The 56,152-nt window shown below is 62.4% G+C and carries 53 protein-coding genes and 1 tRNA gene (1 of these 54 cut by a window edge); 31 read left to right on the top strand and 23 right to left on the bottom strand.

The features are described from left to right. Together QN397_RS12900 and QN397_RS12895 are read right to left on the bottom strand one after the other, a co-directional pair. Nucleotides 1–540, bottom strand: the 5' portion of a protein-coding gene (locus QN397_RS12900) for an NUDIX hydrolase (protein WP_323496385.1). The gene continues 12 nt to the left of window position 1, outside the view; only the first 540 of its 552 coding nucleotides appear in the window; the start codon lies at nt 538–540; the stop codon falls past the left edge of the window. 23 nt (nt 541–563) lie between these two features. Beyond that, nucleotides 564–1,265: a fumarylacetoacetate hydrolase family protein gene (locus tag QN397_RS12895; RefSeq protein ID WP_323496386.1), complete on the bottom strand. Its 702-nt coding sequence runs from the start codon at nt 1,263–1,265 to the stop codon at nt 564–566. Between the two features lie 115 nt (nt 1,266–1,380). Between QN397_RS12895 and maiA the strand changes: the two genes are divergently transcribed. Then, complete coding sequence (maiA, locus tag QN397_RS12890; RefSeq protein ID WP_323496505.1) at nt 1,381–2,040, top strand: maleylacetoacetate isomerase; 660 nt, start codon at nt 1,381–1,383, stop codon at nt 2,038–2,040. Next, nucleotides 2,040–2,879, top strand: coding sequence for a peptidoglycan editing factor PgeF (gene pgeF, locus QN397_RS12885; RefSeq protein WP_323501030.1), 840 nt, complete (start codon nt 2,040–2,042; stop codon nt 2,877–2,879). The genes maiA and pgeF overlap by 1 nt, the downstream gene beginning before the upstream one ends. Here the strand turns inward: pgeF and QN397_RS12880 are convergent. Next, complete coding sequence (locus QN397_RS12880; RefSeq protein WP_323496387.1) at nt 2,811–3,164, bottom strand: hypothetical protein; 354 nt, start codon at nt 3,162–3,164, stop codon at nt 2,811–2,813. The genes pgeF and QN397_RS12880 overlap by 69 nt on opposite strands. Before the next feature lie 125 nt (nt 3,165–3,289). On the opposite strand from QN397_RS12880, the gene phaC reads away from it, so the two are divergent. The 3 genes from phaC to QN397_RS12865 all read left to right on the top strand — a co-directional run bounded on the left by phaC (nt 3,290) and on the right by QN397_RS12865 (nt 6,710). Next, nucleotides 3,290–5,014 (top strand): class I poly(R)-hydroxyalkanoic acid synthase, encoded by a 1,725-nt coding sequence (phaC, locus tag QN397_RS12875; RefSeq protein ID WP_323496388.1) that lies wholly within the window; start codon nt 3,290–3,292, stop codon nt 5,012–5,014. 48 nt (nt 5,015–5,062) lie between these two features. Further along, nucleotides 5,063–6,241, top strand: coding sequence for an acetyl-CoA C-acetyltransferase (locus tag QN397_RS12870; RefSeq protein WP_323496389.1), 1,179 nt, complete (start codon nt 5,063–5,065; stop codon nt 6,239–6,241). A 100-nt stretch (nt 6,242–6,341) separates the two neighbouring features. Then, on the top strand, nt 6,342–6,710 hold the full coding sequence (locus QN397_RS12865; protein ID WP_323496390.1) for a hypothetical protein: 369 nt from the start codon (nt 6,342–6,344) through the stop codon (nt 6,708–6,710). Nucleotides 6,711–6,767: 57 nt separating this feature from the next. Here QN397_RS12865 and QN397_RS12860 read toward each other — a convergent pair whose 3' ends face one another. The 5 genes from QN397_RS12860 to QN397_RS12840 form a co-directional block, all read right to left on the bottom strand. Beyond that, nucleotides 6,768–7,628, bottom strand: coding sequence for an endonuclease/exonuclease/phosphatase family protein (locus QN397_RS12860; protein WP_323501029.1), 861 nt, complete (start codon nt 7,626–7,628; stop codon nt 6,768–6,770). Then, a complete protein-coding gene (locus QN397_RS12855) occupies nt 7,625–8,464 on the bottom strand; it encodes a carbohydrate ABC transporter permease (protein ID WP_323496392.1) in 840 nt (279 codons plus the stop codon). The genes QN397_RS12860 and QN397_RS12855 overlap by 4 nt, the downstream gene beginning before the upstream one ends. Beyond that, complete coding sequence (locus tag QN397_RS12850; RefSeq protein ID WP_323496507.1) at nt 8,461–9,300, bottom strand: sugar ABC transporter permease; 840 nt, start codon at nt 9,298–9,300, stop codon at nt 8,461–8,463. Before QN397_RS12850 ends, QN397_RS12855 begins: the two co-directional genes overlap by 4 nt. A gap of 26 nt (nt 9,301–9,326) precedes the next feature. After that, nucleotides 9,327–10,631: an ABC transporter substrate-binding protein gene (locus tag QN397_RS12845; RefSeq protein ID WP_323501028.1), complete on the bottom strand. Its 1,305-nt coding sequence runs from the start codon at nt 10,629–10,631 to the stop codon at nt 9,327–9,329. Nucleotides 10,632–10,692: 61 nt separating this feature from the next. Beyond that, complete coding sequence (locus QN397_RS12840) at nt 10,693–11,730, bottom strand: ABC transporter ATP-binding protein (RefSeq protein ID WP_323501027.1); 1,038 nt, start codon at nt 11,728–11,730, stop codon at nt 10,693–10,695. Nucleotides 11,731–11,861: 131 nt separating this feature from the next. Between QN397_RS12840 and phbB the strand changes: the two genes are divergently transcribed. Next, nucleotides 11,862–12,599 carry an acetoacetyl-CoA reductase gene (phbB, locus tag QN397_RS12835; protein WP_323496395.1) on the top strand — a complete coding sequence of 246 codons (738 nt, stop codon included), beginning with the start codon at nt 11,862–11,864 and terminating at the stop codon, nt 12,597–12,599. 194 nt (nt 12,600–12,793) lie between these two features. After that, a complete protein-coding gene (locus QN397_RS12830) occupies nt 12,794–14,143 on the top strand; it encodes a dicarboxylate/amino acid:cation symporter (RefSeq protein WP_323496396.1) in 1,350 nt (449 codons plus the stop codon). 42 nt (nt 14,144–14,185) lie between these two features. Here QN397_RS12830 and QN397_RS12825 read toward each other — a convergent pair whose 3' ends face one another. Continuing rightward, nucleotides 14,186–14,590: a hypothetical protein gene (locus QN397_RS12825; protein WP_323496397.1), complete on the bottom strand. Its 405-nt coding sequence runs from the start codon at nt 14,588–14,590 to the stop codon at nt 14,186–14,188. A gap of 266 nt (nt 14,591–14,856) precedes the next feature. Here QN397_RS12825 and QN397_RS12820 point away from each other — a divergent pair, with 266 nt between their 5' ends. Continuing rightward, nucleotides 14,857–15,075 (top strand): hypothetical protein, encoded by a 219-nt coding sequence (locus tag QN397_RS12820; RefSeq protein WP_187052506.1) that lies wholly within the window; start codon nt 14,857–14,859, stop codon nt 15,073–15,075. 172 nt (nt 15,076–15,247) lie between these two features. Next, nucleotides 15,248–16,357, top strand: a complete 1,110-nt coding sequence (gene dusA / locus QN397_RS12815; RefSeq protein WP_323496399.1) for a tRNA dihydrouridine(20/20a) synthase DusA — start codon at nt 15,248–15,250, stop codon at nt 16,355–16,357. Here dusA and QN397_RS12810 read toward each other — a convergent pair. From QN397_RS12810 to QN397_RS12790, 5 genes are all read right to left on the bottom strand, one after another. Further along, nucleotides 16,354–17,121, bottom strand: coding sequence for an amino acid ABC transporter ATP-binding protein (locus QN397_RS12810; RefSeq protein ID WP_323496400.1), 768 nt, complete (start codon nt 17,119–17,121; stop codon nt 16,354–16,356). The two genes, dusA and QN397_RS12810, sit on opposite strands and share 4 nt — an antisense overlap. Before the next feature lie 23 nt (nt 17,122–17,144). Next, the gene (locus tag QN397_RS12805) at nt 17,145–17,813 is read right to left on the bottom strand and encodes an amino acid ABC transporter permease (RefSeq protein ID WP_323496401.1); all 669 of its coding nucleotides are present in this window, start codon (nt 17,811–17,813) and stop codon (nt 17,145–17,147) included. Between the two features lie 42 nt (nt 17,814–17,855). Next, nucleotides 17,856–18,698: a transporter substrate-binding domain-containing protein gene (locus tag QN397_RS12800; RefSeq protein WP_323496402.1), complete on the bottom strand. Its 843-nt coding sequence runs from the start codon at nt 18,696–18,698 to the stop codon at nt 17,856–17,858. Between the two features lie 73 nt (nt 18,699–18,771). After that, nucleotides 18,772–19,530 carry an SDR family NAD(P)-dependent oxidoreductase gene (locus QN397_RS12795; protein WP_323501026.1) on the bottom strand — a complete coding sequence of 253 codons (759 nt, stop codon included), beginning with the start codon at nt 19,528–19,530 and terminating at the stop codon, nt 18,772–18,774. Between the two features lie 136 nt (nt 19,531–19,666). Continuing rightward, nucleotides 19,667–20,329 carry a GntR family transcriptional regulator gene (locus QN397_RS12790; protein WP_323496404.1) on the bottom strand — a complete coding sequence of 221 codons (663 nt, stop codon included), beginning with the start codon at nt 20,327–20,329 and terminating at the stop codon, nt 19,667–19,669. A 117-nt stretch (nt 20,330–20,446) separates the two neighbouring features. Here QN397_RS12790 and scpA point away from each other — a divergent pair, with 117 nt between their 5' ends. From scpA to QN397_RS12765, 5 genes are read left to right on the top strand one after another with little or no spacing between them, the layout of a single operon-like run. Next, nucleotides 20,447–22,606 carry a methylmalonyl-CoA mutase gene (scpA, locus tag QN397_RS12785; RefSeq protein ID WP_323496405.1) on the top strand — a complete coding sequence of 720 codons (2,160 nt, stop codon included), beginning with the start codon at nt 20,447–20,449 and terminating at the stop codon, nt 22,604–22,606. A gap of 2 nt (nt 22,607–22,608) precedes the next feature. After that, nucleotides 22,609–23,655, top strand: a complete 1,047-nt coding sequence (meaB, locus tag QN397_RS12780; RefSeq protein WP_323496406.1) for a methylmalonyl Co-A mutase-associated GTPase MeaB — start codon at nt 22,609–22,611, stop codon at nt 23,653–23,655. 46 nt (nt 23,656–23,701) lie between these two features. After that, entirely contained in the window at nt 23,702–25,246 is a 1,545-nt protein-coding gene (locus QN397_RS12775; RefSeq protein ID WP_187052497.1) for an acyl-CoA carboxylase subunit beta, read from the top strand. Between the two features lie 17 nt (nt 25,247–25,263). Beyond that, nucleotides 25,264–27,312: an acetyl/propionyl/methylcrotonyl-CoA carboxylase subunit alpha gene (locus QN397_RS12770; protein WP_323496407.1), complete on the top strand. Its 2,049-nt coding sequence runs from the start codon at nt 25,264–25,266 to the stop codon at nt 27,310–27,312. After that, entirely contained in the window at nt 27,312–27,833 is a 522-nt protein-coding gene (locus tag QN397_RS12765; protein ID WP_323496408.1) for a VOC family protein, read from the top strand. Before QN397_RS12770 ends, QN397_RS12765 begins: the two co-directional genes overlap by 1 nt. Nucleotides 27,834–27,837: 4 nt before the next feature. On the opposite strand, the gene QN397_RS12760 is transcribed toward QN397_RS12765, so the two are convergent. The 3 genes from QN397_RS12760 to QN397_RS12750 form a co-directional block, all read right to left on the bottom strand. Beyond that, nucleotides 27,838–28,491, bottom strand: a complete 654-nt coding sequence (locus QN397_RS12760) for an RnfABCDGE type electron transport complex subunit B (RefSeq protein WP_323496409.1) — start codon at nt 28,489–28,491, stop codon at nt 27,838–27,840. A 17-nt stretch (nt 28,492–28,508) separates the two neighbouring features. Next, nucleotides 28,509–29,987 carry a polyhydroxyalkanoate depolymerase gene (locus QN397_RS12755; protein WP_323496410.1) on the bottom strand — a complete coding sequence of 493 codons (1,479 nt, stop codon included), beginning with the start codon at nt 29,985–29,987 and terminating at the stop codon, nt 28,509–28,511. 122 nt (nt 29,988–30,109) lie between these two features. Further along, nucleotides 30,110–31,306, bottom strand: coding sequence for an amino acid aminotransferase (locus QN397_RS12750; RefSeq protein ID WP_323496411.1), 1,197 nt, complete (start codon nt 31,304–31,306; stop codon nt 30,110–30,112). A 106-nt stretch (nt 31,307–31,412) separates the two neighbouring features. Here QN397_RS12750 and uvrB point away from each other — a divergent pair, with 106 nt between their 5' ends. The 12 genes from uvrB (at nt 31,413) to QN397_RS12690 (ending at nt 41,686) form a co-directional block, all read left to right on the top strand. Then, nucleotides 31,413–33,548: an excinuclease ABC subunit UvrB gene (gene uvrB / locus QN397_RS12745; protein ID WP_323496412.1), complete on the top strand. Its 2,136-nt coding sequence runs from the start codon at nt 31,413–31,415 to the stop codon at nt 33,546–33,548. Between the two features lie 230 nt (nt 33,549–33,778). Next, on the top strand, nt 33,779–34,315 hold the full coding sequence (gene iscR, locus QN397_RS12740) for a Fe-S cluster assembly transcriptional regulator IscR (RefSeq protein ID WP_187052491.1): 537 nt from the start codon (nt 33,779–33,781) through the stop codon (nt 34,313–34,315). A gap of 77 nt (nt 34,316–34,392) precedes the next feature. Then, nucleotides 34,393–35,613: an IscS subfamily cysteine desulfurase gene (locus tag QN397_RS12735; protein WP_187052490.1), complete on the top strand. Its 1,221-nt coding sequence runs from the start codon at nt 34,393–34,395 to the stop codon at nt 35,611–35,613. A 27-nt stretch (nt 35,614–35,640) separates the two neighbouring features. After that, entirely contained in the window at nt 35,641–36,063 is a 423-nt protein-coding gene (iscU, locus tag QN397_RS12730; RefSeq protein ID WP_187052489.1) for a Fe-S cluster assembly scaffold IscU, read from the top strand. Between the two features lie 2 nt (nt 36,064–36,065). Continuing rightward, nucleotides 36,066–36,389, top strand: coding sequence for an iron-sulfur cluster assembly protein IscA (gene iscA / locus QN397_RS12725; RefSeq protein ID WP_187052488.1), 324 nt, complete (start codon nt 36,066–36,068; stop codon nt 36,387–36,389). 62 nt (nt 36,390–36,451) lie between these two features. Continuing rightward, on the top strand, nt 36,452–36,970 hold the full coding sequence (gene hscB, locus QN397_RS12720; protein ID WP_323501051.1) for a Fe-S protein assembly co-chaperone HscB: 519 nt from the start codon (nt 36,452–36,454) through the stop codon (nt 36,968–36,970). 4 nt (nt 36,971–36,974) lie between these two features. Then, entirely contained in the window at nt 36,975–38,831 is a 1,857-nt protein-coding gene (hscA, locus tag QN397_RS12715) for a Fe-S protein assembly chaperone HscA (RefSeq protein WP_323501025.1), read from the top strand. 7 nt (nt 38,832–38,838) lie between these two features. Further along, the gene (gene fdx / locus QN397_RS12710; protein WP_187052485.1) at nt 38,839–39,177 is read left to right on the top strand and encodes an ISC system 2Fe-2S type ferredoxin; all 339 of its coding nucleotides are present in this window, start codon (nt 38,839–38,841) and stop codon (nt 39,175–39,177) included. After that, entirely contained in the window at nt 39,177–39,881 is a 705-nt protein-coding gene (gene dnaQ, locus QN397_RS12705; RefSeq protein ID WP_323496414.1) for a DNA polymerase III subunit epsilon, read from the top strand. Before fdx ends, dnaQ begins: the two co-directional genes overlap by 1 nt. A gap of 69 nt (nt 39,882–39,950) precedes the next feature. Continuing rightward, nucleotides 39,951–40,025: transfer RNA gene (locus QN397_RS12700), tRNA-Val, on the top strand. Between the two features lie 172 nt (nt 40,026–40,197). Then, a complete protein-coding gene (locus QN397_RS12695) occupies nt 40,198–41,316 on the top strand; it encodes an NAD(P)/FAD-dependent oxidoreductase (protein WP_323496415.1) in 1,119 nt (372 codons plus the stop codon). Nucleotides 41,317–41,389: 73 nt separating this feature from the next. Further along, the gene (locus tag QN397_RS12690) at nt 41,390–41,686 is read left to right on the top strand and encodes a glycine zipper domain-containing protein (RefSeq protein ID WP_187052482.1); all 297 of its coding nucleotides are present in this window, start codon (nt 41,390–41,392) and stop codon (nt 41,684–41,686) included. Between the two features lie 30 nt (nt 41,687–41,716). Here QN397_RS12690 and QN397_RS12685 read toward each other — a convergent pair whose 3' ends face one another. After that, on the bottom strand, nt 41,717–42,775 hold the full coding sequence (locus QN397_RS12685; RefSeq protein ID WP_323496509.1) for a quinone-dependent dihydroorotate dehydrogenase: 1,059 nt from the start codon (nt 42,773–42,775) through the stop codon (nt 41,717–41,719). A 102-nt stretch (nt 42,776–42,877) separates the two neighbouring features. Between QN397_RS12685 and rpiA the strand changes: the two genes are divergently transcribed. Continuing rightward, nucleotides 42,878–43,573 (top strand): ribose-5-phosphate isomerase RpiA, encoded by a 696-nt coding sequence (rpiA, locus tag QN397_RS12680; protein ID WP_323496417.1) that lies wholly within the window; start codon nt 42,878–42,880, stop codon nt 43,571–43,573. A gap of 42 nt (nt 43,574–43,615) precedes the next feature. Here rpiA and QN397_RS12675 read toward each other — a convergent pair whose 3' ends face one another. The 5 genes from QN397_RS12675 to QN397_RS12655 form a co-directional block, all read right to left on the bottom strand. Beyond that, nucleotides 43,616–44,272 (bottom strand): glutaredoxin family protein, encoded by a 657-nt coding sequence (locus QN397_RS12675; RefSeq protein WP_323496418.1) that lies wholly within the window; start codon nt 44,270–44,272, stop codon nt 43,616–43,618. A 67-nt stretch (nt 44,273–44,339) separates the two neighbouring features. Continuing rightward, nucleotides 44,340–46,421: a M3 family metallopeptidase gene (locus tag QN397_RS12670; RefSeq protein ID WP_323496419.1), complete on the bottom strand. Its 2,082-nt coding sequence runs from the start codon at nt 46,419–46,421 to the stop codon at nt 44,340–44,342. Between the two features lie 77 nt (nt 46,422–46,498). After that, nucleotides 46,499–47,368, bottom strand: a complete 870-nt coding sequence (gene folD / locus QN397_RS12665) for a bifunctional methylenetetrahydrofolate dehydrogenase/methenyltetrahydrofolate cyclohydrolase FolD (RefSeq protein WP_323496420.1) — start codon at nt 47,366–47,368, stop codon at nt 46,499–46,501. A gap of 102 nt (nt 47,369–47,470) precedes the next feature. Beyond that, nucleotides 47,471–48,100 carry a response regulator transcription factor gene (locus QN397_RS12660; RefSeq protein ID WP_187052477.1) on the bottom strand — a complete coding sequence of 210 codons (630 nt, stop codon included), beginning with the start codon at nt 48,098–48,100 and terminating at the stop codon, nt 47,471–47,473. Next, on the bottom strand, nt 48,097–50,637 hold the full coding sequence (locus tag QN397_RS12655) for a PAS domain S-box protein (RefSeq protein ID WP_323496421.1): 2,541 nt from the start codon (nt 50,635–50,637) through the stop codon (nt 48,097–48,099). The genes QN397_RS12660 and QN397_RS12655 overlap by 4 nt, the downstream gene beginning before the upstream one ends. Before the next feature lie 168 nt (nt 50,638–50,805). Here QN397_RS12655 and aceE point away from each other — a divergent pair, with 168 nt between their 5' ends. The 4 genes from aceE to QN397_RS12635 form a co-directional block, all read left to right on the top strand. Beyond that, nucleotides 50,806–53,544 (top strand): pyruvate dehydrogenase (acetyl-transferring), homodimeric type, encoded by a 2,739-nt coding sequence (aceE, locus tag QN397_RS12650; RefSeq protein ID WP_323501024.1) that lies wholly within the window; start codon nt 50,806–50,808, stop codon nt 53,542–53,544. A gap of 65 nt (nt 53,545–53,609) precedes the next feature. Continuing rightward, nucleotides 53,610–55,301 carry a dihydrolipoyllysine-residue acetyltransferase gene (gene aceF / locus QN397_RS12645; protein ID WP_323501023.1) on the top strand — a complete coding sequence of 564 codons (1,692 nt, stop codon included), beginning with the start codon at nt 53,610–53,612 and terminating at the stop codon, nt 55,299–55,301. Continuing rightward, nucleotides 55,298–55,888 carry an MFS transporter gene (locus tag QN397_RS12640; RefSeq protein WP_323501022.1) on the top strand — a complete coding sequence of 197 codons (591 nt, stop codon included), beginning with the start codon at nt 55,298–55,300 and terminating at the stop codon, nt 55,886–55,888. The genes aceF and QN397_RS12640 overlap by 4 nt, the downstream gene beginning before the upstream one ends. Then, nucleotides 55,885–56,152: biotin/lipoyl-containing protein (locus QN397_RS12635; protein ID WP_323501021.1), on the top strand; the 268-nt coding region annotated here is incomplete at its 3' end. The genes QN397_RS12640 and QN397_RS12635, both read left to right, overlap by 4 nt.

The raw sequence follows: 56,152 nt of genomic DNA, 5'->3' as shown, positions 1-56,152 counted from the left end.
GATCGTATGCACCCGGTCGAAGCTGCCGCGCTTGCGATCGGCAAAGAAGCATTCGAGTGCTTCGCGCACGGTACGAAAAGCGATCTCGTCCCAGGGGATTTCTTCTTCGGTGAAGAGCTTGGCCTCGATCGTTTCGTGGCCGGGAGCAAACACGTCGTCGAGCAGCTTGGCGCGATAGAACAGGTGCACTTGACCGACCCGTATCACGCTCATCACCGCGAACAGACCCTGCATTTCGAAATGCGCGCCAGCCTCTTCATCGGTCTCGCGCGCAGCGCCTTGCGATGCGCTTTCGTTCAGCTCCATGAAGCCGGCCGGCAGCGTCCACTTGCCCCAGCGCGGCTCGATGTTTCGCTTGCACAGCAGCACGCGATCACCCAACACGGGAATGGTGCCGACCACGTTGAGCGGGTTCTCGTAATGAACGGTGTGGCAGGCGGGGCAAACCGCGCGTTCCTTGGTGTCGCCATCGTCCGGAAGACGGTAGACCACCGCGGAGCCGCAATTCTTGCAGTGCTTGATGGGAACGCGAAAGGTCATCGGCCGGCAGCTTTAAAGAGGGTTCAAACGATCTTGACGGTCAGCGATGGCAGACCGGCGACTTCACCGACCAGCGTGTCGCCAGCGACCACGGCTGCGACGCCCTCGGGCGTGCCGGTAAAGATCAAGTCACCCGGTTGCAACTCCCACGCCGCCGACAGATGCTCGATGGTTTCGCCCAGGTTCCAGATCAGCTTGCTCACGTTGCTGCGCTGGCGGTCGGTGCCGTTCACCTGCAGCGAGATCTCGGCCTTTTCGACGTCGCCGGCCGCGGCCGCAGGAACGATCGGTCCGATCGGTGCGCTCTGCTCGAAAGCCTTGCCGATCTCCCAGGGGCGGCCCTGCTTTTTCATCTCGCCCTGCAGGTCGCGACGCGTCATGTCGAGGCCGACCGCATAGCCGTAGATGTGCTTGTGCGCATCGACCGCCTTGATGTTCTTGCCGCCGGTGCCGATGCAGGCGACCAACTCGATCTCGTGATGCAGGTTCTTGCTCAGCGTCGGGTATGCCATGGTGCCGGTCTGGCCGGCGTCGACCACCACCACCGCATCGGCCGGTTTCATGAAGAAGAACGGCGGCTCGCGGCCAGTGAAGCCCATTTCCTTGGCGTGATCCTCGTAGTTTCGGCCGACGCAATAGATGCGGTGCACCGCGAAGCGGGCGGTCTGGCCCACCACGGGAACCGAGACGGTCGCGGGAGGTGGAAAAACGAATTCTGATGCCATGGCGTTGTGTCCTTTGTCTGCCGGCTGCGCGCCGAACCGGCAGTGTGCCAGAGGGTACCGCCCCTGCGCATTACCCCTGCGCGCGCCGGCGTTGCGAAGCTATGCTCGGCGCATGATGAAGCTGTACAACTACTTCCGCTCGTCCGCCTCTTACCGGGTGCGCATCGCGCTCAACCTGAAGGGGCTCGACTACGAGTACCTCCCCGTGCACATCGCCAGGGGTGAGCATCTGGCAGGTGCTTATCCGCAGATTTCGGCCGACATGCTGGTGCCTCTTTTCGAGGACGAACCTGCCGCGGGCGAAGAACAAGGCGAGCGCTTTTCGCAATCGATGGCCATCATCGAGTACCTCGACGAGGTGCATCCAGAACCGCCGCTGATGCCGCGCGACCCCGCCGGCCGGGCGCATGTGCGGGCACTGGCGGAAACCATCGCCTGCGAGATCCACCCGATCAACAACCTGAGGGTGCTGAAGTACCTGGTGCGCGACCTCAAGCTGGACGACGCGGCCAAGAACGCGTGGTACCGGCACTGGACCCGGCTCGGCCTGGAGGCTTTCGAGCGCCAGCTGGCGCAGCGGCCGGCCGCCCTGTATTGCTGGGGCCACACGCCGACGTTGGCCGACTGTTGCCTGGTGCCGCAGATCTTCAACGCGCAGCGTTTCGATTGCGATCTGAGCGGCCTGCCGCGCACCACGGCGGCTTACGAGGCCTGCATGCAGCTCGACGCCTTCCAGCGCGCGCATCCGTCACGGTGTCCGGACGCGGAGAATTGATGGCGGTGCAGTCGTCAAAGTCGTTGGTGCCGCTCATGCCGCTGGTGCCGCTGGTGCCCGACTGGCCGGCGCCGGCCAACGTCCGGGCGCTTTGCACCACGCGCGCCGGTGGCGTCTCGACCGGCCCTTGCGCCAGCCTGAACCTGGGCGAGCACGTCGGCGATGCGCCGGAGGCTGTTATCGAGAACCGGTCGCGGCTGCGGTCGGTCATCGGTGTTCGTCCCGTGTTCCTGCGGCAAGTGCACGGCACCGATGTCGCTGCGCTCGACGCAGACACATCCGATGGGTCAGGTGCCATCGCAGCGGACGCTTGCACTACCACCGGGACGGGTATCGCCTGCACCATCATGGTCGCCGACTGCATGCCGGTGCTGTTCACCGACGAAGCCGGGGAGCGCGTGGCAGCGGCGCATGCCGGATGGCGCGGACTGGCTGCGGGCGTGCTGGAACGCACCCTCGGCACGTTCACGAAGGACGTGAGGCCAACGGGCGCTGGGACGCAAGGCGATGCGCACGAGCGCGGCGCTTCAAAAATAATCGCCTGGCTCGGCCCCTGCATCGGCCCCAAGGTCTTCGAAGTCGGCTCGGAGGTCAAGGCCGCATTCGAAGCGCATTCCGCCGGAGCCGCGTCGTGCTTCGAGCCTGGCGCGGTGCCCGGCAAGTGGCTCGCCGATTTGCCGGCGCTGGCCCGGCAGCGGCTGCGGGCGATGGGCGTGGAAGCCGTCTACGGCAACGACGGCAGCGATGCCTGGTGCACCGTTAGCAACTCGTCACAGTTTTTCTCGTACCGGCGGGAGGCTGGCAGCGGCCGCTTCGCCGCGCTGATCTGGAAGGTCTGACGGAAGGTTGTCATCTGCCGGAGCGCTGGTCGGATGACCATCGGGGCCAGTCGGATTGCTCGACTGGTGCGCCTCGCGAGCCTTTTCCTGCGCTGCGATTTCTCGTTCTCGGGCGCGCCGCCGCCTTGCGGGCGTCAGCATGAAATACATGATGAGTCCAACCGGAAGTAGCCCGTACAGCACGAACGTCACGCTGGCACCCAGCACGGTGCCGGTGGTGTTGGTGGCCTCCGCCACGGCCATCATCATCGTGACGTAGAGCCAGGCAATTACAACCAGGTGCATGAGTGGGCGTTGTCGTTGTCGGAGTAGAAAACAAGGGCTAGGCGAAAACACGGCGTTGTGAGCGCTGGTCGAATGCAGCATACTCAAAAGCCACCCGATTCAGGCGAGGCAGCAGGAGACACCACATGAAAAAACAAGCCAACGGGGTCGATGCTTTCGCACCCTTTCACCAGGCGCTGACGCAGGGCTGGGACAAGGCACTGACGTCTCTGCAGTCGATCGGTGCCAACGGTGCCACGCCATCTTTCGATCTCCCCAAGCTTTCGTTCGCCCCCGACAAGCTGCAAAGCTTGCAAGAACAGTATCTGGCGGAGGCCGGTGAACTGTGGAAGGCCGGCATGACATCCACCACGGCCAGCAGCGATCGTCGCTTTGCCGGCGAGGCCTGGGGCAGCAACCCGGTCTCGTCTTTCACGGCTGCGGTCTACCTGCTCAACGGCCGCACCTTGCTCAACATGGTCGAAGCGGTCGAAGCCGACGCCAAGACCAAGTCGCGCCTTCGCTTTGCGGTCGAGCAATGGATGGCGGCGTCGTCGCCCAGCAACTCACTCGCCTTCAATGCCGAGGCGCAAAAGCGTGCGATCGACACGCAGGGCGAGAGCATCGCCAAGGGCCTCAAGAACCTGCTGGACGATGTGAAGCGGGGTCATCTGAGCATGACCGACGAGACGGCCTTCGAAGTGGGTCGCAACGTGGCGACGACCGAGGGTGCGGTGGTGTTCGAGAACGAACTCTTTCAGTTGCTCGAATACAAGCCGTTGACAGCCAAGGTCTACGAGCGTCCCTTCCTGCTGGTGCCGCCTTGCATCAACAAGTTCTACATCCTCGACCTGCAACCCGAGAACTCGCTCATCCGGTATGCGGTGGAGCAGGGCCATCGCGTGTTCGTCATCAGCTGGCGCAATCCGGACGAATCGCTGCGAGACACCACGTGGGACCAGTACATCGAAGACGCTGCCATCAACGCGATCCATCTGGTGCAGGAGATCGGGGGCAGCAAGCAAATCAACACGCTCGGCTTCTGCGTCGGCGGCACCATCCTCAGCACGGCGCTGGCGGTGCTGGCGGCACGCGGTGAAAAGCCGGCCGCTTCCGTCACGCTATTGACCACGCTGCTCGACTTCACCGACACCGGCATCCTCGACATCTTCATCGACGAGGCGATGGTCAAGTTTCGCGAAATGCAGATGGGCTCCGGCGGCTTGCTGGACGGCGGCGAACTGGCATCGACCTTCAGCTTCTTGCGGCCGAACGACCTGGTCTGGAACTACGTCGTCGGCAACTACCTGAAGGGTGAAACGCCGCCGCCGTTCGACCTTTTGTACTGGAATTGCGATGCGACCAATTTGCCTGGGCCGTTCTATGTCTGGTATCTGCGCAACACGTACCACGAGAACAAGCTCAAGGTGCCGGGCGCGCTGACGGTGTGCGGCGAGAAGATCGACCTCGGCGCCATCGATGCGCCGGTGTACATCTACGGCTCGCGTGAAGACCACATCGTGCCGATCGGCGGTGCCTATGCATCGACCCAATTGCTGAAGGGCAAGAAGCGCTTCGTTATGGGCGCGTCGGGCCACATTGCCGGCGTGATCAATCCGCCGGCCAAGAAAAAGCGCAGCCACTGGATTCGCGAAGACGGCAAGCTGCCAGCGTCGCAGGCCGATTGGCTGACCGGCGCGCAGGAGCATCCCGGCAGCTGGTGGACCGACTGGGCCCAATGGCTCAAGGGACACGCGGGCAAGCAGATCGCGGCGCCCAAGGCGTACGGCAAGGGCAGCGCCTACAAGGCGAGCGAGCCGGCACCAGGGCGCTACGTCAAGGCCAAAGCCACGACGCCGGTCGCCGCCTGAAGCTTGTTTGCAATACAGTCATTTCAACTACACCATCGGAGAGAAAGCATGGAAGACATCGTCATCGTTTCGGCCTCACGCACAGCCGTCGGCAAGTTCGGCGGCTCGCTCGCCGGCATCGCAGCCACCGAGCTCGGCTCGATCGTCATCCGAGAAGTTCTGGCACGTGCCAAGCTCACACCCGACCAGATCGGTGAAGTCATCATGGGCCAGGTTCTGGCAGCAGGCGCCGGCCAGAACCCGGCGCGTCAGGCGCTGCTGAAGAGCGGCATCGACAAGTCGGTCCCGGCGCTCACCATCAACGCCGTGTGCGGCTCCGGCCTGAAGGCCGTGATGCTGGCGGCACAAGCGGTGGCAACGGGCGACAGCGAGATCGTCATCGCCGGGGGTCAAGAGAACATGAGCATGGCGCCGCACGTGCTGCCCAACTCGCGCAATGGCCAGCGCATGGGCGACTGGAAGCTGGTCGACACCATGATCGTCGACGGCCTCTGGGATGTGTACAACCAGTACCACATGGGCATCACGGCCGAGAACGTGGCCAAGAAGTTCGATATCAGCCGTGCGTCGCAAGACGAGCTGGCGCTGGGCAGCCAGACCAAGGCTGCGGCCGCGCAGGACGCCGGCAAGTTCAAGGACGAAATCGTCGCCGTCAACATTCCGCAGAAGAAGGGCGACCCGCTCGTCTTCGACAAGGACGAATTCATCAACCGCAAGAGCAGCGCCGAAGGTCTGGCCGCTTTGCGCCCCGCCTTCGATAAGGCGGGGGGTGTGACGGCGGGCAATGCGTCGGGCCTGAACGACGGCGCCGCCGCCGTGATGGTCATGACCGCCAAGAAGGCGGCACAACTCGGCCTGAAGCCGTTGGGCCGCATCGCCAGCTTCGCGACCGTGGGTCTCGACCCGGCGATCATGGGCATGGGACCGGTGGCCGCGTCGACCAAGGCGCTGCAACGCGCCGGATGGAAGCCGCAAGACCTCGACGTGCTCGAAATCAACGAAGCCTTCGCTGCACAAGCCTGCGCCGTGAATCGCGAGATGGGCTGGGACGTCAACAAGGTCAACGTGAACGGCGGCGCGATTGCCATCGGCCATCCGATCGGCGCTTCGGGCTGCCGCATCCTCGTCACGTTGCTGCACGAGATGCAGCGCCAGAACGCGAAGAAGGGCATTGCTTCGCTGTGCATCGGCGGCGGCATGGGCGTGGCGTTGACCATCGAGCGCTGAACGCATTCGAAGAAAACGTCTCCGCCATCAAGTTGTACGAGACGCCGGGCTTCGAAGTGCGGACCCGGTTGCGGCTCACCTCGATGCGCAAAGCTTCAGCATGATCGACTCTGTCTTCGCGGAGTTGAGCTTCTGGGCAATGGTCGCCGTGTCGGTGATCCTGCCGGTGACGATCTACGCCGTGCTCTTCGCGAAGCCGAGCGTCTCGCGCTACACGGTGCTGGCGCTGGGCCTCGCGCTGGTCGCGATCGCCGGGTTCGATGTCTACTTTTTGCAGCACATGCAAACGGCGGTTCGCGGCACGCCATCGCTGGTCGACGACGCTGTCTTCGACTCCGAAGTGTCGTTCGCGCTCTATCTTTTTCCGTTGATGTTCGGCGGCATCGGCGTCAACCTGATCTCGCACCTCTTGATCAGTCATCTGGTCGGCGCAGAGCGGCGCTTCAAGAAGAAACATCCCGACCGCTGATACAGGCGACAGAGCGAAGCGCAAACGAACCGGCGCGTCGAAACTGCGCGCAGACTCTCAATCCAGTTCGAAGACGACCGGCTGGTGGTCCGACGCGCGCGTGACGGAATCGACTTCGATGCGGCGCACACGCGACGCCAAGCCTTCGCTGACGAAGACGAAGTCGCAGGCAACCGGTTCGGGGCCATAGGTCCGGTCGAACAGCCGGAAGGTCGGCGCGTGCAACGCCGCGCCATGCACCAGCGGCCACGCATCGTGCAACGCATGCGCCGCGGCATCGCCGTCGACCTGAAACGGCGCCTGCATCACCGGGTACTCCGGCTCACTTGCCGCCAGATTGAAATCACCGCAGAGGATCGCGTGCGGCGTGTGCGTCTTGGTTTGAAACGGCGAGCCACTGTCATCTTTCAGCGGCGGCGCTGCGGCTTGCGCGCAGCCATCGATGTGCAATTGCCGCAGCGCACGCGCCTGCGCCATGCGCTGCACCTTGGAGTAGTACTCGAGGTGCGTCGTCATCACGCGCACCGGCCCGAGCGCGGCGTCACGCACGGTCATCACGCTGCACATGCGCGGCATGCTGCGCACATCGGCATCGGCGGGCCAGGGCAGCGCGTGGTGCTGCACCTGTGCGACCGGCAATCGCGTGGCGATCAGGTTGCCGAAGCGCTGGCGTTTGCCATCGGCAGTGAACTCGTCGACCGCAGCGCAGAAGAAGATTCGAAAACCTGGTAACAGCGCCTGCAGTTGTGCCGGCTGGTCGCCTGGCTGGCCCGGCAGGGTGTCGAAGCCCTGCGCGATTTCCTGTAGGCACAGCACGTCGAAGTCGGCCATGGCGCGCGCGCCGTCGACGATGCGCGCAACGTCGACCACATCGTCGAGACCGCGGCACCATTGCGTGTTCCACGTCACCAGTTTCATTTGATCCCCGCCCGCATGAAGCTCTGCACGAATTGCCGCTGGAACAACAGGAACGCCACCAGAAGCGGCGCCGACGTCATCAGCGTGGCGGCCGTGATGATCGACCAGTCGACCCCCTGGTCCACCGAAGAAAAAACCTGCAGCCCGACGGTGAGCGGCCGTGCGTTGACGCTGTTGGTAACGATCAGCGGCCAGAGAAAATTGTTCCAGTGGAAGCTGACGGAGACCAGCGCGAAGGCGGTATACACCGGCTTGGCGAGCGGCACATAGACGCGCCACAACATCTGCATGGCACTGGCTCCTTCGACGCGCGCTGCATCGTCTAGCTCCTTCGGAATGCCCATGAAGGTCTGGCGCAGCAGGAAGATCGCGAAGGCCGATGCGAAGTAGGGCAGGCCGATCGCGAGCAGCGTGTCGACCAGGCCGAGCCGCGCCATCGTCTTGTAGTTTTCGACCACCAGGATGTCGGGCATCACCATCAGTTGCACGAGCACCAGTGCGAAGGCGATGTTGCGGCCCTTGAACTCATAGCGCGCGAACGAGTAGGCGGCGAGCGTGCCGAGTACCAGCTGCGCGACCAGGATCATCGCGACCAGCAGCGTGGTGTTGAGGAAGTAGCGCGCGAACGGCGCGGCCGCCCAGGCGCGGCGAAAGTTATCGAGCGTGAGCGGCGCAGTGAGGCTGAAGCGCGTTGAAAACTCGGGCGCGTGAAAGGCGGTCCACACCGCGTAGACCAGCGGCAAGATCCATAACAGAGCCAGCAGCCACGCAGCGATGGTGTCGAGCCAGCCGGGGGCGTTGTAGGCCAGTTGTTGGGAGGGCGCACGCGCGGTCATTTGTAGTGCACCCGCTTGTCGAGCACGAAGAACTGGAACAGCGCAATGCTCACCAGCACGACCACCAGCACCACGGTGATCGCCGATGCATATGCCGTGTCCCAGTAGCTGAAGCCCACCTCGTACAGGTAATAGAGCAACAGCGTCGACGCGTTGTCGGGCCCGCCACGCGTCAGCACGAAAAGATGGTCGACCATGCGAAAGGCGTTGATGAAAGCGTTGACCAGCACGAACAGCGTGGTCGGCATCAGCAGCGGCCACTGCACCCGCCTGAAGAAGTACCAGCGCGATGTGCCTTCGATAGCCGCAGCCTCGCGCAGGCTGGGGTTGAGCGTCTGCAACGCGGCCAAATAGAAGATCATGAAGAAGCCGGACTCCTTCCAGATCGCGACCACCGTTACCGCCCCGAGAGCCGTGCTCGGACTGCCGAGCCAGTTTTGCGAAGGCAGGCCGAGCGCACCGGTGATCTGCTCTAACAAGCCGTATTGCGGCGTGTAGAAGAAGAGCCAGATGTTGGCGACCGCGATCATCGGCAGCACGGTCGGCGTGAAGTACGCCATGCGCAGGAATGCGCGGCCGCGAATGCGCTCGTTGACCCATAACGCCATCAGCAACGCGAGGCCGATCGAGCACGGAATCGTCGCGCCGGCAAACCAAAGGTTGTTGCGCACCGCCTTCCAGAACACCGGATCGGCTGCCATCGCCTGGTAGTTTTCAGGGCCGACCCACACGGCCGCGCGGCTGCCTTTCGGCGTCGAGAAAAAGCTGTCGACGAGTGTCGATACCGCCGGCCAATGCGTGAAGGCCACCAGCAGCACGAGTGCCGGCAGCAGCATCAACCACGCATCGACCGATCGTCGGTTCACTTGTAGGCGCGCAGGATGCGATCGGCTTCTGTCTGCGCGTCCTTCATGGCTTGCGCCGGCGTCTTGGTGCCGGTGAGCGCGGACTGCAGGCCGTCGTTCAGCGCTTTGGTCACGCGCTGGTTGTCGTGCGTCGAAAACTCGGCCACCGACACCGGCAACTGGTCGCGCGCCACGAGCGCAACCGGGAAATCGGTGCCGTACTTCTTCAGTGCGGGCGTGTCGTAGGCCGCTTGAGAGGTGCCGGCGTAACCGGTCTCGATGCTCCATTGCGCGGCACGCTCCGGCTGCGTCACCCACTGAACGAACTTGAACGCAGCCTCTTGCTGCGCCGGGGTCGACTTCTTGAAGATGTAGAAGTTGCCGCCGCCGGTGGGCGAGCCCTTGCGCTTGTTGCCGGGGATCATGCCGACGCCGAAATCGAACTTGGCGTTGGCCTTGATATTGGTCAGGTTGCCGGTGGTCGTGTAAATGATCGCGGCCTTCTTCTCGAAGAAGTCCTTGGGCGTGGTGCCCCACTCGACCACGCCAGGCGGATGGATGCCGGCCTTGCCCAGGTCGACCCAGTACTGCAGCGCCTCGACGATCTTCGGATCGTCGAACTTGACCTGCGTGCCGGCCTCGTTCGCCAGGATCGCGTCGTTGGGTGTCGTCAGCGTCTGGAACAGCCAATAGGGAAACCCGCTCGACGGAATCTGGACGCCGTACTGCGTGGTCTTGCCGCTGGCGTCTTTCTTCGTGAGCTTGGTGGCGGCTTCTTTCAGCTCGGCCCAATTGGTCGGGCCTTTTTCCGGGTCAAGGCCTGCCTCTTTGAAGAGTTCCTTGTTCCAGTACATGACGACGGTCGAGCGCTGGAACGGAATGCCCCAGGTCTTGCCGCCGCTCTGGCTGTTGAGCATGAAGGCCTTGTAGAAACTGCCCATCCACGCCTTGTCATCAGCCGTCTTGGCGAAAGTATCGAACGGCACGATGGCGTCTTCGTCGATCAGGGTGAACATGTCGGTCGACAGCAGCACCGACGTCACCGGCGGCGTGCCCGACTTGTGCGCTGTGAGCGCTTTCACGATGGTCTCCTGGTAGGTGCCGGCGTAGATCGGCGTCACCTTGATGCCGGGGTTGTCTTTCATGAAGCCCGCGGCAAAGCCGTCGATGGTCTTGGCGATCGGGCCGCCGACGGCGACCGGGTAATAGAACTGAACTTCGACCGGTGCTTGCGCGTGCAGCGGCGTCGTCGCACCTGCCAGCACGGCGATGGCCGCAGCGAGCTGGAGGGTGGTGGCGCGCAGAAAGGTATCTCGTCTCATGGGAGTGGTCCTCGAAAAAACTACGGAAGAAAGCAGGTCAGTAAGCGGGTCAGTAAGCAGGTCAGTGAATTCGTTGACCGGCGACGTCGAAGCCGTGGCTGTCGCGCGGCGACCAGTGCAGCCGCACGGTGTCTCCGGGCTGCGCCCGGAGGCGGCCGTCGGCGCGCACCAGCAGCGTTTGAGTGCCGACCGTGCAGCGCAAGACCAGATCGGCACCCAGGTACTCGACGCTGGCGACGCGCGCCGGCACGCCAAGGCTCTCGGGGTTGTCGATGTGCGGCGCCAGCGAGATCGACTCTGGGCGCACGCCGAGCGTTGTTGCGGTCAGTCCGATGGCGACGTCGCTTCCCGCGATGCGGCCGGCCTCGATGGCCACGAGATTCATCGGCGGCGTGCCGATAAACCGGGCCGCAAAGGTCGTGGCGGGTTGTGCGTAAAGCTCGCGCGGTGCGCCGGCCTGCTCGACGCGGCCCAGGTTCAGCAGCACCACTTGGTCGGCCATGCTCATCGCCTCGGTCTGGTCGTGCGTGACGTAGACGACGGTGAGTCCGAGCTTTTGCTGCAGGTCGCGCAGTTCGAGCCGCATTTCCTGCCGCAGCTGTGCATCGAGGTTGGAGAGAGGTTCGTCCATCAGGCAGACGCTCGCCTGCGCGACGAGCGCACGGCCGAGTGCGACGCGTTGTTGCTGACCGCCCGACAGTTGGCCGGGGCGGCGATCGAGCAAAGCCGTCAGGCCGAGCAGCGTCGCCGTTTCTTTCAGCCGCGTTGCCATTTCTGCAACAGGCGTCTTGCGAACCGAGAGCCCGAAGGTGATGTTGTCGGCGACAGTCAGGTGTGGAAAGAGCGCGTAGTTTTGAAACACCATCGCGACGCCGCGCTGCGCCGGCGGCGCGTCGGTCACGTCGCGACCGTCGATGCGCACCTGGCCGGCAGTTGCCACTTCGAGCCCGGCGATGATGCGCAATGTCGTCGACTTGCCGCAGCCCGAGGGGCCGAGCAAGACGCAGAAGGTGCCTTTTTCGATCTGGAGGTTGATGGCGTGGAGGGCGGTGGTCTGGCCCCAGGATTTGGCAACGCCGGCAAGCTCAATCGATGACATCGAACGAGTATAGATACGGCTTGTGACAGCTGGTTGCACGCGCATGTCAGTGTTTTCCTCAGAAGACGCAAGGGCAAATTTCGCTAAAGTCACCTTGCCAGTTCCGGCTGTACCGAATTCCAGGAAATAACATGAGCAAAAAAGTCGCATACGTCACCGGAGGCATGGGTGGCATCGGAACCGCCATCTGCCAGCGTCTTCACAAGGACGGCTTTACCGTCATCGCCGGCTGCGGCCCGACGCGCGACCACGCAAAGTGGCTGACCGAACAAAAGGCCGAAGGCTATGAATTCTTCGCGTCAGTCGGCAACGTCGGCGACTGGGCTTCCACCGTCGACGCCTTTGCCAAGGCCAAGGCCGACCATGGCGCCATCGACGTGCTGGTGAACAACGCCGGCATCACGCGCGACCGGATGTTCATCAAGATGACGCCGGAAGACTGGAGCGCGGTGATCGAGACCAACCTCAACAGCATGTTCAACGTGACCAAGCAGGTGGTCGGCGACATGGTCGAGAAGGGCTGGGGCCGCATCGTCAACATCAGCTCGGTCAACGGCGCCAAGGGCCAGGCTGGTCAGACCAACTACTCGGCAGCCAAGGCCGGCATGCACGGCTTCACGATGGCGCTGGCGCAAGAAATGGCCAACAAGGGCGTGACGGTCAACACCGTGAGCCCGGGTTACATCGGCACCGACATGGTCAACGCCATTCGCCAGGAAGTGCTCGACAAGATCATTGCCACCATCCCGGTCAAGCGCCTGGGAAAACCGAGCGAAATTGCCTCGATCATTTCATGGCTGGCCACGGACGAAGGCGGCTATTCGACCGGCGCCGACTTCTCGGTGAACGGCGGACTTCACATGCATTGAAGCTTTGCTCGCAACGCGCCTCGACGAAAACCCGCTCTGGCGGGTTTTTTCATGGCTCGCCGCACGGCGGACCGAAGCGGACGCCGTCGAGTGATCGCGCTAAAGTCGCCACCGGCGCAAAAGCTGCGAAAGCCGCACCGGCAGCCAAGTTCTGAATTCATAAGTCCAACAGCAAGAAATACGAAGGAGACGCCATGTCTACCGCACCATCCACCGCCGCGCCCGCGGTGAAGCCGCCGTTCTACAGGTCGCTCTACTTTCAGGTCATCACCGCCATCGTCATCGGCGTGATCCTCGGGCACTTCTACCCGCAGACCGGCGAGGCCATGAAACCGCTGGGCGACGGCTTCATCAAGCTGATCAAGATGATCATCGCGCCGATCATCTTCTGCACCGTGGTGGTCGGCATCGCCGGCATGGAAGACATGAAGAAGGTCGGTAAAACCGGTGGCCTGGCGCTGCTGTACTTCGAAGTGGTCAGCACCATCGCGCTGATCGTCGGATTGGTCATCATCAATCTGGTGCATCCGGGCACGGGGATGAACATCGACGTTGCAGCGCTCGATACCAAGGGCATCGCGGCCTTCACCGGGCCGGGCAAGATGACTTCGACCACCGACTTTTTGCTCAACGTGATCCCGACTCAGTTCGTCGATGCCTTTGCCAAGGGAGAAATCCTGCAGGTGTTGCTGATCGCAGTTTTGTTCGGCTTCGCACTGCACAAGTTCGGTGGCCGGGGCACCCTGGTGTTCGACCTGATCGAGAAGTTCTCGCATGTGCTGTTCGTCATCGTGGGCTACATCATGAAGGTCGCACCCATTGGCGCTTTTGGCGCAATGGCGTTCACCATCGGCAAGTACGGTGTCGGCTCGTTGGTGCAGTTGGGGCAGCTCATGGCAACCTTCTATTTGACCTGTCTGATCTTCGTCTTCGTGGTGCTGGGCAGCATTGCGAAATACCACGGCTTTTCGATCTGGAAGTTCGTCAAGTACATCCGTGAAGAACTGCTGATCGTGCTCGGCACCTCATCGAGCGAAGCGGCATTGCCACGCATGATGGAGAAGATGGAAAACCTCGGTGCCAAGAAGTCGGTGGTCGGGCTGGTGATTCCCACCGGTTATTCGTTCAACCTCGATGGCACCTCGATCTACCTGACGATGGCGGCGGTGTTTTTGGCGCAAGCCACCAACACGCCGATGACGATCATGCAGCAGATCACGTTGTTGCTGGTGCTGCTGCTGACCTCCAAGGGCGCGGCTGGCGTGACTGGCAGCGGCTTCATCGTGCTGGCTGCCACACTGTCGGCCGTGGGTCATGTGCCGGTTGGTGCACTGGCATTGATCCTCGGCATCGACCGCTTCATGTCCGAAGCCCGAGCGCTGACCAATCTGGTGGGCAATGGCGTGGCGACGATCGTGGTGGCCAAGTGGACCAACGAACTCGACATGGATCGGCTGCAGGCCGGGCTCAATGGCGAGACCTGGGTCGAGGCGAACGAGCCTGAAGAGATCGTCAACGCCAAGACCAGTCACATGGCGAGTTGAGCGCCTTGCGAGGCTCAGCTCAGTTGGCTCGGAGAGCGTCGCTCAAAGGTCTTCAATGACCAGCGCGCGATAGCGCTGGGCCATCGAATACGGCACTTCGCGCACCGCTTTCATCATTCGATCGGCGGTGTCTTCATCGTGGGTCTTGACCAACAGACCTGCGTGCCCCTTTTGAGCCAGCTCGGTCAGGGCGCGCACGGTTGCGCCCTCTGTGCCAGCTGACGGCAAGGGGTCGTCGGCGCCGCTCACGGTCGGTGTGATCTGCGACAAGACGATGGCGGGTGGCACCAGCATCACGTCTTGTGCGTCGAAGCCAGCGTCGATCAGTTGCTGCCCGACGCGGGCCGCATCTTTTGCATCCGGAAACATCACCATCGAATAACCGGTCGGATAAAACGCGCCGCCGAATGTGGCCAGCATGGTCGGCTCGATATGAAATTGGTTCATCGTTGTCTCCGGATTTGTAGGCCCTGGAAGGGCGATGCAACAGCTTAGAAGGCGGCTAGGACGTCAGCTGTAGGGAAAAAACCGGAAGCTGACGCAATGCGGCGATTTCAGCCAGTTCGCATACAAATACTTGGCAAATTCACGCCAAAAATCTTACGATTTGTCACATTCATATAGAACCGTGAAATTGTGCTTAGGCGCTGTCGGGGCCGTTGAATAGGATCAATCGGTCCCATTCGTAACATTTACCGGCCCCGCCTAAACCCATGTCAACACTGCGAAATATCGCACTGACCGTTCACGAACTCGAAGAAGGCGAGTTCTATTGGGTATTGATGGAAGGCACGGATTACGCGATGGAAGACGCGTTGCCCTACCTTCCGCTTGAATCTGCGACCGATCCCCAATCTACCTATGCCAACGCTTTGGTCGCGGGCGTCGCTGCAATTCGAAGAATGTTCGGCAAGGAAGGTCCGCGTGCCTGATATTGCGCGGCATCCGGGAAATACGAGCATGCGGAAGTTTCAAGCGGCCCTCGTCCAGGGCCGCTAAGTAACGTTGCAATTGCCGGGTCTTACGGGCAGCTTGGCAACCCCTGAGAGACAATCCGAGGCTTTGCCGGCGCTGCCGGCGCTGCCGGCGCAACGTCCAAGTCCCATGTCCGCTTCTTCCTTCGATCCGAGTCTTCGCCCTGCGCCGGACCGCGTCAGCGTTGCGCCCATGATGGATTGGTCAGACACGCATTGCCGCTACTTTCATCGGCTGCTCACCCGCCAGGCGCTCCTTTACACCGAGATGGTCACGACCGGCGCGCTGGTGCACGGCGACGTTCCGCGACACTTGCGCTTCAATGCAGAAGAACATCCGCTTGCGCTGCAATTGGGCGGCAGCGAGCCGGCTGACTTGGCCCACTGCGCGCAACTGGGAGAAGAGTGGGGCTACGACGAAATCAACCTGAACTGCGGTTGCCCGAGCGAGCGCGTGCAGCGCGGGGCGTTCGGTGCCTGTCTCATGGCCGAGCCGCAACTGGTGGCCGATTGCGTGAAGGCGATGGTCAACGTGGTCGATGTGCCGATCACGGTCAAGCACCGCATCGGCATCGACAAGTCGGAGAGCTACGAGTTCGTGCGTGACTTCGTCGGCACGGTGAGCGAAGCAGGCTGCGAGACCTTCATCGTGCATGCGCGCAACGCGTGGCTCAAGGGCCTGAGCCCGAAGCAAAACCGTGAAGTGCCGCCGCTGCGCTACGCGCTGGTTCATCGGCTGAAGCACGATTTTCCGGCGCTTCGTTTTTCGATCAATGGCGGCATCCACGACAACGCCGAAGTGCACACGCAGTTGCGCCTGCTCGACGGCGTGATGATCGGCCGCGAGGCGTATCACAACCCCTGGTGGCTGGCTGGATGGGACGCGGAGTTCTTCGGGGACACGTCGCGAAATGGCGGTGTCGAACTCACTCGCGAAGATGTGGAGCGGCAGATGTGCGACTACATGGTTCGCGAAGCGGCCGCGCACGGCACGCCTTGGTCGAACATCGCGCGACACATGCTCGGCTTGCGCAACGGGTTGCCCGGTGCGCGACATTGGCGCCAGGTGTGGAGTGACCACAAGCTGAAGGGCACGACGCCGCACGAGGTCATGGCGCTGGCGCATTCGCAGGCTGATGCGGACGCGCGCAGTGCAGCCGCTGTATCGATTGCCAAGCCTGCGTCCGGACCCGGGCTCGACGCGTCTGCGGGCAAGCCGGCCGCCGCGCTTTCGGCCTAGGCGCTGGCCGGCCTGCCTTCGTGAAAGCGTGCCAGGAAGGCGCGCGTAGCGACTTCCGTCGGCGCATCGATGACCTGCCGCGCCGGTCCGCATTCCACGATGACGCCGTCGCGCATGAACGCCACCTGGTTAGCCACTTCGCGCGCGAACGACATCTCATGTGTGACCAGCAACATCGTCATGCCTTCTTCGGCCAGCGCCTGAATCACGCGCAACACCTCGCCGACCAGCTCCGGGTCCAGGGCCGAAGTAACCTCGTCGAACAGCATTACCTGCGGCTCCATCGCCAGTGCACGTGCAATCGCGACGCGCTGCTTCTGGCCGCCTGAGAGTTGATCGGGCCAGGCGTCGGCCTTGTCCAGCAACCCCACCTTGGCGAGCAGCGCACGTGCCTTCTCGGCGGCTTGCGCCTTCGGCTGCTTCATGACGGTGAGCGGCCCCTCCATGACGTTGCCAAGCACCGTCATGTGAGGGAAGAGGTTGAAGTGCTGGAACACCATTCCGGTTCGTGCGCGGAAGCCGGAGAGCACCGCGTCTTTCGGCAGCCGGGTCGCGGCGCCGGTGAAGGTCAGCGATTGCTCGCCCACTCGAACGGTGCCTTGGTCGGGCACCGTCAGCAGGTTGAGGCAGCGCAGCAAGGTCGACTTGCCCGAGCCCGAAGGTCCGATCAGTGCAATGACTTCACCCTTTGCGACCGAGAGCGACACGTCGCGCAACACGCGGTTGTCGCCGAAGCGTTTGCCCAGGCGCGTGACCTCGATCATGGGCGCAGATGTTGGCAACGTTGTCATGCGTGCGCCGGACCGGAGAGGCGGGTTTCAGCACGCTTGACCAGAATCGTGGCCGGCAGCAGCACGAGGAAGTAGGCGAGTGCGACCACGGTGTAGGTCTCCAGCGGCCGATAGGTTTCGTGAGCGATGCTTTGGCCCTGATAGAGCAGGTCCGGCAATGCCAGCACCGACAGCAGGGACGTGTTCTTGAGTTGCAGGATCGACTGATTCAACAGTGGCGGCACCATGCGCCTGAACGCTTGCGGCAGGACCACCCGGCGCATCATCTGAAAGCGCCGCATGCCCAGCGCACGTGCTGCTTCTGTTTGCCCCGGATCAATAGAGATGATGCCGCCGCGGATGATCTCGGAGTAGAACGAGCTGCCGTACAAAGAGAGCGCCAATATGGCCGCCAGCGCCGCCGAGATCTGGATGCCTGTGAGCACCGGCAGCGCGTAATAGAACCACACCAGTTGCACCAGCACCGGTGTGCAGCGGAATACTTCGACATAAGCCCGCAGCGGCGCGCGCAGCCAAACGGGTTGCGACAACCGACCCATCGCGACCGCCAGCCCGATCGCCAGCCCGATCACAGTGCAGATGACCGTGTAGGCGACGGTGTAGCCGAGACCCATGAGAAGGAGCTTGCGAAAGCCCCACAGAAATTCGAAGTCCCAGTGATACACGGCGGCTCTCGTTCGCTCTTCTTGTCGGGTGCTGAATTCGGATCAGAAGCTGATCGTCGATGGAACCTGGTCCGGCTTCACGCCTGACAGGGTCTGCATGTTGGTCAGCACCACTTCCTTCACCTTGCCGCTGGAACGCGTCTGCGCGATCCACTTGTTGACGTACTCGACCCACTGACGGTCGCTTTCCTTGCGGAAGCCCAGGTTGGTTGTCGTGGCCTGCGTCGGCGTCGGCAGCACGATGTGCCCGACGGTCGGGTTCTTGCTGACCACGGTGAGTGCCAGCACCACGGCGAGGACCTGGCAATCGGCGCGGCCGGTCTGCAGCGCGAGCGTGGCATCGGCGGCTTTTTCGAGGCGGATGATCTGCGCGTTGGGGCAGGTCTTGGTGACGACCTGGTCGTGCGACGAGCCGATATCGACGGCGATCTTGACGTCGGGCTTGTTGAGCTCCTCCCACGTCTTCGGGTCGAACCCCTTGCGTGCCACGAGGACAAAAGCGTTGTTGAACAACGGGTCGGAAAAGTCGACGACCAACGCGCGCGCCGGCGTCGGGTTCAGGCCGAAGAACACGTCGATCTTGTTCGACTGGAGATCGAGCACCGAGTTGCCCCAGCTGGTTTCGTTGATGTCGAGTTTGGCGTTGAGGCTCCCGGCGAGGCTCTTGCCGAAGTCGATCATGAAGCCTTGCCACTCGCCCGATGCCAGGTCCTTGTGATAGTAGGGCGCCGCGCCGGCCACTGCGCCCATGCGCAGTACCTTGGTGCGGTTGATGCGGGCCCATGCGCTTTCGGTCGCATCGGTCTGGGCGAAGGCGGCGTGCGGGAGGGCGGTCGCGGCGCTGGCTGCGGCGACGCTGGTGATGAACTGACGACGGTTTGTCATGGTTTTTTTCCGTAGATGAGGAGAGAAGACAGGAAGGAAGAGAAGCGTTGAAATGGAACGACGGTGCGGCCAGTCACAGGGTCATGCCGCCATCGACGTGAAGGATCTGGCCGGTGATAAAGGCCGCCTCACGGCTCAGCAAAAAGGCGATGGGTGCTGCGATGTCATCGGGCGTGGCGAGCCGGCCGGCGGGCACGCGCAACAGCGCTTGCTTCCATTGCTCGTCGGTCAGCGCACCGGCGTTGGCGCGGTCTTTGCGGACGTAGCCTGGCGCTACCGCGTTGACCGTGACACCGCGTGCAGCGTTCTCGGCCGCCGCTGCTTTGACCAGTGCCTCGACGCCGGCCTTGGCTGCGGCGGTGGCTGGAAACGTCGATGCGCCCAGCGTGAAGCGGTGCGCCACGAAGGAGCTGACGGCCACGAAGCGGCCTTGCCCAGAAAGTGCGAGCAGCGGCAGGCTTTTGCGCAGAAGGTGCGCGACGGAAACGACCATGGTCCGAAGCGATCGTTCGAGGATGTCGTCGTCGAGTTCGGCGAGGCTGGTCTTGTCGGCGAAGCCGGCATTGGCGACCACGCCGCGCAGTCCGCCAGCATCGCCAGGCGCCCCACCAAGCGCCATCGCAGCATCGAGAAGCGCATCGACGGTCGATGGCAGCGCCATGTCGCCGACCACCACCGTGGTGCGCACCGCACTGCATTCCGCTGCCACGGCGTCAGCCGCTGCACGCCGGCTGCCGGTATGGATCACGAGGTCGATGCCCTGTGCCGCCAGGCGTCGACACGTCGCTGCTCCGATGCCCGAGCCCGCGCCGGTCACGACCACACTGCTCATTCGAACTGCCTTGTTTTCGGTCACCGAATGGCGCCGCTGCTTTATGGATGCAAGTATTGTGCAAGCAAAAGTAGGGTGTCACCGCCTCGTACATGAGGCCGACCACGAGCTGCGGGTAGGGCGAAGCTTCGGGGCCTCAGGGAACGTGGGCACCCGTTGCAGCCTTCAATCCACTCTCAAAATGCTCCTGCATTCGCTGCATGGCGGCCGGCCCGTCGCGCGCCGTGATCGCCTTCATCAGCGCGTCGTGCTCCCTGAGCGATTCGCGCGCGCGCGGCTCTTTGAAAAGCGAGCTGTGGCCTTTGAGCTTCATGATCTTGCGCAGGTCGGCCACCATCTGCACCCGCCAGCGGTTGTTGGCAATTTCCAGCAGGCGCGTATGAAAGGCGATGTTCAGCGCCAGAAAGGCCGCGTAGTTGGGGCGCGGCATGCTCAGCGCTGCCTGAAGCTGCGCGTGCAGTGCTTCGAGTTCGTCCCGCTGTGACTTTGTGGCAGTGACCGCGACGGTCGCTGCGGCGTCGCTTTCCAGCAGCGAGAGCAGGTGATAAACGTCGACCAGATCGCGCTCGGACACCTCGGTCACGTAGGCGCCGCGTCGCACCTTCATCGTGATCAGGCCCTCGGCGGCCAGCACCTTCAACGCTTCGCGCAGTGGCGTGCGGCTGATGCCGTACTCCTCCGCCAGCTTCAGTTCGTCGATCCATGCGCCCGGTTCCAGCTCCTGATTGAAGATGCGTTGGCGCAGCAGCTCGGCCACCTCTTCGTAGAGGGCTCGCGGAGTAAGCGTGACAGCGGACATGCGCGAACTGTACTGCAATGACGCCATCTGAATTAATAATTATGGATCGGGTAGACTCGTCTTGAACTGCCCGGACTCAGCGGAGACACTGGGAACAACTTTGCAAAAGCGGCGCCCATGAGCACACCCGAACCGACCTTCCCACCCGTCAGCCTCGAGGCATGGACCAAAGCGGCTGCAAAGTCGGCGCCGGGTGGCGACGTCAATGCGCTGAACTGGCTGACACCGGACGGCATCAGCGTCAAGCCGCTCTACACTGCCGCCGACCTCAAGGGCTTGAAGTACACCGACACGATGCCGGGGTTCGAGCCCTACCTGCGCGGGCCGCAAGCCACGATGTACGCAGTGCGGCCCTGGACCATCCGGCAGTACGCCGGCTTCTCGACTGCAGAAGAGTCCAACGCCTTCTATCGCAAGGCGCTGGCTGCCGGCGGCCAGGGCGTGAGCGTCGCGTTCGATCTGCCGACACACCGCGGCTACGACAGCGACCACCCGCGGGTGACGGGCGATGTCGGCAAGGCGGGCGTAGCAATCGACTCGGTCGAAGACATGAAGATCCTGTTCGACCAGATTCCGCTCGACAAGGTGTCGGTATCTATGACGATGAACGGCGCCGTGTTGCCGGTGCTGGCCGGCTACATCGTGGCCGGCGAAGAGCAGGGCGTGCCGCAAGACCAGTTGAGCGGGACTATTCAGAACGATATTCTGAAAGAGTTCATGGTGCGCAACACCTACATCTTTCCGCCGGCGCCGAGCATGCGGATCATCGGCGACATCATCGAGTACACGGCGCACAAGATGCCGAAGTTCAACTCGATCAGCATCAGCGGTTATCACATGCAGGAGGCCGGTGCCAACCAGGCGTTGGAACTGGCCTTCACGCTGGCTGATGGCAAGGAGTACGTCAAGACGGCCTTGGCCAAGGGGCTCGACGTCGACGTGTTCGCGGGGCGCCTGAGTTTCTTCTGGGCCATCGGAATGAACTTCTATCTGGAAGTCGCCAAGATGCGCGCCGCGCGCTTGCTGTGGTGCCGCATCATGAAAGACTTCGAGCCCAAGAACGCCAAGAGCCTGATGCTGCGCACGCACTGCCAGACCAGCGGCTGGTCGCTCACCGAACAAGACCCGTACAACAACGTCGTGCGCACCACCATCGAGGCAATGGCCGCGGTGTTCGGCGGCACGCAAAGCCTGCACACCAATGCGCTCGATGAAGCGATTGCACTGCCGACCGAGTTCAGCTCGCGCATCGCACGCAACACGCAACTCATCATTCAGGAAGAGACCCACATCACCAGCGTGGTCGACCCATGGGCCGGCAGCTACATGATGGAAAAGCTGACCCAGGACATGGCCGACAAGGCCTGGGAAATCATCGAAGAAGTCGAAGCCATGGGCGGCATGATCAAGGCCGTCGACAGCGGCTGGGCCAAGCTCAAGATCGAAGCCGCCGCCGCCGACAAGCAGGCGCGCATCGATTCCGGCCGTGACGTGATCGTCGGCGTCAACAAGTACAAGCTAAAGACTGAAGACGCGATCGACAGTTTGTCGATCGACAACGTGAAAGTGCGCGACGGCCAGATCGCCAAGCTGAAGGCGATTCGCGCTTCGCGTGACTCGGCCGCCGTGCAGGTGGCACTCGATGCACTGACAGCCGCCGCCGAGAGCGGCGAGGGCAACATGCTGGCGCTGAGCATCGATGCGGTGCGCCTGCGCGCCACGGTCGGCGAGATCAGCGACGCGCTGGAAAAAGTCTATGGCCGGCATCGCGCCGACACGCAGAAGGTCACCGGCGTTTATGCCGCAGCCTATGACTCGGCCGAGGGCTGGGAAGCGCTCCAAAACGAGATCGCCTTGTTTGCTGAAGAGCAGGGCCGCCGTCCACGCGTGATGATTTCCAAGCTCGGGCAAGACGGCCACGACCGCGGCGCCAAGGTTGTCGCCACGGCCTTCGCTGACCTTGGTTTCGACGTCGATATGGGTCCGTTGTTCCAGACGCCTGAGGAGTGCGCGCGCCAGGCCATCGAGAACGACGTGCATGCAGTCGGCGTCTCGACCCTTGCCGCTGGCCACAAGACGCTGGTGCCGGCGATCATCGCCGAGCTGAAGAAGCAGGGCGCCGACGACATCATCGTGTTCGTCGGCGGCGTGATTCCGCGCGGCGATTACGAGATGCTTTACGAGGCCGGCGTGAAAGGCATCTACGGCCCGGGGACGCCGATCCCGGCGAGTGCCAAGGATGTGCTGGAGCAGATTCGCGCTTCGATTGCGGCCTGAACATGCCGGGGGAGCGCACCACGGTCACGTCCGATTCCTTGTTGAGTGCCGAAGGCCCCGCGCAGCGGCGCGCCATTGCCAAGGCGATCACGCTGCTGGAATCGACCCGAGCCGACCATCGAGCGCAAGCGGACGAGTTGCTCACCGCTTTGCTGCCACACACGGGCCAGTCGTTTCGGCTGGGCATCTCGGGCGTTCCGGGTGTCGGCAAGTCGACCTTCATTGAAACGCTCGGCCTCTTGTTGATCGACAAGGGGCATCGGGTCGCAGTGCTCACCATCGACCCATCGTCTTCCGTGTCGGGCGGCTCGATCCTCGGCGACAAGACACGCATGGAACGACTCTCGGTGCATGAGCGCGCCTACATTCGGCCGAGCCCGTCGTCGGGCACGCTGGGTGGCGTGGCAGAGAAGACGCGCGAAGCGATGCTGGTGTGCGAGGCTGCGGGGTATGACATCGTCATTGTCGAAACCGTCGGCGTCGGCCAGAGCGAAACTGCGGTGGCGGGCATGACCGACATGTTCGTGCTGATGCAACTGCCGAACGCCGGTGACGATCTGCAGGCGATCAAGAAGGGTGTGATGGAACTGGCCGACCTGGTCGTGATCAACAAGGCCGATCTCGACAAGGATGCCGCCACGCGCGCGCAGGCGCAGATAACTTCTGCGCTGCGCCTGTTCGGCCATCAGGGCAATCCTGATCATGTGCATGCGATGCACGATGCGTACAACGGCGCCGACGTACGCTTCTGGTTGCCGCGCGTGATGCAGTTGAGTGCGCTCGCCGGTACCGGCGTCGACGCGTTCTGGGACTCGGTCACACAGTTCAAGGCACTGCAGGCTGGCAATGGCAAGCTGGTGAAGCGGCGTGAAAAGCAGTCGCTGTCCTGGATGTGGGAGCGCATCGACGCTGGTCTGAAGCACGCTTTTCGACATCATCCGCAGGTGCGCGAAATGTTGCCGCAACTGACGCGGCAAGTGGTCGAAGGCACGCTGCCGGCGTCGACCGCAGCGCGCACTTTGCTCGCCATAGCGGCTGGCCAGATGTAGCCCGGAATACAAGAATCAATCGAACTTCAGCTTTGGAGAAACAACCATGCAAGAACTGATCGACCAACTCGAAGAGCGCCGCGCCAAGGCCCGGCTCGGCGGTGGACAAAAGCGCATCGATGCACAGCACAAGAAGGGCAAGCTCACCGCGCGCGAGCGCATCGAACTGCTGCTCGACGACAACACCTTCGAAGAGTGGGACATGTTCGTCGAGCATCGGTCGGTCGACTTCGGCATGGCGGAGCAGAAGATTCCAGGTGACGGTGTGGTCACTGGTTACGGAATGATCAACGGCCGGCTGGTCTTCGTCTTCAGCCAGGACTTCACCGTTTTCGGCGGTGCGTTGAGTGAAGCGCATGCCGAGAAAATCTGCAAGGTAATGGACCAGGCGATGAAGGTTGGCGCACCGGTTATCGGCCTCAACGATTCCGGCGGCGCGCGCATCCAGGAAGGCGTGGCCTCGCTCGGCGGTTATGCCGACGTGTTCCAGCGCAACGTGATGGCGTCGGGCGTGGTGCCGCAGATCAGCATGATCATGGGCCCGTGCGCCGGCGGCGCTGTGTACTCGCCCGCCATGACCGATTTCATCTTCATGGTGAAGGACTCGAGCTACATGTTCGTCACTGGCCCCGAGGTCGTGAAGACGGTGACACACGAGAACGTGACGGCCGAAGAACTCGGTGGCGCCATCACGCACACCACGCGCAGTGGCGTGGCCGACAGGGCATTCGAAAACGACGTCGAAGCGCTGATGATGCTGCGCCGGCTCTACAACTACCTGCCGCTCAATAACCGCGAGAAATCGCCGGTGCGCCTTGGCAACAACGGCAAGGGCGATCCGGCCGACCGACCCGATTTTTCGCTCGATACGCTGGTGCCCGACAACGCCAACAAGCCGTACGACATGAAGGAGTTGATCCTCAAGGTGGTCGACGACGGCGACTTCTTCGAGTTGCAGCCCGAGTACGCGAAAAACATCGTTATCGGCTTCGCCCGCATGGAGGGGCAGACCGTCGGCATCGTGGCCAACCAGCCCCTGGTGCTGGCTGGTTGTCTCGACATCAAAAGCAGCATCAAGGCGGCGCGCTTCGTGCGCTTTTGCGATTGCTTCAACATTCCGGTCGTCACCTTTGTCGACGTACCCGGCTTCATGCCCGGCACGGGGCAGGAGTACGGCGGGATCATCAAGCACGGCGCGAAGCTGCTCTATGCGTACGCTGAGTGCACAGTGCCGAAGATCACGGTGATCACGCGCAAAGCCTACGGCGGCGCTTACGACGTGATGGCGTCGAAGCATCTGCGCGGCGACGTCAATCTCGCATGGCCGCGCGCCGAGATCGCGGTGATGGGCGCCAAGGGTGCGGTCGAAATCATCTTTCGCGAAGACAAGAACGACCCGGAGAAGCTGGCTGCGCGCGAGGCCGAATACAAAGCGCGTTTTGCCAACCCGTATGTGGCGAGCGCACGTGGTTACATCGACGACGTGATCCTGCCTCACGAGACGCGCAAGCGCATCTGCCGCTCGCTCGTGATGCTTCGGGCCAAGAAGCTCGAGAACCCGTGGCGCAAGCACGGGAACATTCCGCTCTGAGCTCCTAGAAGAAGAACATGTTTAAAAAAATCCTGATCGCCAACCGCGGCGAAATCGCCTGTCGCGTCATCAAGACCGCGAAGAAGATGGGCATCCTGACCGTCGCGGTTTATTCCGATGCCGATAAGGAAGCGCGCCATGTCGAACTGGCCGACGAGGCGGTGCACATCGGTGGCGCAGCCAGCCGCGACAGTTATCTGCAGGTCGACCGCATCATCGCGGCGTGCAAGCAGACTGGTGCCGAAGCGGTGCATCCGGGCTACGGCTTCCTGTCGGAGAACGAAGCCTTCGCGCGCAAGGTCGAAGAAGAGGGCATCGTCTTCATCGGCCCCAAGCACTATTCGATCGCGGCGATGGGCGACAAGATCGCCTCCAAGAAGTTGGCGAACGAGGCCAAGGTCAACACCATTCCGGGCTGGAACGAAGCCATCGAAACCGCCGAACGCGCAGTCGAGATCGCCAGGGAAATCGGCTATCCGGTGATGATCAAGGCGTCGGCCGGCGGCGGGGGCAAAGGCTTGCGTGTTGCGAACGACGACAAGGAAGCGTTCGAAGGCTTTTCCGCTTGCCGCAACGAGGCGCGCAACAGCTTCGGCGATGACCGGGTCTTTATCGAGAAGTTCGTGGTCGAACCGCGCCACATCGAAATCCAGGTGCTGGGCGATTCGCAGGGCAACGTGATCTACCTGAACGAGCGTGAATGCTCGATCCAGCGGCGCCACCAGAAAGTGATCGAAGAGGCGCCGTCACCTTTCATCACGGACGCCACGCGCAAGGCGATGGGAGAGCAGGCGGTGTTGCTGGCCAAGGCCGTTAAGTACCAGAGTGCCGGCACAGTCGAGTTCGTGGTCGGCAAGGACCAGAGCTTTTACTTTCTGGAGATGAACACGCGGCTGCAGGTGGAACATCCGGTGACGGAGTGCATCACCGGGCTCGACCTGGTCGAACTCATGATTCGCGTCGCGGCGGGTGAGCCGCTGCCGCTGAAGCAGGCCGACGTGAAGCGTGAGGGCTGGGCCATCGAATGCCGCATCAATGCCGAAGATCCGTTTCGCAGCTTCCTGCCGTCGACCGGCCGGTTGGTGAAGTTCCAGCCGCCGGAAGAGACGATGTTCTCTGCCGATACCGCGCATCTCTACGGCGTGCGCGTCGATACGGGCGTGTACGACGGCGGCGAGATCCCGATGTTCTACGACTCGATGATCGCCAAGCTCATCGTGCACGGCAAGGATCGCCAGCATGCAATTGCGAAGATGCGCGAGGCACTCAATGGCTTCGTGATCCGCGGCATCAGCAGCAACATCCCGTTCCAGGCGGCGCTGTTGGCGCATCCACAGTTCGTCGCGGGTGACTTCAACACCGGCTTTATCGCCGAGCATTACGCGCATGGCTTTCATGCGGAGGACGTGCCTCACAGCGATCCGGCTTTCTTGATCGCGCTGGCCGCCTATGTGCATCGGCGCTATCGTGCGCGGGCCTCGGGCATCAGCGGCCAACTCGAAGGCCACAGCGTGAAGGTCGGCGAGCAGTTCGTGGTGGTCGAGCTTGGGCCGGAAGGAAAGCACATTCATCACCCCGTGTCCGTCACCGACTTTCAGGGCAAGAACGGTGCGAGCGCCGTGGCTGTCGGCGACAGCAATTTCAAGATCGATAGCAATGGCGCGCTCGGCAGTATTCGCGTCGAAGGTACGGTCAACGACAAGCCTTTCGTCGCGCAGGTCGAGCGCGGCGCGGGCAAGAATCCGCTGGCGTTGCGCGTGTTGCACGACGGCACGCAGATCGAAGCGATGGTCCTGTCGCCGCTCGGTGCGCGCCTGCTCGAACTGATGCCGTACAAGGCACCGCCCGACCTAAGCAAGTTCCTGATGTCCCCGATGCCGGGTCTGCTCGTCGAGGTGTCGGTGCAGCCCGGCCAGCAGGTGCAGGCGGGCGAGAAGTTGGCTGTGATCGAGGCGATGAAGATGGAGAACGTGCTCTTCGCATCGCAAGATGGCGTCGTGGGCAAAGTCTCTGCGGCCAAGGGCGAGTCGCTGGCTGTCGATCAGATCATTCTGGAGTTCGTGTGATGCCGACCGACGCAACCAATGATTCAAAGACGCGTCCTTTCAAAGTGCTTGGCATCCAGCAGATCGCTATCGGCGCGGTCGATAAGACGCGGCTGCAAAAGCTCTGGGTCGACATGCTGGGCCTGGAAGTGACGGGCACCTTTCGCAGCGAGCGCGAGAACGTGGACGAAGACATCTGCGCGATCGGCAGCGGGCCGTTCAAGGTCGAGGTCGACTTGATGCAGCCGCTGGACATCGACAAGAAGCCGGCGGTGCACACCACGCCGCTGAATCACATCGGCTTGTGGATCGATGACCTGCCGGTCGCGGTCGAGTGGCTGACCGCACAGGGCGTGCGCTTTGCGCCCGGCGGTATTCGCAAGGGCGCCGCGGGCTTCGACATCTGCTTCATGCATCCGAGGGCCAACGACGAGTTTCCCATCGCGGGCGAGGGCGTGCTGATCGAGATGGTGCAGGCCCCGCCGGGCGTGGTGAAAGCCTTTGAGGCGCTGGCTGCGGGCACGCCGCAAATCACCGCTTGAAAGATCAAGGTTTGCGCGCAGCTGCCGCAGCCCGCGCGCGTGCCATAGCGGCCTCCACCACCGAGCGTTTGCGAGCATCGGCATCGACATCGGCGTTAGGTGCATCTGCCGAGGCGTCCTGAGCCAGTTTCGCTGCGGCTTCTTCTCGCGCCGGGCGGCGTACCTTGTGGGATTCGTAGCGTTGCCGTGAATGGTCTGCCTGTGTCGACGACCATGCATCCCATCCGCTCAAGCCCGGCGTTTCTACTTCGAGCGAGATGCAGTCGACCGGACATACCGGAATGCAGAGTTCGCAGCCCGTACAGTGCGCTTCGATCACCGTGTGCATCCGCTTGTGGATGCCCAGGATGGCGTCGGTTGGGCACGCATCGAGGCAGAGCGTGCAGCCGATGCACCAGGCTTCGTCAATGACCGCCATCAGGCGCGGTGCCTCGATTCCGAAGTGAGGGTCGAGCGCGATTGCCGGTCGGCCTGTAAGCGAGGAAAGGCGGCCTATGCCCTCCGCACCGCCGGGTGGACATTGGTTGATGGCCGCGTCGCCTGCAGCGATGGCCTCGGCATAGCCATTGCAGTCCGGATAGCCGCAACGCGTGCACTGCGTTTGCGGAAGGGCGTCGTTGATGCGCGCGGCCAGTGACCCGGACGGCGCTTCGGTCATGACTTGTGCGCGGTCGCTCAGCGCGCGCGCGTGCCGGCGCGCACTTTGCTTTTCAACGTGCCTGCTGCCATTGCCTTGGGTTGCCGAACAGTCGCGGCCGGCTTGCCCGTTGGCTTGACCGCTGGCTTTGCGATCGCTTTGGTCACAGGCTTCACCGAAGGCTTCGCGCCAGTCTGAACCGGCTTTACCGTGTCTTCTGCATCTACTGAAGGCTTGGCGAGTGCGCGGTGCTGTGCCTCGTCATGCGCCGCGATGAACTTCTGCACCTTCGGGTAGACCAAGTCGCGCCAACGGCGGCCGCTGAAGATGCCGTAATGGCCTGCGCCCTTGGCCTCGTAGTGCTCCCGCTGATTCGCAGCAATACCGGTGCAAAGGTCGTGCGCAGCCTGCGTCTGACCCGAGCCGGAGATGTCGTCCAACTCACCCTCGACGGTCAGCAAGGCGGTCGTGCGAATGTCTTGCGGACGCACACGTTCAAGCTCGCCATCAGCGTTCTTCACGTCCCAGTTGCCGTTCACCAGGCTGAAGTCCTGGAAGACGGTCTTGATGGTGTCGAGGTAGTAGTCCGCATCCATGTCGAGCACGGCGTTGTACTCGTCGTAGAACTTGCGATGCGCTTCGGCGCTGGCGTCGTCGCCCTTCATCAAGTCCTTGAAGTAATCGTAGTGGCTGGTCGCGTGACGGTCAGGATTCATTGCGACGAATCCGGTGTGCTGCAGGAAGCCCGGGTACACGCGCCGGCCCTCGCCCGGGAATCCCTGCGGGACCGGATAGATGACGTTGTTCTCGAACCAGTCGAAGCCTTTGGTCGTAGCGAGGTTGTTTACGGCGGTCGGCGATTTGCGCGCATCTATCGGGCCACCCATCATGGTCATCGTGAGCGGCAGCGTCTCGCCCTTGCTCGCCATAAGCGCCACAGCGGCCAACACCGGCACCGTCGGCTGGCAAACGCTCATTACGTGGCAGTTGCCGTATTCGGCTTGCAGCAGCCGGATGAAGTCCTGCACGTAGTGGATGTAATCATCGAGATGGAATTCGCCTTCGGACAGCGGCACGAGGCGGGCGTTTTTCCAGTCGGTAATGTAGACCTTGTGGCCTTGCAGCATGGTGCGAACAGTGTCCCGCAGCAGCGTGGCGTAGTGACCCGACAGCGGCGCAACGATGAGCACGACGGGCTGGCTTTTCAAAATCTTTAACGTGTCCGGGTCATCGGTGAACCGCTTGAAGCGACGCAGCTCGCAAAACGGCTTGTCTAGCGCAATCGCTTCGTGGATGACGACGTCGTCTCCATTCACCTTGACGCTTTCGATGCTGAACTTCGGCTTTTCGTAGTCCTTGCCGAGGCGATACATCAGCTCGTAGCCAGCGGCCATGCGCTGCGCCATGGGCATGTTGCCCCACACTGCCCCGTGGCCATAGAGTTTGGAGGCAGCTTGAGCGAAGTCCGAAAACGGCTCCATCAAGGAGCGTTGGGCTTCGTAGAGTTGGTAGAGCATTGCGTGGTTGTACTAGGATGTTGCAGTGCAATATATCAGCGGGGTCCCCGTGTTTGTAGGGGCGTAACCCCTACAAACACCACCGCAATCGTGTCAACCAAACGTTTCGATGTCCGTGCAGGTCAGATGACCTTGGCGATCGAAGCGCAGACGTAGTCGATGTTCTTGCTGTTCAGTGCCGCAACGCACATGCGGCCGGTGTCGGTGCCGTAGATGCCGAACTCTGAGCGCAACCTCACCATCTGGTCTTTGTTGAGGCCGGAGTAGCTGAACATGCCGATCTGCTTGGTGATGAAGCTCATGTCTTCCTTCACGCCAGCTGCCTTCAGTCCGTCAACCAGCTTCTGCCGCATCGCCTTGATGCGAACGCGCATTTCCGCCAGTTCGCCTTCCCACATCGCACGCAGTGCGGGGTCGCCGAGCACCGCTGCCACCACCGCGCCACCGTGAATCGGCGGATTGCTGTAGTTGGTACGGACCATGACCTTCAGTTGCGACAGCACGCGCGAGGTTTCTTCCTTGTCCTTGCACAGCACCGACAGCGCACCGACACGCTCGCCGTAAAGGCTGAAGCTCTTCGAAAACGAAGTCGACACGAAGAAGGTCAAGCCGGCTTCGACGAACTTGCCGATGGCCGCGCCATCTTCTTGGATGCCATGGGCAAAGCCCTGGTAGGCCATGTCGAGGAACGCGGTCAGGTTCTTAGCCTTGACCACGTCGACCACCTGATCCCACTGGGCGGCGGTGATGTCGTAGCCGGTCGGGTTGTGGCAGCAGGCATGCAGCACGACGATGGTGCCGGCAGGTGACGCATCGAGCGCTGCCAGCATGGCTTCGAAATTGACGCCGCGCGTAGCGGCGTCGTAGTACGGGTAGCTTTCGACCACGAAGCCGGCCTGCGTGAACAGGGCGCGATGGTTTTCCCAGCTCGGGTCGCTGATCAGCACCTTGGCATTCGGGCTCAGCTTCTTAAGGAAGTCGGCACCGACCTTCAGGCCTCCAGTGCCGCCCAGGCCTTGCACGGTCGCGACGCGGCCCGACTTCAGCGGCTCGCTGTCGGCCCCGAAGACCAGGCTCTTCACCGCGTTGTCGTACGCGACGATGCCGTCGATCGGCAAGTAGCCGCGTGCAGTCGGCGACTTCATCATGTTTTGTTCGGCGGTCTGGACGCATTTCAGTAGCGGGAGCTTGCCGTTGTCGTCGTAATAAACGCCCACACCCAGATTCACCTTGGCGGGATTGGTGTCGGCGGCGTATTGCTCGTTAAGGCCGAGGATCGGGTCGCGCGGCGCCATTTCGACCGCGGTAAACATAGACATGGAGAAAGTCCTTTGATTGAAAGCTTCGCGTGCAACCGGGCAAGCGCTTAAGCTTTCCGGTTGCATTGAATTTTACCGGCGCCACCGCCAATTGACGGGTACAGCCATGCCAGAGACCACCGAAGCCATCACCGATACAGTGACCGACGCACACAAGCTTGCAGCGATCGGGCCCGCAAAGTCGGGAACGTTCGTCACTTTTCCCGGCTCGCCCTTCGAGCTTTACCAGCCCTATCCTCCTGCGGGCGATCAGCCGAAAGCGATTGATGGCTTGGTCGAAGGCGTGAACGATGGCGAGGTGTTCCAGACCCTGCTGGGCGTGACTGGTTCCGGCAAAACCTTCACCATGGCCAACGTGATCGCCCGGCTCGGCAGGCCGGCCATCGTCTTCGCACCGAACAAGACGCTGGCGGCGCAGCTTTACAGCGAGTTCCGCGAATTTTTTCCGCATAACGCCGTCGAGTACTTCGTCAGCTACTACGACTATTACCAGCCCGAGGCCTACGTGCCTCAGCGCGACCTGTTCATCGAAAAAGACAGCTCCATCAACGAGCACATCGAGCAGATGCGGCTGTCGGCGACCAAGAGCGTGCTGGAGCGACGCGACACGGTCATCGTGGCGACGGTGAGCGCCATCTACGGCATCGGCACGCCCGAGGACTACACGCAGATGCGCTTCATCATGCGCATCGGCGACAAAATCGGCCAGCGCGATGTGATCGGGCGGCTGATCCGCATGCAGTACACGCGCAACGAACAGGATTTTTCGCGTGGGTCGTTCCGGGTGCGTGGCGACACCATCGATATTTTTCCGGCGGAGCACAGCGAGCTGGCCATCCGCATCGAGCTCTTCGACGACGAGATCGAAACACTGCAACTGTTCGATCCGCTCACCGGCCGAATCCGACAGAAAATCCCACGCTTCACGGTGTACCCATCGAGCCACTACGTGACGCCACGCGACAAGGTGATGTCTGCGGTCGAGGGCATCAAGCACGAGTTGGTCGGCCGGGTGAAGGAGTTTGTGAGCCAGGGCAAGCTGGTCGAAGCCCAACGCATAGAGCAGCGCACTCGCTTCGACCTGGAAATGCTCGCCGAGATCGGCCATTGCAAAGGCATCGAGAACTATTCGCGGCATCTTTCGGGGGCTGCGCCGGGGCAACCGCCCTCGACGTTGACCGACTACCTGCCCAAAGACGCGTTGATGTTCCTCGACGAGAGTCATCAGATGATCGGCCAGCTCAACGGCATGTATGCGGGCGACCGTGCGCGCAAGACGACGCTGGTCGAGTACGGTTTTCGCCTGCCTTCCGCGATGGACAACCGACCTCTCAAGTTCGAGGAGTTCGAGGCGCGCATGCGGCAGGCGATCTTCGTGTCTGCCACGCCGGCGCAGTACGAGAAGGACCATTCAGGCAACACGGTCGAGCAGCTGGTGCGGCCGACCGGACTGATCGATCCCGAGGTCGAGGTGCGGCCGGCCACGCATCAGGTCGACGATGTGCTGGGCGAGATTCGTCTGCGCGTCGACAAGAACGAACGGGTGCTGATCACGACGCTGACCAAGCGCATGGCCGAGCAGCTCACCGACTACCTGAGCGACAACGGCGTGAAGGTGCGTTATTTGCACAGCGATATCGACACTGTCGAACGCGTCGAAATCCTGCGCGACCTGCGTTTGGGCAGCTTCGACGTGCTGGTCGGAATCAACCTCTTGCGCGAGGGGCTGGACATTCCGGAGGTATCGCTGGTTGCCATCCTGGATGCTGACAAGGAGGGCTTCCTGCGTGCGGAGCGCTCGCTGATTCAGACGATCGGGCGTGCCGCGCGCAATGTGAATGGCAAAGCCATCCTGTATGCCGACCGGATGACCGATTCGATGAAAAAGGCGATCGACGAAACCGATCGACGTCGTACCAAGCAGATCGCCCACAACCTGGCCGAAGGCATCACGCCGCGCAGCATCGTGAAGGAAGTGCGCGACTTGATCGATGGCGTCTACAGCGAGAAAACCGGCAAGGAAATGGCCAAGCTCGACCTGGAGCGCGCCAAGGTCGAGGACATGAGCGAGAAAGATGTTGCTCGCGAGATCAAGCGCCTCGAAAAGCTGATGCTTGAGCACGCGCGCAATCTGGAGTTCGAAAAAGCGGCACGGGTCCGGGATCAGTTGGCTCAGTTGCGTGAACAGGCTTTCGGCGGCGGACGCACCGACAACATTGCCGAGGCAGTGCCCCGTAAATGAGTGATTGGCCTACAGCCCCCGAGGGGGTCGGCGGGAGTTACCCGAGCAAAACTGAAGGCTTATCGCTATACTTGACCGAATTAGTCAACAACACCAGAACTTCGCGATGAGGGACCGACTCATACCGGCTGGTGCACCAGCTAAAGAGGTCGGTCAGGGCGGAGACGAAGCTACCCGAAGCCCTCTGGCAGCGGTGTCATTTCAACGGTAAGCACTTGAAGGAGCTTGCGATGCGTCTCACTACAAAAGGCCGTTTTGCGGTCACCGCGATGATCGATCTGGCATTGCGCCAGAACACCGGTCCGGTCACGCTGGCGGCCATCAGCCAGCGGCAGCAGATTTCGCTGTCCTACCTTGAACAGCTCTTCGGCAAGCTGCGCCGCCACGAACTGGTCGAATCGACCCGCGGCCCCGGCGGCGGATACAGCCTCGGTCGTAAAGCGGCCGAGATCACTGTCGCCGACATCATCGTTTCGGTGGATGAACCCATCGACGCGACTCATTGCGGTGGCAAAGAGAATTGTCTGGGCGAGGCCGGTCGCTGCATGACGCACGAACTTTGGGCATCGCTGAATCAGCGCATGGTCGAGTTCCTCGATTCGGTCACCTTGCAAAAATTGGTCGATGACCAACTCGCCAAGGGTGTTCAGATCGAGAACAAGCCGGTGATCAAGCGCGCGATTTCGGCGCAACCGGTGGCGAAGCCTATCCGCATCAACGCGCCGAATTCGGTGTTTGCCCTCGGGAATGTCTTTGCGAAGTCGTAAAGGCCATGAACTAAGGCGCCCTCGGGTGCCTTGCCTGCAGCGACCCTCAAATTAACCAATGCCAGCCAGAGCCAGCCATGGACTTCACTCCTCATTTCCCCATCTATCTTGACTACGGCGCGACCACGCCCGTCGATCCGCGCGTCGTCGACGCAATGATTCCCTGGTTGAGCGAGCACTTCGGCAACCCGGCCTCCCGCAGTCACGCGTGGGGCTGGGAGGCGGAAGAGGCCGTCGAAAAAGGCCGCGGCTACGTCGCGGAATTGATCAATGCCGACCCTCGTGAGATCGTGTGGACTTCCGGCGCTACCGAATCGATCAACCTTGCGCTGAAAGGCGCGGCCCAGTTCTACAAAGGCAAGGGCAAGCACCTCATCACGGTCAAGACCGAGCACAAGGCCGTTCTCGACACCATGCGCGAGCTCGAACGTCAAGGCTTCGAGGTCACTTACCTCGACGTTGAAGAAAACGGTTTGCTCGACCTCGGCAAGTTCAAGGCGGCCATTCGCCCCGACACGATTCTGGCGAGCGTCATGTTCGTCAATAACGAAATCGGGGTGGTGCAAGACGTTGTCGCCATCGGTAACGCCTGCCGGGAAAAAGGCGTGTTGCTTCACGTCGATGCAGCGCAAGCGACGGGCAAGGTCGAGATCGACATCACGCAGCTGCCCATCGATTTGATGAGTCTGGCTTCGCACAAGACTTATGGTCCCAAAGGTATCGGCGCGTTGTATGTTCGGCGCAAGCCGCGCGTCCGGCTCGAAGCGCAAATGCACGGGGGTGGCCATGAGCGCGGCATGCGTTCAGGATCGTTGCCGACGCACCAGATCGTCGGAATGGGTGAAGCCTTCCGCATCGCTAAACTCGATATGAAGGCAGACAACGCCAAAGCCGCAGCGCTGCAAAAGCGCTTGCTCGATGGCCTGAAAGATGTCGAGCAGGTCTTCATCAATGGTGACCTCGAGCATCGTGTGCCGCACAACCTGAATATCAGCTTCAACTACGTCGAAGGCGAGTCGCTGATCATGGGTATCAAGGGCTTGGCGGTGTCGTCGGGCTCAGCATGCACATCAGCCAGTCTGGAGCCGAGCTATGTGTTGCGCGCTCTCGGCCGCAGCGATGAGCTTGCGCACAGTAGCCTTCGCATGACGATCGGTCGCTTCACGACCGAAGAAGAAATCGACTACGCGATTTCCACCATTAAGCACAACGTCGCCAAGCTGCGCGAGTTGAGCCCACTGTGGGAAATGTTCAAGGACGGTATCGACATCAGCGCTATCCAATGGTCGGCGCACTGAACACGATACAAAACAAGAGGTAACTTCATGGCATATTCATCCAAGGTCATAGACCACTACGAAAATCCCCGCAACGTCGGTTCGTTCGAAAAGGGCGACGACTCTGTGGGCACCGGCATGGTCGGCGCACCTGCTTGCGGCGACGTTATGAAGCTGCAGATCAAGGTCAACCCGGAAACCGGCGTGATCGAAGACGCACGTTTCAAGACCTACGGCTGCGGCTCGGCCATCGCGTCGTCGTCGTTGGTCACCGAGTGGGTCAAGGGCAAGACGCTCGACGAAGCCGCTGCGCTCAAGAACGCGCAGATCGCTGAAGAACTGGCGTTGCCGCCGGTAAAGATTCACTGCTCGATCCTGGCAGAGGACGCGATCAAGGCAGCGGTCAACGACTACAAAGCCAAGCACGCCGCATCGGCTGCCAAGGCTGCGCCTCAGGAAGCGGTTCACTGATCATGGCCGTGACCCTTACCGATGCGGCCGCGCGCCACGTCAATCGCTACCTCGGTAAGCGTGGCAAGGGCGTGGGTGTGCGTCTGGGCGTCAAGACAACCGGCTGCTCCGGGCTCGCCTACAAGCTGGAATATGTCGATGAGTTCGCGCCTGAAGACGTGGTTTTCGAAGACCGCGGCGTCAAAGTGCTCGTCGATCCTAAAAGCCTGGCCTATATCGACGGAACGCAGCTCGACTTCGTTCGCGAAGGCTTGAACGAAGGCTTCAAGTTCATTAATCCAAACGAGCGCGATCGTTGCGGCTGCGGAGAGTCTTTCAGGATTTGACGCTGTGCGCGTTTCGCGCCCGAGCCGCCACCATGTCATGTGCTGGCGGCTTTTTTATTGCAATGAACCTTAACGACACCGACTTCGAACTCTTCGCCGTGCCAACGATGTTTGCGCAGGACCGCGCGGCGCTGGACGCGCGTTGGAAGGAGCTGCAGCGCGAGGCGCACCCAGACCGTTTCGCGGCGCAAGGCCCGGCCGCGCAGCGACTGGCGATGCAATGGTCGGTGCGCATCAACGAGGCTTACCAGCGGTTGAAAGATCCGGTCAAGCGCGCCGCTTATTTGTGCGAGCAACGCGGTTCGTCGATCAACGCCGAAACCAATACCGCGATGCCGCCCGCATTCCTGATGCAACAGATGGAGTGGCGCGAGACGCTCGATGACGCGACGAAAGTAGCAGTTGTCGACGCGTTACGGACCGAGGTGGAGACGGCGCGCGCGGTGGCTCTCTCCTCTCTGGACCGCTTTATCGACGAAGAGGGCGACCACCCTGCGGCAGCGCAGCAGGTGAGAGCCCTCATGTTCATCGAGCGCTTTGCCGACGACGTTGAGTCCAAAGCCGATCAGTTGGGACAATAGAGCGATGGCACTTCTGCAGATTTCCGAACCGGGCCAGGCGCCGGACCCGCATCAACGGCGCATCGCCGTCGGCATCGACCTCGGCACGACGCACTCGCTCGTGGCCGCGGTGCGCAACGGCGTTGCCGAATGCTTGCCCGACAACGAGGGCCGCGTCATTCTTCCATCTGCGGTTCGCTACCTCGACGCCGAGCGTAGGCAGATCGGGTTCGAAGCGCTGGCGGCACGCGCGCAGGACGCCGCCAACACCATCACGTCGGTCAAACGGCTGATGGGACGCGGCTTGTCCGACATCGTCAACCGCGATGCGATGTCGTATCGGTTGGTGGACGAAGGCGGAATGGTCAAGGTCGACACTGCGGCGGGCATCAAATCGCCGGTCGAGATCAGCGCCGAGATTCTGGCCACGCTGCGTTTCCGCGCCGAAGACACTTTCGATGATTCGCTCTACGGTGCGGTCATTACCGTGCCGGCCTATTTCGACGAAGGACAGCGCCAAGCCACCAAGGACGCCGCGCAGCTCGCAGGCATCAATGTGCTTCGGCTCATCAGCGAGCCGACGGCTGCTGCCATCGCCTACGGCCTCGATAACGCCAGCGAAGGCGTCTACGCGGTTTATGACCTGGGCGGCGGCACCTTCGACATTTCCATCCTGCGACTGACGCAGGGCGTGTTCGAGGTGATCGCGACTGGGGGCGACTCTGCGCTGGGTGGTGACGACTACGATCATGCGATCGCTGATCTCGTGCTGTCGAACACCGGTGCGCACGCGACAGACGATGCCGATCGGGCCACGATGCTTGTGGCGGCGCGCGCTGCAAAAGAAGCGCTCAGCACTTCGGCGTCAACGCTGTTTCATGTGCAGGTGTCAAGTGCCGACGTGCAGTTCGAGCTCACCCGACAGCAGTTCGATGCGGCGACCAAGCCGCTCACGGACCGCACCATCGCCGCAGTGCGCAAAGCGCTGCGCGATGCCAGGCTCAAGACCGATGACCTGCAGGGCATCGTCATGGTGGGCGGGTCGACGCGCATGCCGCAGATCCAGCATGCGGTCGGCGAGTTCTTCGGTCGTGCACCACTGACCAATTTGAACCCGGACGAAGTCGTCGCACTCGGCGCAGCGATCCAGGCCAACCAGCTGGCAGGCAACGGCGGCGCGGACGATTTGTTGCTGCTCGACGTGATCCCGCTGTCGCTCGGCATCGAGACCATGGGCGGGCTCGTGGAGCGCATCGTCCCACGCAACCAGACCATTCCGACCGCGATGGCGCAAGACTTCACCACCTACCAGGACGGGCAAACCGCGCTTGCTTTGCATGTGGTGCAAGGCGAGCGCGATCTCGTTGCCGATTGCCGCAGCCTCGCGCGTTTCACTTTGCGCGGCATCCCGCCGATGTCGGCTGGCGCTGCGCGCATTCGCGTCACCTTCACCGTCGATGCCGACGGCTTGCTCAGCGTCGGCGCCAAGGAGCAGGGCAGTGGTGTGGAAGCCAGCGTCACCGTGAAGCCCTCGTATGGCCTGTCGGACGACCAGATCGCGACGATGCTGCAAGACAGTTTCGCGACCGCGCAGCAAGACATGCAGGCGCGGGCTCTGGTCGAAGCACGTGTGGACGCCGATCGCATGCTGCTCGCGACGCAGAGCGCGCTCGACGCCGACGGCGACCTGCTGAGCTCTGAAGATCGCACGCTGATCGATCAGTCGATGACGGCGCTGCGCCAAGCCCATCGGAGCACTGATGCCGCGGTTGTCGAGGCCGCCACCAAAGCGCTCGCTCATGTGACAGAAGGCTTTGCCGCAGCGCGCATGAATGCCGGTATTGCCCGAGCACTCTCGGGTCGAAAAGTCGAATCCCTGTAGAACAAAAATGCCAGTCATCAAGATCCTGCCCCACCCCGAATACTGTCCGCAAGGCGCCGAGATCACCGCGCCCGCGGGCACGTCGATCTGCGAGGCGCTGCTCGAACATCACATCAATATCGAGCACGCGTGCGAGATGAGCTGCGCCTGCACGACCTGCCATGTGCTGGTCCGCCAAGGCTTCGATTCGCTCAACGAGGCGGAAGAGGGCGAAGAAGATCTGCTCGACCGCGCCTGGGGGCTTGAGCCGCAATCGCGCCTGAGTTGCCAGGCCATCTTGGCGCAGCAGAACGTGACCATCGAGATCCCGAAGTACTCGATCAATCACGCCAAGGAAAACCACTGATGTCGCGTCTCGTTGTTCTCGATACCGAAACCACCGGCCTCTCTGCAGAAAACGGCGATCGTGTGATCGAACTCGGTTGCGTGGAGTTGTTCAATCGCAAGCTCACCGGCAACGATCTGCACATTTATTTCAACCCCGAGCGCGAGAGCCACGAAGACGCGCTCAAGGTGCACGGGCTGACGACGGATTTCCTGCGCGACAAGCCCAAGTTCGCTGCGCTTGCAAACGACGTGATCGAGTACCTGCGAGATGCAGAGTTGATCATTCACAACGCTGCGTTCGACGTCGGCTTTCTCAACAAGGAGTTCGAGCGAGTCGGCCTGCCGCCGTTGAAGACTTTCGTCGGCCAGGTTACCGACACGCTGGCCATGGCCAAGCAGGTGTACCCCGGCAAGCGCAATTCGCTCGATGCACTGTGCGACCGTTTCGGTGTCGATCGCTCGAATCGGACCTTCCACGGCGCCAAGCTCGATGCCCAGTTGCTGGCCGACGTCTACATCAACCTCACGCGTGGACAGGACGCCTTGCTGATCGATGTGGCATCCAACGAGCCAGCGCTGGGTACCTTCGTGGCCATCGATTTGCGCAGCTTCGATTTACCGGTGATCTACGCAGCCGATGTCGAATTGGCGGCACACGACGCGACGCTGCAGCAGCTCGACAAGGCCAGCAACGGACGTACGCTGTTCCGCCAGGTCAGCTAGAGCCCTATGGCATAATTTGAGGCTTCGCGCCTTAGCGTGGAGATCCAAAGTGTTGCAGCAGCAGCGCTCGGGCGGTTAGCTCAGGGGTAGAGCACAGCATTCACACTGCTGGGGTCCCAGGTTCGAAACCTGGACCGCCCACCAATTCCTTCAGTCAGACAGGTTAGATGCGTCCTCGCGTCTGCACAGCCGTACTGCAGATCGGGCCACTCGCTCGCTGGCTGGTTGCCCCAAACTTCCGCTTCTTTTTGTTGATCCGATGGCGCTGACCGACACGCCTCTCGAGCAATCTGCGACAAGACGCTAAGCTCGTGTCATGGAGACCATCGATTGCGCCGTCATAGGCGCCGGCGTTGTGGGTTTGGCGGTCGCGCGTGCCCTGGCATTGCAAGGGCACAAAGTTGTCGTGCTGGAGTCGGAAAACGCCATCGGTACCGGCACCAGCTCTCGCAACAGCGAAGTCATTCACGCTGGCATCTACTACCCTCGTGATTCGTTGAAGGCTACCCTTTGCGTGGCAGGCAACGCGGCGCTGTACGCGTATGCGGCACAGCGCGGCGTGCCGCATCGGCGCTGCGGAAAATTGATCGTGGCAACGACCCCTGCGCAAATCGAAGAACTTGATGCCATTCAGGTCAAGGCGCTGCGCAACGGCGTCCTCGACATCGTGCGATTGAACGGCGTTGAAGCGCGGGCCATGGAGCCAGAACTGGAATGTCTGGCCGCGCTGCACTCCCCCAGCACCGGCATCATCGACAGCCACGCGTTGATGCTGAGCTTTCAGGGAGACATGGAAAACGCGGGTGGTGTTCTGGCGATCAAGTCGTCAGTCGTTGCGGCCAAGTGCGTCGACCGCGCGATCGAGCTTCAGCTGGAAGACGGTACGTGCGTACGCTGCAACAGCGTCGTCAACGCTGCTGGGCTGTCCGCCCCTTCGCTTGCCAGACGCTTCGCCGGTTTGCCCGCCGACGCAGTCCCGACCGAGTATTTCGCAAAGGGGAATTACTTCACCCTCGCGGGCCGCGCGCCCTTCAGCCGCCTCATCTATCCGGTGCCCGAAGTCGGGGGGCTTGGCGTTCATCTGACGATCGACCTCGGCGGTCAGGCCAAGTTCGGGCCCGACGTCGAATGGGTGTCGTCGCCCGACGATCTGGTGGTCGATCCGGCTCGTGGCGACGCCTTTTACGCCGAAGTCAGACGTTACTGGCCCGCGCTTCGCGAAGGCGCGTTGCTGCCGGGTTATGCAGGTATGCGCCCCAAGCTCTCTGGCCCGGGACAGCCGGCGATGGACTTCGTCATATCAGGCCCTGCCGATCACGGCGTACGGGGTCTGGTCAACCTGTTCGGCATCGAGTCGCCGGGCCTTACCAGCAGCCTGGCGATCGGTACGCATGTCGCCGGATTGCTCGGTGGCCGTTTGGCGGCTGTACCATGAGCGGCACGCCAATTGCAGGCGTGTCAAAGTCGTCGGCACAGTGCCGGCGTCAATCCACGGAGGGAACATTTCAATGAGTGCTACCAGCAATCTCGAAGCAGCCGCCGATGCGGTGGTTGAAGACGTGCGAGGCGTTCTCGCCAGCAAAGAACTCGACTCGGTGCCGCACATCAAGGCCTTGCGCCAGCGCGTCGATGCCAAGATCGCCATCGCCAAGGAACTGACCGCCGAAAAGGCGCGCATTGCCGCCAAGAAGGCGCGTGAGGCTGCAGACAGCGCCAACACCTATGCGCACGACGAGCCATGGCAAATCGCAGGCGCTGCACTCGCGGTGGGCGTGCTACTCGGCCTGTTGCTCGGTCGCCGCTGATCTGAGCGCGACGGCATGCGTTGCGGGCGCTCAGTCGCCGAGCTTGCGCAGCGCCTCAGCGGCTTCCCGCACCAGGCCGGGCCCGCGGTAGATCAGGCCGGTGTAGATTTGTACGACATCGGCACCGGCTGAGATTTTGTCGCAAGCGTCGGTCGCGCTCAACACGCCGCCGGCCCCGATGATCGGAAAGCCCTTGCCTAGCAACTTGCGCAGTTGACCGATCACGCGATTGCTTGCCTCGCGGACTGGCGCTCCTGAAAGTCCTCCCGCTTCTTCCGCGCGCGGCAGACCCTTGACCGCCTCGCGCGAGAGCGTGGTGTTGGTTGCGATCACGCCGTCCATGTGGTGACGCTGCAATGCCGCGGCGATGACGCCGACTTGCGCAGCGTCCAGGTCCGGTGCGATCTTCACGAACAGCGGCACGCGCTTGCCGTGCTGTGCCGCCAACACGGTCCCGCGTTCGGCCACAGCGCCGAGCAGCGCATCCAGCGCTTCGTCGCTTTGCAGCGAGCGCAAGTTGGCAGTGTTCGGGCTCGAGATATTGATCGTCACGTAGTCGGCGTGCGGGTAAACGCCGTCGAGGCATAGCAGGTAGTCCTCGGTTGCGCGCTCGATCGGTGTCGCGGCGTTCTTGCCGATGTTCAGGCCGAGCAGCATCGGCGCTGCGGCGTTTCGTTTGCGAAACTGGACACGCTGAACATTGGCGACGAAGGCATCCAGCCCGTCGTTGTTGAAGCCGAGCCGGTTGATGAGCGCCTCACGCTCCGGCAAGCGAAAGATCCGCGGTTTGGCATTGCCCGGTTGCGCCTTCGGCGTGACGGTGCCGACCTCGACGAAGCCGAAGCCCATCGCGGCAAAGGCATCGATGCAGCGTGCGTTCTTGTCGAGCCCGGCGGCCAGACCAATGCGATTCGGAAAGGTCAGGCCGGCCAATGTCACCGGGTCATCGACGCGCGGTGCCGCATAAGCAAAATCGAATGGCGTGTTCTGCGTAAGGGCCAGCGCACCGAGAGTGAGCTCATGCGCGTGCTCGGCGTCAAAGCCAAAAAGAAAAGGGCGGGCAAGGCTGTAGAGCGAGGAGAGGGGCATCAGCGTGAGCAAGCGTGGTGTCGGGCGTGGTGTCGGGCGTTGCATCACCGGAATCGGTGACACCGGATAATTCCGGACTTCAATGAACCTGGATTCTCCGCGATGACTTCACCCGCTACGCCCTTGACACAAGAACAGATGAAGGCCCAAGTCGGACTTGCGGCGCTCGACTACGTGACGCGCGGCGAGATCGTCGGCGTCGGCACGGGCTCGACCGTCAACAAATTCATCGATGCGCTCGCCACGATCAAGAACGAGATCAAGGGTGCGGTGTCAAGTTCGGTGGCATCGTCGGAGCGGCTGCGTGCCGCTGGCATTCCGGTGTTCGACAGCAACGAGGTCGAGGAGCTGGCTGTCTACATCGACGGCGCCGACGAGATCGATCACCGCGGCCACATGATCAAAGGCGGCGGTGCTGCGCTTACGCGCGAGAAGATCGTGGCGGCACAGTCGCGGCGCTTCGTCTGCATTGCCGATGCATCGAAATTGGTGAACACGCTGGGGGATTTTCCGCTGCCTGTGGAAGTGATTCCTATGGCGGCACGCCGGATCATTCGGCAGTTTGCAAGACTCGGTGGCGAGGCGCAGGTGCGCGAGAAGGACGGGCTACCGCTGGTCACCGACAACGGCCAGCACATCATCGATGTGTCGGGCCTGAAGATCACCGACCCGCGTGCCTTCGAGGCCGAAGTGAGCCAGTGGCCTGGTGTTGTCACTGTCGGCATCTTCGCCTATCAAAAGGCCGATGTGTGCCTGCTCGGGACCCCGACGGGGGTCGAGACCCTGCAGTTCGATTGAGCGGGAAGGAGGCGGCTTTGGAATAGCGTAACCGCCGCCGGCTTAAAACTTGATGCCGGCCGGATTGCTCGGCGTCGGCCCGTTGTTGACAGACTGCGGAACGGTTGGCTGCGCTACCGCTGCTGGCGCGTTGCCCGCCGTGTTGGCCGAGCCGGTCGCAGCCGGCGCCGGCGATTGAGCCACCAGCGGCCGCGCCGGTGCCGGTCGATAGCCGGCGGGCAGTTGCGAGCTCTTCGGATAGCTGGCCGCGTCGAGGTATTGCGACCATTCGGCGTCCGAAAACCCTTTGAGCTGCTGCGAGCCGATGCTCAATACCGGCAACGACGTTTGCCCGCTCAGCCGCTGCAGGGCGGCGGTGTCGGCATCGGTCTTGATCAGCCGCTCGTCGAACGGAACCCCGCGAGTGATGAGCAAGGAGCGAGCGGACACGCAAGGTGCGCATTCGTCACTGGTGTAGAGCATGACCGGATACCGCTGCACGACTTGCCGCAACTCGTACGGCAATCCTTCCGTGCTCGCGCTCGAAATGCCAGCGCGCGGGGCGGCTGGCTGCGCATTGGCAGCGGGTGCCTGATCCGAAAAGGAAATCTTGCCGCTCTTGTCGACGTTGCGATACACCGGCTGCGCCGCTGCGCTGGCGGCGACCAGCAACAGGCCGAGCGACAGCGGCAGGGCGGAGAGTCGGGCGGTCAATTTCATCAGCTGGCTCCGTGATCGAATCGATCGCCCGAGTATCTCAGCACCCGCCCCCGGCTGCCACGCAATGTCACGCCAGTTGCGGCTCGGCCATGCCCTGGTGTCGCAACAACGCATCGAGTTGCGGCTCGCGACCTCGAAACGCCTTGAACGAGTCCATGGCGCTGCGGCTGCCACCGGATTCGAGGATGGCCTCGCGATACTTGCGGCCGGTCTCGATGCTCGGCTCGCCGTTGGCGCCCGCTGTTTCCTCGAAGGCCGCGTACGCATCGGCACTCAACACCTCGGCCCACTTGTAGCTGTAGTAGCCCGCTGCGTAGCCGCCCGAAAAGATGTGGCTGAAGGTGTTGGGCGTCCGGCTGAAGGTCGGCGAAGGCATGACCGCCATTTCGCTGCGGACCTGCGCCAGCAACGCGAGCACATCGCCTGGCTTCGCGGTGGCGGCTTGGTATTCGGTGTGCAGCAGCATGTCGAAAAGCGAGAACTCGATCTGGCGCAGCGTCTGCAGGCCGCTCTGGAAATTCTTGGCGGCAATCATCTTGTCGAACAGCGCGCGCGGCAGCGGCTCGCCAGTGTCGACGTGCGAGGTCATGTGCTGCAGCACGTCCCATTCCCAGCAGAAGTTCTCCATGAACTGGCTCGGCAGCTCGACGGCGTCCCATTCGACACCGCTGATGCCCGACACGTCTCGCTCGTTGATCTGCGTCAGCATGTGCTGCAGGCCATGGCCGAACTCGTGGAACAACGTGGTCACGTCGTCGTGCGTCAACAGCGGCGGATTGCCATCGACGCCTTCGGCAAAGTTGCAGACCAGTTGCGCGATGGGCGTTTGCAGGGCGCCGGTGTCGGGGCGCAACCAGCGCGCGCGCACATCGTCCATCCAGGCACCGCCGCGCTTTCCTGCGCGTGCGGACGGGTCGAGGTAGAACTGGCCCACCGTGGTGCCGGCGCGCTCGATGCGGTAGAACTCGACTGTCGGGTGCCAGACCGGCGCGCTGTCGCGACGGATGGCCACCTCGAACAAGGTCTCGACGATCTTGAACAGGCCCGCCATCACCTTCGGCGCGGTGAAGTATTCCTTGACCTCTTGTTCGCTGAACGCGTAGCGCGCTTCCTTGAGCTTTTCGCCGATGAAGGTCCAGTCCCAAGGCTGTGGGTCGGTCAACCCGAGCTGCGTCGTTGCAAAAGCCTTCAGGTCGGCCAGATCGCGTTGGCCGTAGGGCTTGGCCTTGACGCCGAGGTCACGCAGGAACTTGACGACTTGTTCAGGCGATTCAGCCATCTTCGGCACGACCGAGAGCTGGCCGAAACTCTTGTAGCCCAGGAGCTTGGCTTCTTCTTCCCGCAGCGCAAGGATCTCTGTGATCAGCGCGGTGTTGTCGAGCTTGGCGTCGCCGAACTCGCTGGCGCGGGTCACGTAGGCGCGGTAGAGCGTTTCTCGCAGCGCGCTGCTTTTTGCGAACTGCATCACCGGCAGATAGCACGGCATCTTCAGCGTGAGCTTGTAGCCGGCCTTGCCCTCCGACTCGGCCGCGGCGCGGGCGGTGCTCACCACGTCTTCCGGGATGCCATCGAGCTCGGCGGGCGATGCGTAGTACGCGAACGCATCAGTCGCGTCGAGCGCGTTCTCGCTGAACTTCTGGCTCAGTTCGGCCTGGCGCTCCTGGATTTCGGCGAAGCGTTCTTTGGCAGCGCCTTGCAATTCAGCGCCGCCGAGCACGAAGTTGCGGACCGCATTCTTGTGCGCCTGCTGCTGCTCGGTGTCGAGAGTGGTCGCATTGATGGCCTTGTACTTAGCATAGAGCCGCTCGTCGGAACCCAAGCGCGTCCAGAACGCGGTGACACGCGGCATCGCTTCGTTGTAGGCGGCGCGCAGTTCGGGCGTGTCGGCGACGGCGTTCAAATGACCCACTGCGCCCCAGGCTCGGCTGAAGCGCTCGGACGCTACGTCGAGCACTTTCGAGATGGCCGTCCAGTCCGACGGAAAGCCCGGGGCTGTCACGGTTTCAAGTGCCGCATCGGACTCCGCGAGCAACGCGTCGACCGCCGGTGCCACGTGCTCCGGCTGGATCTTGTCGAACAGTGGCAGGTCTGTGAAATCGAGAAGTGGATTGTCGAGAAGCGGATTGAGCGTGGCGGTCGTTTGGGTCATGGTGTGTATCTGGCGGCGAGGCGGCGTGAGTACAAGTAGGAAGGCGGCTTGTGGTGACCGCCCTGTGCAGTGAAGGCCTATGCGGTGAGAGCCTGTGAAGCGGCGACGCGTTCCGCGGCTTCGACGGTATTGACCAGCAGCATGGTGATCGTCATCGGGCCGACGCCGCCGGGCACGGGCGTGATCCAGCCGGCGACTTCCTTGACGCCGTTGAAATCGACGTCGCCGCAGAGCTTGCCTTCTTCGTTGCGGTTCATGCCCACGTCGATCACTACCGCGCCGGGCTTGACCATGCCGGCGGTCAGCACGTTGCGCTTGCCGACGGCGGCGACGATCACGTCGGCCTGCCGGGTCATCGCGCCGAGGTCGGCGGTGGCGCTGTGGCAGATCGTCACGGTCGCGCTCTTGGCGAGCAGCATCAGCGCCATCGGCTTGCCGACGATGTTGCTGCGGCCGATGACAACGGCATGCTTGCCACGCAGGTCATAGCCGATGGATTCGAGCATCTTCATGCAGCCGTATGGCGTGCAGGGCCAGAAACCGGGCGACCCGGTCATCAACGCGCCGGCGCTCGCCACGTGGAAGCCATCGACGTCTTTGGCAGGGGCAATGGCCTCGATCACCTTCTGTGCGTCGATGTGCGGCGGCAGCGGCAGCTGCACGAGGATGCCGTGGATGGTCGGGTCGCTGTTGAGTGCCTCGACGCGCGCCAGCAGGCCGGCTTCAGTCAGGTCGGCTGGATACTGCTCGAGCACCGAGTGCAAGCCGTTGTCTGCGCAGGCCTTGACCTTGTTGCGCACGTAGACCTGACTCGCGGGGTTCTCGCCGACCAGCACCACGGCGAGGCCGGGCACCACGCCGCGGATCTTGAGCGCGGCGGCGCGCTGGGCGACCTCGGCGCGGAGCGTGCGCGAGAGTGCGTTGCCGTCGATCAGTTGAGCTGTCATCGGATTCGATTTTCCAAGTAAAAACGCCCGCTTGCGCAGGCGTTGAAGTCATCGATTGCTATCGAAGCCATAGGCATCGGTTCGCCGCCTGCCTGGCGAGCATCAGGCTTTGACGGGGGCCGCCTGACCCAGCGCGATTTTCAACAGATCGGCTACGGTGTTGGCGTTGAGCTTTTCCATGATGTTGGCGCGATGCGCCTCGACCGTCTTGATGCTGATGCCGAGGTCGTCGGCGATCTGTTTGTTGAGCCGGCCGGCGACGATGCGTTCGAGCACCTGCGCTTCGCGGCCGGTGAGCTTGGACAGCAGGGCATCACGACTGGCCGATTGCTGGTGCTGCGCAAAAGCGCTGCGCGCGTGTTCGAGCATGCGTTCGACCAACGTCACCAGTTCTTCGTCGTTGAATGGCTTCTGGATGAAATCCATCGCGCCCTTCTTCATCGAGTCGACTGCCATCGGCACGTCGCCGTGACCGGTAATGACGACGATGGGCAGCGGCGAGCGGCGTTCGATCAGCCGGTCTTGCAATTCAAGCCCGGTCATACCACCCATGCGGATGTCGACGATCAGGCAGGCGACCTCGCGCGGGTCGTAGCGGGACAAAAAAGACTCGGCGGAATCGAAGCAGCGGACTCGGTAGTCCTTGCCTTCGAGCAGCCACTGCAGCGAATCGCGGACTGCTTCGTCGTCGTCGACGACGTAGACCGTGCCCTTCTTCGGAATCAAGCTCATGCAGGTACCTTTGCCTCGTCGTTTGCTATGGATTTAAGAGCATCCAACACCGGAATCCAGAAGGAAAAACGGCATCCGACGACATCTGAACCATTGTAGATGTTCTCCGCCTGCATGCGGCCGCGATGCGACTCCACGATGGTGCGGCACAAGTTGAGACCGATGCCCATGCCTTCTGGTTTGGTCGAGAAGAATGCTTCGTAAAGTCGGTCCATCACTTCGGGTGCCAGACCCATGCCGGTGTCTTGCACCGAGAACTCGACGGCGCTTTGGCCCTCGATCGTTTTGGGCAGCACGCGCAATTCGACGCTGCGCCGCGCCAGTGGCCGGTTCGCGTTGTCGATCGACTCGGCCGCGTTCTTCAGCAGATTGACCATCACCTGCTCGATCAGGATCGGGTCGACCTGCAGGATCGGCAACCGCGCCGCCACGTAGTGGTTGAGTCGCACATTGCGGCGCCGCAGTTCGATGCCGGCCAGTTCCACCGCTTCGCTCACCATCGTGCTCACCTCGGCCGGCGTGCGATTGGGCTCGCTGCGTTTCACAAAAGACCGGATGCGCTGAATAATCTGGCCGGCCCGCTGCGCCTGCTTGGATGTCTTGTCGAGCGCGGCCAACAGCGATTCGGAATCGATCGTCTGACCACGGATGCGCGACGCCATGCCGTTGCAGTAGTTGGCGATGGCTGTCAGCGGCTGGTTGAGTTCGTGCGCCACGCTCGACGCCATTTCACCCATGGTGATGAGCCGACTCGCCGCCTGCGCGCGATCGGCCTGCGCAGCTGCCTGCTCCTCTGCTACGCGACGCGGTGTGATGTCGGTCGCAATCACCATCTGCGCCAACCGGCCGTCGACCCAGGTCAGATAGCGTGAGCGCACTTCGAGCCACTTGCCGAGCTCGAGTACGAAGATCTCGTTGTTGGCGGGCTGGGCGGCGGTGAGCGTGTCGATCGGCAAGCCGGCGAACGGGTCGACATCGTCCAGCGCCTCGTCGTGCGCCTGCGAGGCCGGCACACCCGCCTGCGCCACCATGCCCAGGTGGCCGACGGTGTTGGAACCGAACCAGAGCCGATAGAGCTTATTGGCGAACAGCAATTCTTCGCTGCCGATCGGAGCGACCGACACCGCCGCATCGAGCGCTTCGAGCACGGTGGTGAAACGCTCGTAAGAGGCCGACAGCTGCTCCCGAATGCGCGTCGGCTCGGTGATGTCGGTCATCGACGTCATCCAGCCGGTCTGATGGCCGCGGGCGTCGATCAGCGGCGACACATACAGCCGCGCGTTGAAGATGCTGCCGTTCTTGCGCCGCACCCGCACCTGAAAACCGCCTGGCAAGGCCCGGCCATGCAATTCTTCTTCGAGCCGGTCGTTCATGACCTCGCGATCGGATTCGAGCCAGTACGGAAATGGCGGCGCCTGGCCGACCAGCTCGGTTTCGCTCCAGCCGGTCATCGCGCAAAAGGCGGCGTTGACGTAGGTGATACGGCCTTCGAGATCGAGCACCCGCATGCCGGTCAGCATCGAGTTTTCCATCGCCCGGCGGAAGTTGGTTTCGGCGATCAGTGCCTGTTGCGCCTGCAGTCGCCGCCGTGTGTGGCGCCAGGTGCCGATGAGCATCCAGCTGGTGAGCACACTCAATGCGCCGACCAGCCAGAAGAGGCCGTTGCCGACGAAGCCTTGCGACGTGCGATACGCCTGTGCGCGCAGGACCAGGCCATTGCCGACCGGCGACACCGGCACCTCGTATTCGTTGGTGTGCTCGGCCCAGGGCAGCAGGCGCGTGCCGGCCGCGCGCGGATTGACGGTGTTGCCGGCCAACAGGCCGCCCTTGGCATCGAGCAGCGACACGGCATACCGTGCCGAGACTTCCGGCGGAATGCCGTAGCGGAGCAGTCCGTCGACAGAAAATTCGCCGACCACTGCGCCTGCGAACAGGCCTTGATCGAAGAGCGGGATGTGGAGCTGCAGCATGCTCGGAGGATCGGTCCCGGCCATCGGCTGCGAGAACACGGGCTGGCGCAGTTCGCGAGCCAGCGCGTAGTTGCTTTCGGTATCGCCGGGCCGCAGCACTTCGCCGACCGGATGCTGCTGCGACGGATGCACGCTCGGCGCCGCGTAGCTCGCCTTGAAGCGCCGGCGATCATCGATCCAGCTGATCTCCTGCAGTTCCGGGAATTGGCTCACCAGCGACTCGGCGCGGCTGCCAAACTCGGCCGCATCGATCTCGCGGTTCGACGCATCGCGGGCCAGTCGCATCAGTTGCTCTTGCCGTTCCAGCAGCCGCAATCGGACGCGTTGCTGCGCGTACTCGACATCGCGCTTGACCGACTCCTGTTCCCTTTCGACTTCTTCGGCCCGCAGGTACCAGAAGGCCGAAACGATCACGCCCAGAAAAAGCAGCACGGCGGCCAGCGGCGCGAGCATGGCGACCGCGTCTTGCAGCACCGGCGTCTGGCGCCGCCACCAGCGCCGCCACCACGAAAGGGGAGACGCATTTGCCGCGCTGCGAGCGACCGCGATCGGGGAAGAAAAGGGCATCGGCCGAGTGTAGGGGAAGGCTGCGAACCGCCATGAAGCCATGCCTGAAATATCACATTAAGAAATCATCATCTGCCATTTGAAATTGCTTAAATAATGTGGGAAACTGCCGCGCGTTGCCAATTCCGGCACTAAATTACGTTCACAACCAATAAGCAGGAGACAAGCATGTCGGCAAATCCCGAGAACCTGTTCGGCTCGGCCGCGAATGACGCGGACGCGCAAGAGACGCGCGAATGGATGGACGCCTTGTCCGCTGTCATTCAGAGCGAGGGCCCCGACCGGGCTCACTTTCTGCTGGAACAACTGCTGGAACATGCGCGCCAGCACAGCATCGACAAACCGTTTTCGGCGACCACGGCGTACGTCAACACCATCGAGGTCGACCAGGAAGAACGCTCGCCCGGCAATGCGGAAATCGAAGAGCGGCTGCGCTCTTTCATGCGCTGGAACGCGATGGCGATGGTGGTCAAGGCAAATCGCCATCACCCGCCCGAAGGCGGCGATCTCGGCGGCCATATCGGCTCATTCGCTTCGTTGGCCACCATGTTCGGCGCCGGCTTCAACCATTTCTGGCACGCCGAGAGTGCGGAACCCGGCAAAGAGCACGGCGGCGACTGCCTCTACATCCAGGGCCACGTGTCGCCCGGCATCTACGCCCGCGCCTACCTCGAAGGCCGGCTGACCGAAGAGCAGCTGCTCAACTTCCGCCAGGAAGTCGATGGCAAGGGCCTGTCGAGCTATCCGCATCCGAAACTGATGCCCGATTTCTGGCAGTTCCCGACCGTTTCGATGGGTCTTGGCCCGCTGATGGCGATCTACCAGGCGCGCTTTCTGAAGTACCTGCACGCGCGCGGCATCGCCAATACCGAGAACCGCAAGGTCTGGGTGTTCTGCGGCGACGGCGAGATGGACGAGGTCGAGTCGCTCGGTGCCATCGGACTGGCCGCGCGAGAAAACCTCGACAACCTGGTTTTCGTCATCAACTGCAACCTTCAGCGGCTCGACGGCCCGGTGCGCGGCAACGGCAAGATCATTCAGGAACTCGAAGGCGAGTTCCGTGGTGCCGGCTGGAACGTCATCAAGTTGATCTGGGGCCAGGGTTGGGACTCGCTGCTGGCGCGCGACAAGGACGGTGCGTTGCGCAAGATCATGATGGACACGAACGACGGCGACTACCAGTCGTTCAAGGCCAACGACGGCGCCTACGTGCGCAAGAACTTCTTCGGCCGCGATCCGCGCACCGCCGAGATGGTCGCCAAGCTGAGCGACGACGACATCTGGCAATTGCGCCGCGGCGGCCACGATTCGCAAAAGGTCTACGCAGCCTTCCATGCAGCCGTGAAGCACAAGGGCCAGCCTACCGTCTTGCTTGTCAAGACCGTCAAGGGCTTTGGTATGGGCAAGATCGGCGAGGGCAAGAACAACGTTCACCAGACCAAGAAGCTGAGCGACGAGGACATCAAGGCCTTTCGCGATCGCTTCAACATTCCAATTCCCGACAGCCAACTGGCCGAACTGCCGTTCTACAAGCCGGCCGACGACACACCGGAAATGCAGTATCTGCACGAGCGGCGCAAGGCGCTCGGCGGCTACCTCCCGCATCGCCGTACCAAGGCCGACGAAAGTTTTACCGTGCCGTCGATCGACGTCTTCAAGAGCGTCATGGAGCCGACTGCCGAGGGCCGCGAAATCTCGACGACCCAGGCCTACGTTCGCTTCTTGACGCAGTTACTGCGCGACCAGGCGCTGGGCCCGCGCGTGGTACCGATCCTGGTCGACGAGGCGCGCACCTTTGGTATGGAAGGCCTTTTCCGTCAGATCGGCATCTACAACCCCGCAGGCCAGCAGTACACCCCGGTCGATAAAGACCAGGTCATGTACTACAAGGAAGACAAGGCCGGCCAGATCCTGCAAGAGGGCATCAACGAAGCCGGCGGTATGAGCAGCTGGATCGCGGCTGCCACCTCTTACAGCACGAACAATCGCATCATGGTGCCGTTCTACGTGTACTACTCGATGTTCGGCTTTCAGCGCATCGGCGACCTGGCCTGGGCTGCTGGCGACATGCAGGCGCGCGGCTTTTTGCTCGGAGGCACCTCGGGCCGCACGACGCTGAACGGCGAAGGCCTGCAGCACGAAGACGGCCACAGCCACATCCTGGCCAACACCATTCCCAACTGCGTGAGCTACGACCCGACCTTCGCGCATGAAGTCGGCGTCATCCTGCACCACGGCCTGAAGCGCATGGTGGAGAAGCAGGACAACGTCTATTACTACCTGACGCTGCTGAACGAAAACTACCCGATGCCCGGCCTCACGCCCGGTACCGAAGAGCAGATCATCAAGGGCATGTACCTGGCCAAGCAGGGTCCGGCGCTCAAGGCCGTCAAGGGCAAAGACGCGCCGACCGTGCAGTTGCTCGGCAGCGGCACCATCCTGCGCGAGAGCTTCGCGGCGCAAGAACTGCTCGAGCAGGACTGGGGTGTTTCGGCGTCTGTGTGGAGCTGCCCGAGCTTCAACGAACTGACCCGCGAGGGTCAGGACGTCGACCGCTGGAACCTGCTGCACCCGATCGACACTGCGCGCGTCTCGTTCGTGGCGCAGCAACTGGCCGCGAGCACCGGCCCGGTGGTTGCATCGACCGACTACATGAAGGCCTACGCAGAGCAGATCCGTCCGTACATCCCCAAGGGCCGTACCTACAAGGTGCTCGGCACCGACGGCTTCGGCCGCAGCGACTTCCGCAACAAGCTGCGCGAGCACTTCGAGATCAACCGCCATTACATCGTCGTGGCGGCCCTCAAGGCTCTGAGCGAGGACGGCTTCATACCCGTGCAAAAAGTGGCTGACGCAATCAAGAAGTACGCAATCAACGTCGACAAAGTGAATCCGCTCTACGCTTGATCCTGCGGCCTGACGAAGCACCAAAACGAACAACCAGAAACGCCTTCGAGGCGGGAGATAAAAACATGGCAGCAGTGGAAGTCAAGATACCGGACATCGGCGATTTCGACGAAGTCGCGGTGATCGAGATCCTGGTGAAGGTGGGCGACACGGTCAAGGCTGAACAGTCGCTCATCACCGTGGAGACAGACAAGGCGTCGATGGAAATCCCGTCGAGCCAGGCGGGCGTGGTGAAGGAGATCAAGGTCGAGGTCGGCAGCAAGGTGAAGCAAGGTTCGGTCGTGCTGGTGCTGGAAGGTGAGGGCGCTGCGGCACCGGCACCGGCACCCGCCGCAGCGCCCGCACCCGCTGCTGTTGCCGCGCCGACGCCGGCTACTGCAGCCGCTGCACCGGCGGCATCCGCCGCAGCACCCGCGAGCAGCGGCGGTCCCGTCGAAATCAAAGTGCCCGACATCGGTGACTTCAAGGACGTCTCGGTCATCGAGATCCTGGTCAAGCTTGGCGACACGATCAAGCAAGAACAGTCGTTGATCACCGTCGAAACCGACAAGGCTTCGATGGAAATTCCGGCTTCGGCTGCCGGCGTGCTGAAGGAGCTGAAGGTCAAGGTCGGTGACACGGTCAACATCGGCGACCTGATAGCGATCGTGGAGGGCGCCACCGGCAACGCTTCGACGCCTTCACCGACGGCTTCGGCTCCGGTAACAGCGGCCGCGCAAGCCGCTGCCGCACCTGTTGCCGCCAGCGTGGCAGTACCTGCTGAGGCGCCAGCGGCGTCGGCGCCACCGGCCGGCCACAACCCTTCGGTCGCACCCAGCGCGAGCCTGCCGCACGCATCGCCATCGGTTCGCAAGTTCGCTCGCGAGCTCGGCGTTCCGCTCGAAGAAGTGAAGGGCTCTGGTCCCAAGGGTCGCATCACGCAGGAAGACGTTCAGGCCTTCACCAAGGCCGTGATGAGCGGTGCATCGAGTACCAAAGCATCGGCGGCAAAAGCGCCGGCCAGCGGTGCCGGCGACGGCGCGGCGCTCGGATTGATTCCGTGGCCCAAGGTCGACTTCACCAGGTTCGGCACGGTCGAGCGCAAGGAATTGTCGCGCATCAAGAAGATCAGCGGCGCGAACCTGCATCGCAACTGGGTGATGATTCCGCACGTTACCAACAACGACGATGCCGACATCACCGAGCTCGAGGCCTTCCGCGTCTCGACCAACAAGGAGAACGAGAAGTCCGGCGTCAAGGTAACGATGCTGGCTTTCGTGATCAAGGCAGTCGTGTCGGCGCTGAAGAAATTTCCTGATTTCAACACCAGCCTGGACGGCGACACGCTCGTCTACAAGCAGTACTACAACATCGGGTTCGCGGCGGACACGCCCAACGGTCTGGTCGTTCCGGTGCTCAAGGATGCCGACACAAAAGGCATCCTGCAGATCAGCACCGAGATGGGGGAGCTCGCCAAGAAGGCGCGCGACGGCAAGCTCGGCTCGGCCGACATGCAGGGCGGCTGCATGTCGATCAGCTCGCTCGGCGGCATCGGCGGGACGCACTTCACGCCCATCATCAACGCGCCTGAAGTGGCGATCCTCGGCTTGTCCAAGAGCGCGATGAAGCCGGTGTGGGACGGCAAGCAGTTCGTACCGCGCCTGACGTTGCCGCTGTCGCTGTCGTACGACCATCGGGTGATCGATGGCGCATCGGCTGCGCGCTTCAACACCTACTTAGGGCAGGTGCTCGCCGACTTCCGTCGAGTCTTGCTATGACCACGGTGGTGGCTGTCCGCAAGGGCAGCCAGGTGGTGATCGCGGCGGATACGCTGGTCACTTTCGGCGATACGCGGCTCTCGCATGCGCAGGAAGACAACCGCAAGGTGTTCGAAGTCGACGATGCAGGGGGGCGCAGCCTTTTTGCCGCGTCGGGTTCGGTAGCGCACTTTCCGGCACTTCGGCATGCGTTGGCAGCGATCGGCAAAGACGACCTCAAGCTGCGCAGCCGCGACGAGATCTACCGCACGTTCACCAAGCTGCATCCGCTGCTGAAAGAGTCGTTTTTTCTGCAGACCAAGGAAGACGAGCACGACCCTTACGAGTCGAGCCAGTTCAGCCTCATGCTGGCGAATGCGACCGGCATCTATGGCGTCTACAGCTACCGCGAAGTGTTCGAGTTCAAGCAGTTCTGGAGCATCGGCTCCGGACGCAGCTTTGCACTCGGCGCCATGCACGCGGTGTATGCGAAGGCTCGGTCGGCGCGTGAGGTGGCCGACGCGGGCATCGCGGCCGGCTGTGAATTCGATCGCAACTCGGCCGGACCGGCCGATGTACTCACTCTCAAATTGAAGGTGTCCCCATGAGCGAACAACAAATTCAGGTACCCGACATCGGCGACTTCGATGAAGTGGCAGTGATCGAGGTGCTGGTGAAGGTCGGCGACACGGTCAAGGCCGAGCAGTCTTTGATCACGGTCGAATCCGACAAGGCGTCGATGGAGATTCCATCGTCGGCCGCGGGCGTCGTGAAGTCGCTGGCTGTGGGTGTCGGCGACAAGGTCAAGCAGGGGTCGGTGGTGCTGACGCTGGAGGTGAGCGGGGCTGCGGCCGCTGGGCCTGCTGCATCGG

This window comes from Variovorax sp. RTB1, assembly GCF_035018765.1.
GTDB lineage: Bacteria > Pseudomonadota > Gammaproteobacteria > Burkholderiales > Burkholderiaceae_C > Variovorax.
Note: the sequence above shows the minus strand (reverse complement) of the source record. Positions and strands in the feature narration are given on the sequence as shown.

Bases quoted from the DNA above. Each gene is read 5' to 3' on its own strand.
- dusA (WP_323496399.1), top strand. From the start codon at position 15,248: ATGTCCGCTTCTTCCTTCGATCCGAGTCTTCGCCCTGCGCCGGACCGC.
- QN397_RS12695 (WP_323496415.1), top strand. From the start codon at position 40,198: ATGGAGACCATCGATTGCGCCGTCATAGGCGCCGGCGTTGTGGGTTTG.
- QN397_RS12765 (WP_323496408.1), top strand. From the start codon at position 27,312: ATGCCGACCGACGCAACCAATGATTCAAAGACGCGTCCTTTCAAAGTG.
- QN397_RS12830 (WP_323496396.1), top strand. From the start codon at position 12,794: ATGTCTACCGCACCATCCACCGCCGCGCCCGCGGTGAAGCCGCCGTTC.
- QN397_RS12855 (WP_323496392.1), bottom strand. From the start codon at position 8,464: ATGACCGCGCGTGCGCCCTCCCAACAACTGGCCTACAACGCCCCCGGC.
- aceF (WP_323501023.1), top strand. From the start codon at position 53,610: ATGGCAGCAGTGGAAGTCAAGATACCGGACATCGGCGATTTCGACGAA.
- QN397_RS12795 (WP_323501026.1), bottom strand. From the start codon at position 19,530: ATGAGCAGTGTGGTCGTGACCGGCGCGGGCTCGGGCATCGGAGCAGCG.
- QN397_RS12685 (WP_323496509.1), bottom strand. From the start codon at position 42,775: ATGCCCCTCTCCTCGCTCTACAGCCTTGCCCGCCCTTTTCTTTTTGGC.
- QN397_RS12775 (WP_187052497.1), top strand. From the start codon at position 23,702: ATGCAAGAACTGATCGACCAACTCGAAGAGCGCCGCGCCAAGGCCCGG.
- QN397_RS12690 (WP_187052482.1), top strand. From the start codon at position 41,390: ATGAGTGCTACCAGCAATCTCGAAGCAGCCGCCGATGCGGTGGTTGAA.
- QN397_RS12735 (WP_187052490.1), top strand. From the start codon at position 34,393: ATGGACTTCACTCCTCATTTCCCCATCTATCTTGACTACGGCGCGACC.
- QN397_RS12860 (WP_323501029.1), bottom strand. From the start codon at position 7,628: ATGAAACTGGTGACGTGGAACACGCAATGGTGCCGCGGTCTCGACGAT.
- QN397_RS12655 (WP_323496421.1), bottom strand. From the start codon at position 50,637: ATGCCCTTTTCTTCCCCGATCGCGGTCGCTCGCAGCGCGGCAAATGCG.
- QN397_RS12840 (WP_323501027.1), bottom strand. From the start codon at position 11,730: ATGTCATCGATTGAGCTTGCCGGCGTTGCCAAATCCTGGGGCCAGACC.
- uvrB (WP_323496412.1), top strand. From the start codon at position 31,413: ATGCCAGAGACCACCGAAGCCATCACCGATACAGTGACCGACGCACAC.
- iscA (WP_187052488.1), top strand. From the start codon at position 36,066: ATGGCCGTGACCCTTACCGATGCGGCCGCGCGCCACGTCAATCGCTAC.
- QN397_RS12755 (WP_323496410.1), bottom strand. From the start codon at position 29,987: ATGCTCTACCAACTCTACGAAGCCCAACGCTCCTTGATGGAGCCGTTT.
- phbB (WP_323496395.1), top strand. From the start codon at position 11,862: ATGAGCAAAAAAGTCGCATACGTCACCGGAGGCATGGGTGGCATCGGA.
- meaB (WP_323496406.1), top strand. From the start codon at position 22,609: ATGCCGGGGGAGCGCACCACGGTCACGTCCGATTCCTTGTTGAGTGCC.
- pgeF (WP_323501030.1), top strand. From the start codon at position 2,040: ATGGCGGTGCAGTCGTCAAAGTCGTTGGTGCCGCTCATGCCGCTGGTG.
- maiA (WP_323496505.1), top strand. From the start codon at position 1,381: ATGAAGCTGTACAACTACTTCCGCTCGTCCGCCTCTTACCGGGTGCGC.
- iscU (WP_187052489.1), top strand. From the start codon at position 35,641: ATGGCATATTCATCCAAGGTCATAGACCACTACGAAAATCCCCGCAAC.
- QN397_RS12880 (WP_323496387.1), bottom strand. From the start codon at position 3,164: ATGCACCTGGTTGTAATTGCCTGGCTCTACGTCACGATGATGATGGCC.
- scpA (WP_323496405.1), top strand. From the start codon at position 20,447: ATGAGCACACCCGAACCGACCTTCCCACCCGTCAGCCTCGAGGCATGG.
- aceE (WP_323501024.1), top strand. From the start codon at position 50,806: ATGTCGGCAAATCCCGAGAACCTGTTCGGCTCGGCCGCGAATGACGCG.
- QN397_RS12820 (WP_187052506.1), top strand. From the start codon at position 14,857: ATGTCAACACTGCGAAATATCGCACTGACCGTTCACGAACTCGAAGAA.
- QN397_RS12810 (WP_323496400.1), bottom strand. From the start codon at position 17,121: ATGATCGAGGTCACGCGCCTGGGCAAACGCTTCGGCGACAACCGCGTG.
- QN397_RS12825 (WP_323496397.1), bottom strand. From the start codon at position 14,590: ATGAACCAATTTCATATCGAGCCGACCATGCTGGCCACATTCGGCGGC.
- iscR (WP_187052491.1), top strand. From the start codon at position 33,779: ATGCGTCTCACTACAAAAGGCCGTTTTGCGGTCACCGCGATGATCGAT.
- QN397_RS12750 (WP_323496411.1), bottom strand. From the start codon at position 31,306: ATGTCTATGTTTACCGCGGTCGAAATGGCGCCGCGCGACCCGATCCTC.
- dnaQ (WP_323496414.1), top strand. From the start codon at position 39,177: ATGTCGCGTCTCGTTGTTCTCGATACCGAAACCACCGGCCTCTCTGCA.
- phaC (WP_323496388.1), top strand. From the start codon at position 3,290: ATGAAAAAACAAGCCAACGGGGTCGATGCTTTCGCACCCTTTCACCAG.
- QN397_RS12865 (WP_323496390.1), top strand. From the start codon at position 6,342: ATGATCGACTCTGTCTTCGCGGAGTTGAGCTTCTGGGCAATGGTCGCC.
- QN397_RS12670 (WP_323496419.1), bottom strand. From the start codon at position 46,421: ATGACCCAAACGACCGCCACGCTCAATCCGCTTCTCGACAATCCACTT.
- QN397_RS12800 (WP_323496402.1), bottom strand. From the start codon at position 18,698: ATGACAAACCGTCGTCAGTTCATCACCAGCGTCGCCGCAGCCAGCGCC.
- QN397_RS12760 (WP_323496409.1), bottom strand. From the start codon at position 28,491: ATGACCGAAGCGCCGTCCGGGTCACTGGCCGCGCGCATCAACGACGCC.
- QN397_RS12895 (WP_323496386.1), bottom strand. From the start codon at position 1,265: ATGGCATCAGAATTCGTTTTTCCACCTCCCGCGACCGTCTCGGTTCCC.
- hscB (WP_323501051.1), top strand. From the start codon at position 36,452: ATGAACCTTAACGACACCGACTTCGAACTCTTCGCCGTGCCAACGATG.
- QN397_RS12870 (WP_323496389.1), top strand. From the start codon at position 5,063: ATGGAAGACATCGTCATCGTTTCGGCCTCACGCACAGCCGTCGGCAAG.
- QN397_RS12790 (WP_323496404.1), bottom strand. From the start codon at position 20,329: ATGTCCGCTGTCACGCTTACTCCGCGAGCCCTCTACGAAGAGGTGGCC.
- QN397_RS12845 (WP_323501028.1), bottom strand. From the start codon at position 10,631: ATGAGACGAGATACCTTTCTGCGCGCCACCACCCTCCAGCTCGCTGCG.
- QN397_RS12675 (WP_323496418.1), bottom strand. From the start codon at position 44,272: ATGAAATTGACCGCCCGACTCTCCGCCCTGCCGCTGTCGCTCGGCCTG.
- rpiA (WP_323496417.1), top strand. From the start codon at position 42,878: ATGACTTCACCCGCTACGCCCTTGACACAAGAACAGATGAAGGCCCAA.
- fdx (WP_187052485.1), top strand. From the start codon at position 38,839: ATGCCAGTCATCAAGATCCTGCCCCACCCCGAATACTGTCCGCAAGGC.
- QN397_RS12850 (WP_323496507.1), bottom strand. From the start codon at position 9,300: ATGCTGCTGCCGGCACTCGTGCTGCTGGTGGCCTTCACGCATTGGCCG.
- QN397_RS12660 (WP_187052477.1), bottom strand. From the start codon at position 48,100: ATGAGCTTGATTCCGAAGAAGGGCACGGTCTACGTCGTCGACGACGAC.
- folD (WP_323496420.1), bottom strand. From the start codon at position 47,368: ATGACAGCTCAACTGATCGACGGCAACGCACTCTCGCGCACGCTCCGC.
- QN397_RS12770 (WP_323496407.1), top strand. From the start codon at position 25,264: ATGTTTAAAAAAATCCTGATCGCCAACCGCGGCGAAATCGCCTGTCGC.
- hscA (WP_323501025.1), top strand. From the start codon at position 36,975: ATGGCACTTCTGCAGATTTCCGAACCGGGCCAGGCGCCGGACCCGCAT.
- QN397_RS12640 (WP_323501022.1), top strand. From the start codon at position 55,298: ATGACCACGGTGGTGGCTGTCCGCAAGGGCAGCCAGGTGGTGATCGCG.